This is a genomic window from Nostoc favosum CHAB5714, assembly GCF_020829495.1.
In the GTDB taxonomy this organism is placed as follows: domain Bacteria; phylum Cyanobacteriota; class Cyanobacteriia; order Cyanobacteriales; family Nostocaceae; genus Nostoc; species Nostoc favosum.
In genome coordinates this window covers 57672-115342 of record NZ_JAIVFQ010000011.1, presented here as the reverse complement: position 1 = coordinate 115342, position 57671 = coordinate 57672, and the positions used below count along the sequence as shown (strand labels likewise).

Genomic DNA, 57671 nt, shown 5'->3' with positions numbered 1-57671 from the left:
ACCATTAATTGTGGAGCGAATGCGCCAATCACTGAATTCGTCGTTAGCGTTTTCCTTCCCGACGAGGTGCAGGGGAGCGTTAGTTAGGTAAAAGTCCAGTAAGATTGGTTCTGCTCCGTAGCTACTTTGAGGACGGCTGTAAGTTAGCAAGGGTAACTTAGGATCTGGGTTGTTGTCGTCGGTTTTGGTGAAGACGTGAAATGTTGTCTGGGCATAAGCGCCTTCATTCTTAAAGCTTTCATGCCAAGGACGAGAGGCAAAGACGCGCAGAGTATGAGTACCTGGAGACAAGTCTGGCAAAACCAAGGGCTGATTCAGGTCGTAAACAGGAATATAAGGTTGGTTATCCAGAATTACGTGTAGATGGGGCCCCAGTTGTAATTGTGAGTCCTTAAATATTGGTAGATCCTTAACCTGAAAACTAGCTGTGGCTTTGTTGTCTTGGAGAACTTCATCAGCTTGTGGAGTAACAATTGTCACTTGTGGCTGATAAACTTCCAAAATTGTCCGCAGTTCTTGGATAACAGATGGTGGGGAAACTTCCGAAAATTGCTTTGAAATTTGAGAAATCTGTGGAGGGTTTTCTCTATAGTCAGTAGATACTTCCTGGCTACTGACTTTCTCGCCACAACTGGTCAAGCTTAATACCAGCACCAATGTCATTACCCACCTGAAAATCGGGAACCTCTCAGGGAGGAGCTTCTCTAACACCCTTTTCTGCCACGAGTTCATGCGTTGCACCCAGTGATAGTCTTCGACAATTTACAGATTATTTTGGCTCAAACTGTCCATCTGGAACTATAGCCCAAAAGACGAAATCTGCCTCACATCCCATAATTTCTTTTGTATATCTCAGGAAATTTTAAAATAAGTCATATTCTTTACAGCTTTTTACTTACAACAATGGAAATATGACACAAATATTCATGAGTAATAGCAGCCAAAGCTGGAACATCGGCTCATACAGCCAAACTATAAAATTTGCAAATTGTTATTCTTTGTAAATTAAATGGATAATCTATTGACTTTTGGACAAAGGCTTTGAAGTTAAAAGGCAGTTAAGGCAGGAATTCCAGCAAGATTTCACCAAGTTTGAATTATTGTTAAAATATCTCCAACTATCTCCAACAAAGTACAAGTGAAGACTCTATAATTCAACGAGAAACAACAATCCACATAGGTCTTCATCGCGGCTTCAGCAAAATGGAATTTGCGGTAATGGTTAACTTTGTGGTATTCATGATTCCTCATTCCTTATCAAGAGAGGAGGTCGAATGACAATAAGTCCTCCGGAGCGAGAGGAAAAAAAGGCAAGAGTAATCGTCGATAATGACCCAGTTCCAACCTCATTCGAGAGATGGGCGCAACCTGGACACTTTGACAGATCCTTAGCCAGAGGTCCCAAAACCACCACATGGATTTGGAACCTGCACGCACTCGCCCATGATTTTGATACACATACAAGCGATTTAGAAGACATATCCCGCAAGATATTCTCAGCCCACTTCGGCCACTTAGCCGTAATAATGGTTTGGTTGAGCGGGATGATTTTCCACGGCGCGAAGTTTTCTAACTACGAAGCTTGGTTAAGCGACCCGTTGAACGTTAGACCAAGTGCTCAGGTTGTTTGGCCCATTGTGGGACAAGACATTTTAAACGGTGATGTTGGCGGTGGTTTCCACGGTATTCAAATCACCTCTGGTTTGTTCCAAGTATGGCGTGGCTGGGGTATCACAAACTCCTTCCAGCTTTACGTGACTGCGATCGGTGGCTTGGTATTAGCAGGCTTATTACTATTTGCCGGCTGGTTCCATTACCACAAACGCGCTCCCAAACTGGAATGGTTCCAGAATGTGGAGTCAATGCTGAATCACCACTTGCAAATATTGCTAGGTTGTGGTTCCTTGGGATGGGCAGGTCACATAATCCACGTATCCGCACCGACCAACAAGCTTTTGGATGCAGGCGTTGCTCTCAAAGACATACCCTTGCCCCACGAGTTCATCTTGAACAAAGACTTGTTGACCGAGCTATATCCTAGCTTTGCTGCTGGTTTAGCACCTTTCTTCACCTTGAACTGGGGTCAGTATGCTGACTTCCTCACCTTCAAGGGCGGTCTAAACCCAGTAACAGGCGGCTTGTGGATGACTGATATTGCTCATCACCACTTAGCGATCGCAGTTGTCTTTATCATTGCTGGTCACCAGTACCGTACCAACTGGGGTATTGGTCACAGCATTAAAGAGATCCTGGAAAACCATAAAGGCCCTTTCACTGGTGAAGGTCACAAAGGTCTCTACGAAAACCTGACCACATCCTGGCACGCTCAGTTGGCTACTAACCTGGCCTTCTTGGGTTCGCTGACCATCATCATCGCGCATCACATGTACGCGATGCCCCCCTATCCATATTTGGCAACTGATTACGCTACACAGTTGTGCATTTTCACCCACCACATGTGGATTGGTGCATTCTGTATAGTCGGCGGTGCGGCTCACGCAGCCATATTCATGGTGCGGGATTACGATCCGGTAGTGAACCAAAACAACTTACTGGATCGGGTGATTCGTCACCGAGATGCGATTATTTCTCACCTTAACTGGGTGTGTATCTTCCTCGGCTTCCATAGCTTTGGACTTTACATCCATAACGATACAATGCGTGCCTTGGGGCGTCCCCAAGACATGTTCTCTGATACTGCAATTCAGTTGCAGCCAGTGTTTGCCCAGTGGGTACAAAATATCCACACCTTAGCTCCTGGTGGCACTGCTCCCAATGCGCTAGAACCCGTTAGCTATGCTTTCGGTGGTGGGATTTTGGCTGTAGGCGGTAAAGTAGCGATGATGCCCATTGCTTTGGGTACGGCGGACTTCTTAATCCACCACATTCACGCATTCCAAATACACGTTACTGTCCTAATTCTGCTCAAAGGTGTGCTGTTTGCCCGTAGCTCTCGTCTGATTCCAGACAAAGCAAACCTGGGCTTCCGCTTCCCCTGCGACGGTCCTGGTCGTGGCGGTACTTGTCAAGTGTCTGGTTGGGACCATGTGTTCCTCGGACTTTTCTGGATGTACAACACAATATCCATTGCAATTTTCCACTTCAGCTGGAAAATGCAATCAGATGTGTGGGGAACTGTAGATGCAGATGGTGCTGTGACTCACATCACTGGTGGTAACTTTGCCCAAAGCGCCATCACCATCAACGGTTGGTTGCGAGACTTCTTGTGGGCACAAGCTACACAAGTCATCAATTCCTACGGCAGTGCGCTGTCTGCCTATGGTCTACTCTTCTTAGGCGCTCACTTTGTCTGGGCATTCAGCTTGATGTTCCTGTTCAGTGGTCGCGGCTACTGGCAAGAACTGATTGAGTCCATTGTTTGGGCGCATAACAAACTGAAGGTAGCACCAGCAATTCAGCCTCGCGCTCTGAGCATTATTCAGGGTCGGGCTGTAGGGGTAGCTCACTACCTCTTAGGAGGAATTGTCACAACTTGGGCGTTCTTCCATGCACACATCCTTTCAGTAGGGTAGCAATCAGCTTTCTACAAGTTAGGAGTTAAAAGTTAGGAGTTAGGAATGAAGTTAGGAGTTAGGAATGAAGTTAGGAGTTAGAAATAAAAATTGAAAACTCATAACTGACAACTCATAATTCTCAACTCATAACTCACAACTCATAACTCCTAACTATCCCAGCTGGTACTTGATGGCTAAAGGTCAGAGGATTTATTAAACCTATGGCGACAAAATTTCCGAAATTTAGCCAGGATCTCGCACAGGACCCGACGACTCGTCGGATATGGTATGCGATCGCTACAGGCAACGATTTTGAAACCCATGATGGCATGACGGAAGAAAATCTTTACCAAAAGATTTTCGCAACTCACTTCGGTCACTTGGCAATCATCTTCCTGTGGGCATCCAGCCTCCTGTTCCACGTAGCCTGGCAAGGTAACTTTGAACAGTGGATTAAAGATCCCATTCATATCCGTCCCATCGCCCACGCGATTTGGGACCCCCACTTTGGTAAACCAGCGATCGAAGCTTTTACCCAAGCTGGCGCTAGCAATCCGGTAAATATTGCTTACTCTGGTGTTTACCACTGGTGGTACACCATTGGTATGCGGACTAACAGTGAACTGTACACAGGTTCGGTGTTCCTGTTGTTGTTCGCAGCTGTACTCTTGTTTGCTGGCTGGCTGCACTTGCAACCCAAGTACCGTCCTAGCTTGGCATGGTTTAAGAGTGCTGAACATCGGCTAAACCACCACTTAGCAGGTTTGTTTGGTGTTAGTTCTTTGGCTTGGGCTGGTCACTTAATTCACGTTGCTATCCCCGAAGCTCGCGGACAGCACGTAGGTTGGGATAACTTCCTATCCACCCCACCCCACCCAGCAGGTTTGGCACCTTTCTTCACCGGTAACTGGGGCGTTTACGCTCAAAACCCTGACACTCCTGGGCATATATTCAGCACATCTCAAGGTGCAGGTACTGCAATTCTGACTTTCTTGGGTGGTTTCCATCCCCAGACAGAAGCTTTGTGGCTGACTGACATAGCTCATCACCACTTGGCGATCGCAGTTATCTTTATCGTCGCCGGTCACCAGTATCGGACTAACTTCGGAATTGGTCACAGCATCAAAGAAATGCTGAACTCCAAATCCGGTTTAGTACCTGGTAGCAAAAGTGAAGGTCAGTTCAACCTGCCTCACCAAGGGTTGTACGACACCTATAACAATTCACTGCACTTCCAGTTGGGTATTCACCTAGCTGCTCTAGGAACCATCACCTCTTTGGTGGCACAGCACATGTACGCCATGCCTCCTTATGCATTTATTGCTAAGGACTACACAACTCAGGCAGCGCTGTACACGCACCATCAATACATTGCTGGTTTCCTGATACTTGGTGCTTTTGCTCACGGCGCTATATTCTGGGTACGTGATTACGACCCCGAACAAAACAAAGGCAACGTCCTTGAGCGCGTGTTGAAGCACAAAGAAGCGATTATCTCCCACCTTAGCTGGGTATCCCTTTTCTTAGGCTTCCACACCCTCAGCTTGTACGTCCACAACGATGTAGTGGTTGCTTTCGGTACTCCTGAAAAGCAAATCCTGATTGAGCCAGTCTTTGCCCAGTTCGTCCAAGCTGCTCATGGTAAAGTACTGTACGGCTTAGACACCTTGCTGTCTAATCCAGATAGCATTGCCCATACAGCATGGCCCAACTACGCCAACGTTTGGTTACCAGGCTGGTTAGATGCCATCAATGCTGGTACTAACTCCCTGTTCTTGACAATTGGCCCTGGCGACTTCTTGGTACACCATGCGATCGCTTTGGGTCTGCACACCACCACCTTGATCTTGGTCAAAGGTGCTTTGGATGCCCGTGGTTCTAAGCTGATGCCCGACAAAAAGGACTTCGGCTATGCCTTCCCTTGCGACGGCCCCGGTCGTGGCGGTACTTGCGACATCTCAGCTTGGGATTCCTTCTACCTCGCTACATTCTGGATGCTCAATACCCTTGGTTGGGTTACCTTCTACTGGCATTGGAAGCATCTAGGTATTTGGCAAGGCAACGTAGCTCAGTTCAATGAGAACTCTACATATCTCATGGGCTGGTTCCGCGATTACCTCTGGGCTAACTCTGCTCAATTGATTAACGGTTACAACCCCTACGGCGTGAATAACCTGTCTGTCTGGGCTTGGATGTTCTTGTTTGGACACCTAGTTTGGGCTACTGGCTTCATGTTTTTAATCTCCTGGAGAGGTTACTGGCAAGAGTTGATTGAAACCCTTGTTTGGGCACACGAACGCACTCCTTTAGCTAACCTAGTTCGCTGGAAAGATAAGCCCGTGGCTCTGTCCATCGTTCAAGGTCGTGTAGTTGGTCTAGCTCACTTCACTGTTGGCTATGTCTTGACTTACGCCGCATTCTTGATTGCTTCTACTGCTGGTAAGTTCGGTTAATTCGGCTGCTAGTTTTGTAGCTAAGTAATAGAAATCCCCTGCCGTAAGGTGGGGGATTTTTTGTTAGCTAAAACAACATATTTTGTTTGTTTGCCCAAATCGTTCTATTACCTTCCCATCAATTTTATTTGGAAGTCCCTTAATAAATCTCTGCTTGAAGTAATATTATCTCTCTCAGATAAGAAGCAATCGCTATTGCAAGAAAAACTATTTTTTGATTCATCAGAGCCTTCAACCATTGACTTAATGCAACTTGCTCAGACTAGACTGGTGGAGCCTTTCAATTTATTAACCATGAGCCAGACATATACTCACTAAAAGATGCAAAATTTATCTAAAAAGAAAGTGATCGCCTAAAATAAATCTTAGTTGTGAGCAGTCGTAATTATGACAGACTGGCATAATATCCTATAACTCAAGATGAATACTAAACTTGTTGAATCACTCTTGCAAGTTATCCTGTCTCTCTCTGATGAGGAGCGATCGCTATTGGAAGAAAAACTATTTTTCGATTCATCAGAGCCTTCAACTCGTGATTTGATGCTACTTGCCCAGGCTGGAGAAGCCTTTAACTTTCTTGAAAATGAACCAGACATATACTCACTTGACGACGGAGAACCTATCTAATGTCTCTCCAAAAAGGTGATATCGTCTTGGTTCCATTTCCATTTACAGACTTGAGTGGAACAAAGCTACGCCCTGGTTTAGTTTTATGGATAGATACTATAGGCGATGATGTCACTTTATGTTTTATTTCATCTCAAAATATAAGTAGTTTGAGTCCAGAAGAGTTCATTTTAGAACCTTCAGATCCAGATTTTACTAGTACTGGATTACGGGTTGCTTCTAAAGTTAGGGTGACTCGAATAACTACCATAGAGCGTAGACTAATCACTAGAAGGATAGGTAAATTAGGAGCAAATCAAGTACAGCAGTTGAATACAGTAATGCTTCAAGCTTTGAAACTGACATAATTTCAAGTCTATTATCAAGCTACTGAAAACCGCGTAGTTTACCGCCGTAGGTATCACCTAAAATTAAACTTAATTATAAGCACTCAAAACCATGACAAACTGGCAAGAACGCATTACTCAAAACCCAAATGTATGTCACGGTAAACCGTGTATCAAAGGAACACGCATTATGGTATCTGTCATCCTTGATAACCTTGCCGAGGGACTGACATTTGAGGAAATTATTCAAGAGTATCCACCACTGGCTTTAGAAGATATCAGAGCAGCTATTGCTTATGCAGCCCAATTAACCAGGGAAGAGGAATTGTTGCCACTGCGATGAGTAAAATGAAAGTGAAACTCGACGAGAATATGGCACAAACACACGTCGAGTTTTTACAGCAAGCTGGTTACAACGCTGAGCGTGTGACTGATGAAGGATTGTCTGGTGCTGATGATGACACTGTTTGGGAGCAAGTTTGTGCTGAGAAAAGGTTTTTCATCACCCTTGATTTAGACTTCTCTGATGTTCGTCGCTTTACACCAGGCACTCATCCTGGAATTCTATTATTGCGTTAGCAAAGCGTGCCGTAGGCATTCGCGTAACCGTAGCCGTCAAACAGTGCTAGAAATTTTGTCTCGTGTTGTACAGGAGCAACCTTTAGAAAAGTTGAAAGGTTGTCTTGTAGTAGCAGACGAAATCCAAACGCGAATCCGACGTCCGCAATGATCGCTTTTATAGAAAATCAAGAATACAGGTAGCTTTTGAATAAATATACTCCTCTGCGTTACTTTGCGTTTCCCTCTGTGTTCCTCTGCGTTAAAAAAATAACTTTTAAAATTAAAGGCTCTAACACAAGCGGGTTTGTGGCACAGACTCTGCAACGCCGATGGATATCTTTTGAAATTAACGAGGATTATGTAATGGGAAGTCGTTATCGATTTACTTAATAATCACATTAAGTAAAGAGCCAGGATTGAGGAGTTAAAATCTATAACTCCTCACTTAAATTTCTCCATTCACCTGCATTTGATGAACTTGATCCGCTAACTCTTGACGACCTTGATCATCTAGTTTGTCAATTGCTAACATCCCCATCAGAATAACTTCTTTCAGGGTCAAACGTGTCGAATGTGCCTGTTTTTGCACAATCTCTTTAATAATGGGACTCACACCAATCGCTGTACTAGCTCTAGCCACGGAATAAAAGGAAAACACTAATGATTAAGCCTAAATCTTAGCACCTCCCATGAAGTTATTTTCTATAGTTAAAACTTAATTTCAATGTGTTTCAACTCATACTTCAATAAGTAAACATTAATTTTAAATTAGGTATGTAGATAATAACCTTCTAAGTGTAGGGCACTGTCCGACAACTGTAAAATTTATATCAAAACTTCAATTATTGCATCAAAGGTAAGAATCTACTTTTGGATGAAAATAAATTTAACTTTTATTATCCCAGAATAACGGGTATAGTGTCTAACAGCGCTATAGATCGCTCTAGAGCGATACAAACCTTTTTGATTTAGGCTCTAACCTCTTTTCTTTATCAAATGGTTATTTATTATATTAGCAACGGCAAAAGCCAAACCTTCTGTCCTGAGATACTCAAAAATCACCTACTAATTGCCGATTTCGTACACACTTGTAATATTTGTGGCAACTGAGTTATAAAAAGTAGTCGGTTTGTGAAAAGAGGGCTTTCAGTACAACTATCTTCACAAATAAGACTTATATACCACCGGGAAAACCGTAATTTAAAGAGATCGTGAATTGTCAAATATAATCTTGTTAACACGCTTTACAGAACTATACAGTTTAAATAAGAATAATAACTTAACCGAAGTAAAATTTTCCTGAATACAGGCAACTAATGCTGTCATAGGGAAAAGCAGTGAGTAGAGGAGAGACAAAGCGATGAGGGACCCTTATCTGTTGGCAGCAGGCTTGTTAACAGGATTAGCAATACCAGCATCGGCTCTTCCACATTTGTCGATTGTCCTGCCAGAAAATTCTAGATTCCTGTGGGATTTAAAACAAGGTTCGCAGACAATAGTAAGTAGACAAATCATCCCCAGTGTTGATCTTTCCTTACCAGAACTCAGCAGCCAAGCGTTCCAACCCCTAAAAAGTTCGCAGCCAACAGCAGGTGATAGAAAGATCAACAGCGTTGATCTCTCCTTAGCAGAAGTCAGTAGTCAGGGATTACCAGCCCCAACAGAGTCATCACTCAACCCCAGCGCCCAATCAACTGGTCTTTCACTGACATCTGGGAATCAACTTTATTACCAAAGATTGGCAGCTCTAAAAACAGGTCAGATTTATACACGCGTAAATAGTGATAATTTGCAATCATTGTGGGAGTCGATCAAGAAGCGTCAATTAACTTATGACGACTGGAAAAGTTTACTAGCTTTAGAAGCTAGAGCGATCGCTCAAGGTCAAGGTGCAAATCATCTAAGTATCTTAGTTGGCGATTCTTTGAGCATGTGGTTTCCTAGAGAAAAACTACCTGCTGGTAAATTGTGGCTGAATCAAGGCATATCTGGAGATACTTCTAGTGGCGTTTTAAAAAGATTGGGGGCATTTTCGGCAACCCGGCCGGATGTCATTTACGTCATGGCTGGGATTAACGACTTACGAAAAGGCGATAGCGATCAAACAATTTTGCGTAATTATCGCCGAATTGTCCGTCGTTTACGGCAGACTCACCCACAAGCTCAAATCATTGTCCAATCAATTTTGCCTACTCGCCTAGCAAAACTTTCCAATAGCCGTATTCGTCACATCAACACACAACTAACGCAGATTGCCAAACAAGAAGGCGCTAATTATCTAAATATTTATAGCTGGTTTACGGATATGGAAGGTAATTTGCGCCCAGAGTTGACCACAGATGGGTTGCACCTGTCTCAAGAGGGTTATGATGTGTGGCGATCAGCACTACAGCAGATAGAATACAAGCTGACTCAACGTGGAAATTGAGCGATCGCTACGCCAACGCCGACGTTTGGGGCGATCGCATCACCATAAGTTAGAAAATTGCGTAGACAGGCTGCCAAATAGTGTCTGTAAATATAAATATTTGTGATTTCAATAGTAAATTTGCGTAAGTTCCTCTGAGGGGAATGAAATTAAATGTGTGCAGATCGCTCACAGAAATTAGCGATGTCTACGATGGGCTATGCCTATGCACTTAGTGTAAAAACGAAGGAGAATATCATGGAAAACCGTCTGGAAGGGCAAGACATTCAAGGCGACGAATTGTTTATGGATCTAACCCCAGAAGAAATACAAGAACTAGAACAGGTGAAAGGGGGATTCAGTTTCCCACGAGGCAATGATCCTCTTCCTAATGGGATTCCCGCCTTTGACATCCCCGATATCAAGGAGCTAGATACCCCTCTAATCCCTGTTAAGCCTTTTCCTAATGGGATTCCCGCCTTCAATCCTAACAGGCTAGATATCTCTAAAGATATCTCTAAGCAGGGTTGAAATTCTAAGACTTTTTCCAGAAGTTTGGGAAGAGGGGTGGCGATGGAATTTTCCTTTTTATCGTTACCCTTTAACCCTTCCCTTAACCATTGCAAAGCTTCATAAAATTTTAGATCAGAAAGAGTAATTGGAGTTAGTAATTAGTAAGCATATGGTATCTACTGGAAACTTTAACCGCATTCTGCAAATCCACCCGTCCAGACGGTGCAATCTGCGCTGTCTCCATTGTTACTCTTCTTCCAGCCCAGAGGAGCGTGACCAACTCAGTGTCCCGCTCCTTTTACAAGCAATTACGGATGCAAGTGTACAAGGATATACCATTGCCAGCTTTTCAGGAGGAGAACCTCTTGTCTACAAACCTTTGCCCGAACTGCTAAAACAGGCTCATCAATGCCAGATGCATACGACGGTTACTTCCAACGGCATACTCTTGGACGAGCGACATTTAGAGCAGCTGACTGGAGCGGTTGATCTACTTGCCATTAGTCTTGATGGAATGCCAGCCTCTCATAACCGTATGCGTTCTTCAGAGCAAGCTTTTGAAAAAATGGCGGCTCGACTCGAAGGGGTTCGCCAATCTGGTATCCCATTCGGGTTTATTTTTACACTCACAAAACAAAATTTCCGGGAGTTAGACTGGGTTGCGAACTTCGCCTTAGAGCAAAGGGCGAAATTATTGCAGATTCATCCACTTGCGGAAGTTGGACATGCTACCCAAAGCCTCGTCGGATATAGACCTAATCCCAGCATCTTATCCTATGCTTACCTAAAAGCCACGCGTCTGCGAGAAGCCCTTGGTGACAAGCTGTTTGTTCAGATTGATTTAACTCACCAAGATTTACTGCGTTCAAATCCCGGTAGCTTTTTTGCAGAAGAATCGTTAATAAATCAAGAAGACTACAGCTTTGCTGAACTCATATCGCCCCTAATTATCGAAGCAGATGGGACAGTTGTGCCAATGCAACATGGTTTTGACCGCAATTATGCTCTAGGGAATCTTAATGAGGCATCTCTGAGCGAACTCACTAAGCATTGGCGTCAAGAGCGCTACCGGGCTTTTCGAGAACTCTGCCAACAGGTTTATCAAGAGCTAACAGCACCTGCCCATCTACCGATTACGGATTGGTATGAGACACTGATGCAGTTGGCAAAAACAAGTGAGGCAGGTGAAAAAAGCACAACCGTGTCTACAGTCCAGGAAAATGCTATAGTTTAACGCCCAAGACTTCCCGATTCAAAACCTGATTCAACTTACCACTGCGATAACCTTCTAAATCCAGGGTTACGTAAAGAAATCCGAAATCCTGAAATGCAAAAACTACTTTCTGTAAATCCGTAGTTAACACAAACTCTTTAATTTGTTCTGATGCCAATTCAATGCGTGCTGTATCTACTTCTGATCGCACGCGCAAATTCTGCCAACCTAGCTTTCTTAAGAAAATTTCTGCTCTACCAACTCGTTGTAACTTAGCTACAGTAATCTCTTCACCATAAGGAAACCGCGAACTGAGGCAAGGTTGAGCAGGTTTATCCCACCAAGGTAAACCGAGTTGTTGCGAAAGTTGCCGAACTTCAACTTTAGTGACACCCACTTCTGCTAAAGGCGATCGCGCCCCTCTCTCTTTCGCCGCCTGAATTCCTGGGCGATAATCATGCAAATCATCGGCATTTACCCCATCTACCACATAGGGATAACCCAACTCTAAAGCTAAAGGTTTGAGAGTATCGTGCAATTCACTTTTGCAAAAATAACAGCGATTAACAGGGTTAGAAGTGTAATTGGGATTTTCCATCTCGTGAGTCTGGACGATTTTATGCCCAATCCCAATAGTTGCAGCTTGAATTTTAGCATCTTCCAACTCTTCTGGTAACAGCGAAGGAGAAACAGCTGTTACAGCCAAAGCGCGATCGCCCAACGCATCATAAGCAATTTTGGCAACCAAAGTACTATCAACGCCCCCAGAGTAGGCAATCAACGCCTGCTCCATTTCTTGAAATAAAGCTCTTAATTGCTCAAATTTTTCTGTCAGCATCATTTCCCAATCCTGCCAAAACCCGATAGCACCCTGCAAATTCTATTCTAGTAAAAACAGCAGCAGTGACAAGAGAAAAACTCAGCAGAAAGTCAATCAACAGCCGCAAAATCAAGCAACACCGTCTTCTAGGAAAGAATTGTACGAAGGTGTAAGTCAAAAGCGAATGAAGCGGTAGCGTAATGAAGCAATCGCAAGATATGGGATTGCTTCACTCCACTACGTTGCGCTCGCAATGACAATTCATAACGTGGGTTTGATATAACTTACACATTTGGGATGCTCCCGTTTGACACTGCCCCGACTCAACAAATTTCGCTTTAGATTGGGGCTTTGCTGTACTTGGCCACCAGACTGGCTAAAAGTGGTAAATCAATTGGTTTAGAAATATAGTCATTTACTCCAGCTGCTAGACAAGTTTCGCGATCGCCTTTCATTGCCATTGCTGTTTGAACAATTACCGGAATCGTCTGATATTGCCGATTTTCTCGGAGCTGCTGTACCAACTTAAGACCATTTCCATCTGGCAGATGAACATCCATCAAAATCACCACTGGGTCTAACTGTGCTAAAGCTTCCCACATCTCGGCAGCATTCTTAACCCAAGTCACCTGATATCCCAATTTACGTAGATAAATTTGCATCAAATTAGCGTTGGGTAAGTCATTTTCTACCAGCAAAATATCTACAGAAGAACTAAGGGTGAAAGGCAAAGGAGGTGAGGAGGATTGTTCTTCCCCTGCTCCCCCTGCTCCCTCATCTCCCTCATCTCCCCCCACTCCCTCATCTCCCTCATCTCCCCCCACTCCCACTTCTTGCTTAAAGGGAAGTACAAGGGTAAAACGGGAACCGCAATTTACTTCAGATTCCACTTTCACAGAACCACCGTGAATTTGGGCGAGTTTCCTAGTTACTGCTAAACCCAAACCAGTACCTTCACCACCACCAGCGACAGCCTTGGCAATTTGGAAATAGGGTTCAAACAGTTGAGCCTGGTCTTCTTGGGAAATGCCAGTGCCAGTATCCCAAACTGTAAAATCCACAAATAGACCTTTGGAAGCAACCTCTAAGCCAACACTTCCTTTGCTGGTGAATTTTAGGGCATTGAAGAGTAAATTCAACAGCATTTGCTTGAGTCGCAAGGGGTCAGCTACTAGGGTTGTGATATCGGGGTCAAGTTTTAGACGGAGTTTCAAACCCTTATTAGCGGCTTTCTCTTTCACCAGTGCGAAAACATTGCTACATAGCATTGGCACATCAATTGTTTCCCACTGCACCTCCAGCTGATTTGCTTCAATTTTAGAGAGATCCAAAATATCATTAATCAGACCTAGCAAGTGCTTGCCGCTAGACTGAATGATATTTAAATACTCTTGCTGGCGTTCTTTAGTTGGTTCGTACCCTTGGGCTAAAAGCAGGTGGGTAAACCCAATAATAGAACTAAGCGGTGTGCGAATTTCGTGGCTGGTGTTTGCCAAAAACTGATTTTTCAGTTGATTGGTGCGCTCCAATTCTTGATTAGAGTTACTTAACTGTTGATACCGTCGCTGCCAATATAGGATGTTTCTAAGTTGTACCAAGGCTGTAGTACAGAGCTTGGCAGACCTTACCATCAATTGTGATTTGAGTTGAGCTTGTAATTTTATGAGCGACTCACGAGCAGAGTTTAGGGGCGCTGTGGCAATAATTAGCCAGCCCATGACGTTGCCAAAATCATCAGCTAACCGCCAAGCGCTCGGTGGTTGTTGATTCTCAAGCTGCTGCAAATATTCGAGTTCTATGACCTCTTGCAATCTCAACAGCAGCTTTTTTTCTGCTGTCAGCAATTCTAGAAATAAAGGTTGTGAGTTTGAAGATAGAGAACAAGAAACATAGCAAACTGTGGCAACAGTTTCTTGTGGTTCAAACAAAGCGATGCCTACGGCACAATCTGTAAGCGCCAAATTACTGCTGTTGACAGCACTGTTAATCTCGTTGACTACAGTTTGGAAAATTTCTGCTTCTGCGGCTCCTGCCTGTGGGACAGTTTTACAAGCAGAAAGCAGGCAATCATTAAGGCGACTTTGCAACTGGTTCAAGCTGCTCTCCAGCCACAACCTGGCGCGAAGTTGCTGAATTGTTGTCAAAGGTTTTGGCCTTGCATCTATCTGTGAGTTCTGGTCTGGTAAGCTTGAGTACTGCTGCATGGTCAACTAGACCGCTGAACTGGTTTAGCTACGCATAAAAATCCGCAAAGGATTCTATGTATATTAACGGACAATTCTTTTTTATTTATAAACCATAACTTATGTTGTTATAAACCATAACTTATGATGTCAAATTTAGCTGCTATTCCAAAAAAATTATTATATGAACCATTGACCTAAAATTTTTTAAAGCAACTTAAGGCTTATGGATACACAATTCGCTCAACTAATCGTTAATGGGATTGCAGTGGGGAGCATTATTGCTTTAGCGGCAGTCGGACTCACTCTTACCTACGGAATTTTACGGCTATCTAACTTTGCTCATGGTGATTTTCTAACTCTAGGAGCCTATCTAACCTGGCTGATAAACACTATTGGAGTTAATATTTGGCTGTCGATGATCCTGGCGGCGGGAGGAACAGTAGCAGCAATGCTGTTATCGGAAAAGTTACTGTGGTCAAAGATGCGCTCTATTCGTGCTACTTCCACTACGCTGATTATTATTTCTATCGGACTTGCCTTATTTCTTCGCAACGGCATTATTTTTATCTGGGGTGGCAAGAACCAAAATTATAATTTACCTGTTACGCCAGCTTTAGACATCTTTAGCTTAAAGGTGCCGCAAAATCAATTATTGGTATTGGGGTTGGCGGTGCTAGCAATTTTGGCACTGCATTACCTGCTGCAAAATACCAAAATTGGTAAGGCGATGCGAGCAGTTGCTGACGATCTGGACTTAGCCAGGGTTTCAGGTATCAATGTTGACCGAGTGATTTTATTTACTTGGGTAATTGCTGGCAGTCTTACGTCCTTGGGCGGCAGTATGTATGGGTTGATTACAGCCGTGCGACCGAATATGGGGTGGTTCTTAATTTTACCATTATTTGCTTCAGTAATTCTTGGTGGGATTGGCAACCCTTACGGTGCGATCGCAGCAGCTTTTATCATTGGCATCGTCCAAGAAATCAGCACTCCTTGGCTGGGTTCACAGTACAAACAAGGTGTAGCGCTGTTAATCATGATTTTGGTGCTGCTCATTCGTCCCAAAGGTTTATTCAAAGGAACGATTTGAGCAGCACCACTCCACTTCTAACTACTCAATAATGTGGAAATAGTAGGCTGCTACCAGAAAATTGATAGCTAACAAGAACAGTGCCCAGCCTGTGCGAAAGGCGTAGGGAGGTTTAGCTCCACTGTCGGCAACTGGTAAATTCTTCGTCGTTTTAGCAGTCATAATGCGATTCTCCTAATGTCAGGACTTTTTAAGAAATACCAAACTGGTGTACCAAATACTCAAATTCTTCAAGAATATTTGTGTGAAGTTGGGAATTGGGCATTGGGCATTGGGCATTGGTTATTTCTTCCCCTGCTCCCCCTGCCTCCCCTGCTCCCTCACTCCCTCACTCTCTCACTCCCTCACTCCCTCATCTCCCCCTGCTCCCTCATCCCCTCACTCCCCACTCCCTCCTCACCAGCATGATAGGAACTGCGAACCAGAGGCCCAGAACGAACATGGTTGAATCCCATTTCCCATGCTAATCTGCCAAGTTGATCGAATTCCTCTGGAGTCCAATATTTTTGGACTGGCAGATGTTCAAGAGTTGGACGCATATACTGTCCGATAGTCAAGCGATCGCACCCCACAGCCTTTAGATCAGCCATTGTTTCAACGACTTCATCAAGTGTTTCTCCGTGTCCCAGCATCAAACCTGATTTGGTGGGAATTGTCGGATCGATTTCTTTGACCATAGCCAGTACAGAGAGGGAGCGATCGTACTTAGCTCCCCGGCGCACTGGCCCAGTTAACCGTTTCACTGTCTCGATATTGTGATTGAAACAAGCTGGTTTGGCTTTTACAACCATCTCTATTCGTTGGCGTTGACCCGACTGCCCAACACCAGCACCACCCCAAAAATCAGGGGTCAGCACTTCAATTTGAGTCTCTGGGTTCAATTGGCGGATAGTCGCGATCGTCTCTACAAAGTGCCCTGCGCCCTGATCGGGCAAGTCATCACGGGCTACAGAAGTCAGCACCACATAACGCAATCCCAAAAGCTGCACCGCCTGGGCTACCTTTTGGGGTTCCTCTAAATCAAGAGGCATTGGTGCATGACCTTTATCTACTTGACAGAAAGCACAAGAGCGTGTGCAAGTAGGCCCCATTAGTAAGAAAGTTGCAGTTTTTTGGGCGTAGCACTCTCCCCGGTTGGGACAGCGCCCTTCTTCGCAAATCGTGTGAATTTGGCGCTGCTTAATAATGCGTTGTACGGTAGAGATTTCACTGGCTTTGCCAATAGGACGACGTAACCAGCTAGGCATTGCCATAATTTCAGACTTTAGTTCGGCTTGTTGTGACGAAATCATAGACATCTAAGCAAGATACGGATAGAGAGTAATGGTCTGTTAATTAACAAATGATAGATAAGAATAGACGCAAGGATGCTCTCACCGATGCACCATGTCTCGGTGTCACCATGTCCCTTATGCCTTAGAACAAAGCTAAAGCCTTAAATATCACCATGACACAAATTGAAAAGAGCACAAGCAAAAGTTTTGCAAAACACCTCTAGCAATGTCATTTATACCGAAATATACTATCCCCCAATTGCTAAAAATTTTGTATATAGTGGGGGAATTCTCAATGACAATCGGCAAAGCCGCTATTTACACTTAAAGTTTCTGTTAGAGCAAACAGTCGTGGCAAGCAACAAAATTTTAGTTATCGATGACACTACAGTTGTCAGGGTAAAAGTACGAGAAATGTTGCCTCCGGGCAATTTTGAGGTACTGGAAGCAAAAGACGGTTTGGAAGGGCTAAATTTCATTCTTCAGGAAAAACTCAGCCTGATTATGCTGGATTTCCTGTTGCCTAAAATGAGTGGCTGGGAGGTTTTCCAGAAAGTTCAAGCCGATCCGGAGTTAAGGAAAATTCCTTTGGTGATCATGTCTGGTCGCAAGGAAGAGGTGACTGAGAAAATCACAGAACCCTTTGAATACTTTGAATTTCTGGGTAAGCCTTTTGATCAGAAGCAACTAATTAACGCAATTAAGTTAGCTATGACCAAGGCGAAACAGCCACGCCCAGAGCTAGCGCCAGTAGGAGCAGCAGCAAGTGTCAAAAATGGCACATTTGCAACTTCTAATGTAGCCACTGCTACGGTAGCAACTCCTAGTGCTGCAAATACTGCGATGCCTACGGCGGCAAGCAACGCTACTCCTAGTGCTGCAAATACTGCGATGCCTACGGCGGCAAGCAACGCTACTCCTAGTGCTGGGGAAGCCTCCAACGCAGAAATTAATGCATTAAATGAGAAAATTGTCAAAATGCAAGCTGAAATCGATGGCTTGAAGAAACAGCTAACTCAGGTTGTGACCTTTATTAAACAAAAAATCAAGTAGCATTTGTACTCATTATTATTATCGCAGCCAAAAATACCCCGTTTCTAATAACGGGTGTCCGATTAAAAGCGGGTAAAAATAGTTAGTACAAAAATACTTATGTTGACAAATCATCGTTGAAAACAAAATTCAAAAGCAGGAAAAAATAACTAGCAATTATCTGCACCTCTATAAATTTTGAATTTTGAATTCCCCGAACGCGAATTTATGTTGAGCGGAGTCGAAACACAGCGTCTTCGTAAAAGAAGAAGTTGACAGTCTAGCAAAGCAGCCCAATACCCACTAAACCTGCCGCAGTTTGCTCTTAATCGAAGCAGAACGGCAGGCTTTTTTCTTAATTATCCTGCGATCGGAAATAGACCATGCTGTGCCCTTACGAAAGATTGGCATTGTCAAAACTGCTGTGGGGTTCTTTATTTTTGATTTATGCAAGAGGTCTATTGTGGACAAACACAAGGGACGTTTAACCTGTGACTCCAAACAGTCAGATATCTATAAGATTTGATGTTTGCAGAAATCTAAGTATATGTAGGGTGCGAAAGCGTTGCGTAATGCACCAAAATACTGTAGTGATCGCTCCCCTGGTCGCATAGAGCAATTTAGTCTGAGAATGTTGCTGTTCTCAGAGTTTTTGGGAACTATAGGATTGTTAGGCTATAAATTTATCAATCAGCCCGCCAATAAAACAAAGGTGACTTAGCTGCGATCGCAGAGCCAATAGTGAATAAGTAACAAGGAGTTAAATTCAGTTAAATACATGAATTACAAGACAGATATAAAAACGCTTGATTTACCAGAAGATAGTTTCATTCTAGTGGTAGATGATACTACTACAAACTTAGAAATTGTCTTTAACATATTAACTAATATAGGTTTTAACGTTACTACAGAAAAGAATGGAGAAAGTGCAATTAAGCAAGTTGAATCTAAACCTCCTGATTTGATTTTATTAGATGTAATGATGCCGGGTATAGATGGGTTTGAAACCTGCAAAAGACTGAAACAAAGCTCAGTGACTTGTGATATTCCAGTAATTTTTATGACGGCGGATTCTGATACTGACAGTAAGGTAAAAGGTCTAAATATAGGGGCAGTTGATTACATTACCAAGCCTTTTCATGAAGAAGAATTATTAGCTAGAATTAAAACCCATCTTCAATTACGAAATCTCACAAAAAATTTAGAAAAACGAGTTACAGAAAGGACAGCAGCGTTGTCTAGGGCATTAAAAGACTTACAAGAGTCTCAACTTCAGCTTGTACAGACAGAAAAAATGTCTGCCCTTGGTGAATTAGTAGCAGGAGTTGCTCATGAAATTAATAATCCAGTTGGTTTTATTCATGGCAATCTCCAACATGCTTCAGCATATTTTAAAGACATGATTAATATCATTAACCTCTATCAGCAGTATTATCCTAATCCGGTTCCAGAAATTAAAGAGGAAATTGCAGCGATAGATTTGAAGTATATACTTGCCGATCTACCTAACTTAATTTCCTCAATGAAAGAGGGTGTTCAGCGCATTCGTGACATTAGTATCAGTCTAAGAACCTTTTCTCGAGCAGATAGCGATCGCAAAGTTTCTTGCAACATTCATGATGGCATTGACAGCACAATCATGATTCTCAAACATCGCTTAAAAGCATCTGAGGATCATCCCGAAATTCAGGTAATTAGAAATTACGATAATTTGCCAGAAATAGAATGCTTTATCGGACAACTAAATCAGGTATTTATGAATTTATTAGCTAATGCTATTGATGCTTTAGAGGAGTCTAATGTAGGGCGCACCTATATTGAAATTGAAGCAAATCCCAATCAAGTTTTGATTCAGACTAGCCTCACTGAAAACAAAAAACATATTTTGGTTCGGATTAAAGATAATGGCGTGGGAATGTCACCTGATGTCGAGCAAAAAATCTTTGACCATTTATTCACCACCAAGCCTGTGGGTCAAGGTACAGGATTAGGGTTATCAATTGCTCGTCAAATTGTTGTCGAGAAACATGGAGGAACTCTGGAAGTAAATTCAGCACCAGAACAAGGTTCAGAGTTCATAATTAAGCTTCCCGTTTGAAAATCATAGCAAAAATAATTCTCCATATAGATAAAGTTATGTTTAAAGCAGTAGTCGGTCACAGTAACGATCCAGATTCTCTATCAGCAGTTGAAGAAGTTATTCAGCAATGTGTCAGTTTTCTTGCAGGAGATATACCAAAAGCTGGAATTCTTTTTGCTGCAATTGACTTTGAACATTCTCTTATTTTGCAGCAAATTCATCAGGCTTTTCCGGGGATTGAGTTGATTGGTGGAACAACAGATGGAGAAATTTCTTCAGTCTTAGAATTTCAGCAGGACTCAATCACCTTGATGTTATTTTGCTCAAACGAAGTTGAAATTCATGCAGCAGTTGGACGCAAAGTTTCAGGTGATCCAATTACTGCAACTAAACAAGCTGTGGAGCAAGCTAAAGCAAAAAGTACCGCAGCCCCAAAGCTATGTTTAACTCACCCAGAGAGCCTCACAACTAGTGGTGTGTCTATATTAAATGGCTTAAAACTAGCTCTTGGGCAACATGTGCCAATATTCGGTGGTTTGGCAGGCGATCAGTCAAGATATAAAAATACATATCAATTTTTTCAAACAGAAGTATTAAGTGATTCTGTACCAATTCTAATTTTTTCCGGCACAATATTGTTTTCCCACGGTGTTGCAAGTGGTTGGCATCCCATTGGTCAAACAAGCAAAGTGACTAAAGTAGATAAGAATATTCTCTATGAAATAGATGGTAAGCCAGCTTTAGATTTTTATCATCATTATCTAGGTTTGCTTCCTCCTTCAATGGAATATCCGCTAGCAGTCTTTGATCAGAATGGAGAAAAGTTTTATATAAGAGCACCTATTGCTTACAATCAGCAATCTGGTAGCATAACCTTTTTTGGAGATATTCCCGATCAAGCAATTATTCAAATTTCAGAAGCAGCTTATGAAGATATTCTTGAAGCTTCCAAAGCATCATTCATGAATGCCTTAGATAATTATCCAGGTACAGAACCTAGTGCTGTGTTGTTTTTTTCATGTGTAGCTCGTCGGCAAATACTTGGCACGAGGGCGCAAGAAGAGTACCAGAATACGAAATGTCTGACTGGCTATTTACCTGCCTGTGGATTTTATTCTTACGGAGAGATTGCTCCTATAGATAGAATTAGCCAGACGCAATTTCACAATGAAACTTTTGTAACTTTAATTTTGGGAAATCGGTAGAAGCTGATGGAAATTGCAAATTATCAACGAGAAATTAAGGAACTAAAAAAAGCAAATAGAATTATCCAAAAGCAATTGGAGCGTTCTGAATCAGACCGGATAAAACTTGAAGATATAAATAAAAAAAAAGAATCTTTGCTTAGGACAGTAATTGAGGAATTAAAGGAATATCAAAATAACTTAGAAGAAAGAAGGCAGGAACTAGAAATGATGCTTCTTAATCTTCAGATAATGCAGAATAAGATGTCTAGTTTGGGAAGCCTTGTTGCAGATGTAGCTCATGAAATTAACAACCCAGTTAGCTTTATAGCAGGTAATCTGGCTCCGGCTCAAGAGTATATTGAGAATTTGTTACATCTCATAAACCTTTATCAGCAGACCTATCCTAAAGCATCTCAGGAAATTCAAAAAACAATCGAAGTGATTGACCTTGAATATATGCGCGAGGATTTGCCTAAACTAATTTCCTCGATGAAAGAAGGCACAGATCGTATTTGTAACATTAGCAATAGCTTACGAATTTTCTCTAGAGCAGATACAGAACAAAAAGTTATTTTTAACATTCATGAAGGTATTAACAGCACTCTCATAATTCTCAAGCATCGGTTGAAAGCTAATAAGATTCGTCCTGATATTCAAGTAGTTAAAGATTATGGCGAATTTCCTCCAATCAAATGTTTTCCAGGACAACTGAATCAAGTATTTATGAATTTATTGGCAAATGCTATTGATGCTGTAGAAGAGTCTAACTCTGGACTGAGTTTTGATAAAATCAAGGAAAATCCCAATCAAATTACAATTCATACTGCCCTCATAGAAAATACAAATCACGCATTGATTCGGATTCAAGATAATGGTGTAGGAATATCGGCTGATGTTCAGCAGAAAATGTTTGACCATTTATTCACAACCAAACCTGTCGGAAAAGGGACAGGATTAGGATTATCAATCGCTTATCAAATAATTGTCCAAAAACATAGAGGAACTTTTAAAGTAAATTCTGTGTTAGGGGAAGGTTCTGAGTTTATAATCACGATTCCAATTTATTAAAGTAGCAAATATACCAATTATTCAAGTTAATTTTAATAAAAATAAAAGTTAAGGCTAAAACTTTTTGTCAAAGTTATTTTTTAACGTAGACGCAAAGCGGCTTGCCGCAGGCTACCGCGTTCGCGCAGCGTCTCGTTAGAGAAGGACGCGAAAAACGCGAAGGAAGAGAAAAAAGAGAAGGATTAAATAATATGACAAACGCCTGTCTGCTCATTAGCAAACAGACGTTTCTTTAAGTACAAAATTTGGTTAAGACTCGATTAAATCTTAGCGGTATAATCAACTGAGGGTTGAGACTGACTAACCGAATCTAACTTTGGTAAAAGCAGTGGATTTTCTGCTTTTACATTAGTGTTGATTGTTGCTTGCAAAATTGGGGTATTGGAGATGGAATTGTTCGCCAATGTAAACAGTGGATTTGACAAAATCCCTGCTATGGAAGTGGCAATTAATGTTACCACCAACCCGACCTGCAAAGGTCTTAGCCCAGGCAGATCCCAACGCACTTGTGGATAATTCTTCACCGAGTCGGACATTTCATGGGGTTCTTTGACTACCATCATTTTAACTACACGAATGTAGTAGTAGATGGAGACGACGGTGGTAACTAAGCCCAGCAAGACTAACCAATAAAGACCTGCTTGCCAACCAGCCCAGAATAAGTAAATCTTGCCGAAAAACCCAGCCAATGGTGGAATACCACCCAAGGAAAGCAGGGAGATACTCAACCCCAGTGTTAAGAGTGGGTCTTTTTGATATAAACCAGAGTACTCAGCAATCTGGTCGGTTCCCGTCCGCAGTGAGAACAGGATGATGCAGGTAAAGCCGCACAGGTTCATGAACAGGTAAACCAGTAGGTAGAATATCATACTGGCATAGCCCGCTTGTGTACCAGCAATCAAGCCAATCATCACAAACCCAGCTTGGGCAATAGATGAATAAGCTAGCATCCGTTTCATGCTGGTTTGGGCTAGGGCGACTACGTTACCCAAAATCATGCTGAGAACGGCCAGAGCAGTGAAGACAAACCTCCACTCCTCAGCAACAAGGGGGAAGGCTGTTGTCAGCAAGCGGATGGCTAGGGCAAACCCAGCTGCTTTGGAACCAACAGATAAAAAGGCGATGACTGGGGTGGGAGCGCCTTCGTAAACGTCTGGTGTCCACTGGTGGAAGGGTGCAGCGGAGATTTTGAAGCCAATACCTGCGATCGCAAAAACCAACGCAATCACTAAACCTAAAGATTGTCCCACTTTAGCTGTGGCAATGCCATTAGCGATCGCACTTAGTTCAGTTTGTCCTCCAGATAGTCCATACAGCAGTGATACACCGTACAAAAATACTGCTGTACTGGAAGCTCCAATTAACAAGTATTTCAGCGCCGCTTCATTGGAGCGGGGATCACGTTTGGTATAACCTGTCAATAGATAAGAGGAAATACTCAGGGTTTCTAGGGAGATGAAAATCATCACCAACTCACTAGCCCCGGATAAAAACATCCCTCCCAAAGTAGCACTCAGCAAAATAGCGAGAAATTCTGCTAAAGCGGTGCCGCTTTGCTCAACGTAGCGAATTGACATCAGTATAGTGGCGATCGCAGACAAGGCAATAATCCCGCGAAAGACGATACTCAGGTCATCACTATTAAAGCTACCGGTAAAACCGATGGGATTAGGAGCGTCCCATTGAAAATATAGGGCGACAATCGAAGCAAATAAACCTGCGATCGCTAGATATGCAATCCAGCGTGCGGATGTACGCCCCAAAATCAAATCAACAATCAAAACCCCCAAGAGGGTGAGAATAACAATCCCCTCTGGCAAAATCGTTCCAGCGTTTAGCTGGGATGCAATATTAGCAAAATCCATGAGATGTATAGGTTTTGGGGATTAGACATTAAGGCTAACTCTGTTCACTCTAGCAAGTTTTCTAATCCCCGGACTAGCTCTTTTAACAAGAGCTTAACAGCTTGGGTGCAGATGGCGATTGCACCAATTTCACTGGCTGACCAGCAGCTTTCTCAGTATCTAGGAATTTACCTAACAGCTTCTCTACCTTGTTTTTCAGGCGTGACCTTTAGCGAAGATCATAAATAATTATGCCGCAACGAGTGCGTGCCGTAGGCGATCGCCACGGACAAAAAGCTCATAAAATTAATAAGGGCACAGCAATGCTCATTGGTGTCAACTTAAGTCAGAGAGCTTCATTCCACAGTCATTTTACCCCACACGCTATCCGGCTCCACGCAGGTGAACCCCAAGACCGCACTGGCTCCCCTTAATCCCCTCCCCGTTCACGGGGAGGGGAGATTTTGTCGTTAGACAAAAGCGGGGTGGGGTTCCGACGGCTTAATTAGTGGCTTAATTAGTAATTGAGTGGACTTGATATAACGTCATTGCAAGGGTTTTACGTTAAGTTGACACCTATGAGCAATGCTGTGCCCCTACAATATTCATAATTCCTAAGTTTATTAAAAACCGACGGATGGCAGCTTGCCTTGTAGCGACTGAAATTTAGACTGAACACAGTTGGCACAATTGCAACCAAGTTGATCAATAATCGGATTCGATGTTTGAGTCAACTTTGGTGTTGCCAGATCAGGAATTTGTTGTGTAGATGCTACCGTAATAATTTGTGTAGCGTATAGAGATTTTAGGCTGGATGCGTGTGCTGGATTGACTACCAGCAGCATGGATACTAGAAATGCGGGACAGGCAAGTACAATCAGTTTGATTATGTTCATAATTTACACAAATACACCTTTGCTGATACAGCATAGCCAATAAATTGCCGAGGTTCAACTTTAATAATTCGTAATTTTTGGGTTTAATTACTCTTCTTCCAAAGGCAGAGGCTAATTTGACACTCCCCAGCCCTAAAGGGACGGGGATTCTTGAAGAGTCCACAAACGAACTTTCAATGGGGAAGAGCAAAAACACCCTAGACGCTCAAAACAACTACCAATTGCATTAGGTGTTGCAATTGCGCTTATATGCAAATTTTTTATTGCTTTGGGAGTCCATCACAACGCCAGTTAGGTACGCTCAACACCCTGCCATTATTTGCCCTTTAACTATTCCGAATCGAGTCGGATATGTCCGTTGCCGGGATTGCTCCGTACTAGGATGGTTCAACACGCAGATGGTTATTCTTACTCGCTTTTTCTTACTGGGATTATACCACTGTGGCTAAAGCCACGCAATCGTTTTACTGCGGATAAATCCGCCACCGACTTATCCCCATGTCTGATCTTGGGGCTTGCGTCTCGCTTTTCGGTCAACGTCTATAAGTGGCGCTTTTTTTCAGTCTGCGTATAAATACCTTGATGTAACCCAGATTCTGCAGGTGCGATCGTAAATGCTGTATTTTTGAAAATGACCTAAATGCTGCATTTTAGAATCATGACAGCATCACCATTAGATATCAGGGTACAGGATATCGCCAACTTTAAACAGCAGTGGCAAATCGACGCTTTGTTTGTAGCGGACGCGGCACTTTATACGGAAGAAAACCTGAAACAAATGCAACAACTACGTTGGCTCTCAAGAGTGCCTGCGACCCTTACTGCTGCTAAACACCTGTTAGATAACGTCCACCAAGAGGCGTTTATGGAGAGTTCATTGCCAGGTTACCGTATTGCGTCGTGCTGTAGTAATTATGCTGATGTGCAACAACGTTGGGTAGTCGTTGAGAGTCAAGCACGGAAAGAGGCTGACCTCAAACAGTTAGACAAACGTTTAGCCAAACAGTTATCGAAAGCTCAATCTGAACTCAGGCAGTTATGTCAACAACAGTTTGCCTGTGAAAAGGATGCACTACTAGCAGTTCAACGCTTTGAATCTAAGCTGCCCTTATATCAGCTTGTTGATATCCAAGTAATTGAAAACAAGCAACACAAAGGACGTGGCAGACCCCGAAAGGATGCTGTGGCGACTTCTCACTACCGGATTTGTGCAACACTAACGCCCAAGGAAACTGCTGTAGAAGTTGAAGTCCAAAAAGCCGGAAGGTTTATCTTGGCGACAAATGTTCTTGATGCCAATCAACTAAGTGATGTTGAGCAGTTGAGCAACGATGACTTGCTGCGGGAGTACAAGGCTCAACAATCTACCGAGCGGGGTTTTCGGTTCCTCAAAGACCCTCTTTTTTTCACCTCAAGTGTCTTCCTTAACTCACCAGACCGGGTTGCAGCACTAGCGATGGTCATGGGTCTGTGCCTATTAGTTTATTCTCTGGGACAAAGGGCACTGCGTCAAGCTCTGGATTCAGCTAAACAGACCATCCACAATCAGGTGGATAAGCCTACTGCCACTCCCACTATGCGTTGGGTGTTTCAGTGTTTTATGTCGATTCATCTAGTAACGATCGCCAACGTTAAACAAATTGCCAATCTTACGGATGAACGACGTTGGATTCTTCAGTTTCTCGGTGCCCCTTGCCGAAAATATTACAGGACTTACCTGAGAAACCTGCAAAATCTGGGATGTAACGGTATTTAATTACGAATTACGTTAGCGCAGCGTTAGCGAGTCCTCGAGCGTCATTACGAATTACGAATTATTTTAACTGCGTCCAAATCCTTGACCCCGCAAAACCTTTGACCATACAACTAATTCACCCTGCTCACCCCCTGCGGCCAGGAACTTACCTTGGGGATGCCAAGCTAGGCTGGAAAAGCCTGCTGAGACACCTGTGATAATTTGGGATACTTCCTTAGCTTTCTTCCACAAACATAACCAGCCGTCAGCAGCAGCAGAAGCGAGAAGGAAGCTTTTGGGTGCAAAGGCGATCGCATTGATCACATCTACATGATTTGTTAATACTCGCGCTTCCCAACCTAAAGAATCATCCTCTAGCTTTTCCCACACCACAATACCTTCAACGCTAGAAGATGCCAGTATTGGCGCACCCACTTTAGTAGTAGCTTCTGACCATGCCAATTGGCGAATTTTCCCAGGAAAGCCACGCATTACCCAAGGATCAGGGTTATTCCATTCTAAAACGGTGACACTACGATCCATATTGCCAGAAGCAAGGAATTTGCCATCGGGCGACCAAGCCATCGCTACGCTGACACTAGGCATATCCAAGATGTATGGTTCTTCATCCCAGTTTTGACTATGCCAAATCTTGATACCCTGATAACCGCTAATGGCTAAGTATTGCCCATCAATGCGCCAATCAATGCCCAATACTGACGAGTTTTCAAAATTCAGCGTCACAACAATTTTACGAGTATCTGCATCCCAAACTTGGACGTAACGCCCTAAACTAAAAGCCAGTTGGTTACTGGTGTAATTCCAAGCTAGCTTGTCAACCCATGCGGGGGCATTTTCTAACGTGGCGATTAATTCAGTGTCGCGCCAAATTTTCACCTGTCCATCTTGTCCACCAACGGCTAAAAATTTTCCATCGGTTGAAAAAGCTAGACAGTCTAATGATTTACCGTTACCAGTTTGTAAGGTTGTGAGTTCGCCATCATTCCACACAACTACTTCACCGGCGGCGGAAGTTGCTGCTAAAGTTTTACCTTGTGGCGACCAAGCGATCGCAGTTACATAATCTGAAAGTGTCTCCGAATAGTGTTGTTCAAATTCCTTAGATTTGCTGGTTGTAGAGTTCATAGTTATGTAGAGAAGTTAGGAGTTAGGAGTTAGGAGTTAGAAGTTAGGAGTTAGGAGTTAGGAATTTTTAACTCATAACTCATCACTCATAACTCCTAACTCGCTTTTTAAACTAGACAAGCGAGAAAATCTTGCTTGAGTTGGGCTGCATCAAGATTGCGACCGATGAACACTAGTTCGTTTTTGGGAGTTTCGCTTGGTTTCCAGGGGCGATCGGGTTTGCCATCAAATATCATGTGTACTCCTTGGAATACAAATCGATTATCTTCTCCAGCAATATTTAAAATGCCTTTCATCCGAAAAATATCTGGGCCTTGGGTACGCAGTAACTCGGAAAGCCAAGCGTTTAATTTTTCTCCATCGACTGCACCTGCTTCTACTAAAGCCACAGAAAAGACGCTTTCATCGTGTACATGAGCATCTTCGCCTAAGAAATTTGGATCAATTTCTAATGCACGGTCTAAATCAAAGGCTTTTACACCTAATAAAGCATCTATTCCTAGTTCAGAATTTTGGGTACGGTAGATTTTTGCGATCGCATTCATCGCCCGAATCCGTTTTTCTAATTCATCCAACTCTTGCGGCGCTACCAAATCTGTTTTATTAAGTAAAATTACATCGGCAAAGGCAATCTGTTCTTGTGCTTCGTCTGCATCCCAATGCTGCCAAATATGTTTGGCATCTACGACTGTCACCACCGCATCTAGAGACAGTTGGCTTTGCAAATCTTCATCTACAAAAAATGTCTGAATCACTGGTGCAGGATCGGCTAATCCAGTCGTTTCAATTACTATATGGTCAAATTTATCGCGCCGCTTCATCAAATTGCCAATGATCCGAATTAAGTCGCCGCGCACTGTACAACAGATACAGCCGTTGTTCATTTCAAAAATTTCTTCATCTGCATCGATAATCAATTGATTATCAATACCCACTTCCCCAAATTCATTGACAATCACAGCAACTTTTTTGCCATGTTCGTAGGTGAGGATGTGATTGAGTAGAGTCGTTTTACCTGCTCCCAAATAGCCTGTAAGAACAGTAACGGGAACTGAATTGTTGATTACGTCAGCCACCATACTCTAAATTCCTCTTGTCTCACCTTATGGATAATCATTATCGCCTATGATAAATCTTTTTATATTTTTGTGCGAACTTGCTGTTATTTTGGGTTTCAGCAAAATAATCACATAATTTAATCACCAAACATTTTATTTTTATGCATCTGTAATAAGTAGTAAATATTCACAAGTTGGCGTAGCTGATAGGAACATTGCATATAAGCCGACCTACCCTGTGGGAATTTGCAAGCTAGTACCTTGACATTGCTACGGAATTTATGATAATCATTATCATATATAAAAATTATACATTGATGGAGAAGCGTGGTGGTTTCAAGAAACACTACCTGCTTGAAAAAGCAAGTAACTCAAACAGGTCAAGCATCTGCGTCTCTTGCAGTTAGCTTTTTAGTCGTTGCACCACTGGTTTTATCTACCACTTTTGCACCCGCACAAGCAGATGATACTCATAATCATTCGGAAGAAACGGGCTTTTACATTGGGTTAGATGGTTTGGAGGCTCTCTCTACAGGGACATACGCAGGATTGGAAAACCCCAACTACAATCGTTTGACCCTTCTGTTTGCACACAGGAATGAAGACACGCCGGAATCAAGCCATTTCCACGGGATTGGTGCTTATAGCTACTCAGGGCCATTAGATAACCCAACCATTAACCCAACCAATACAAATAACCGAATTCCTGAGTCTTACTCAGAACAACCGCCGCTAACATTATTACCTGGCACAGGGTTTTATACTGGTCGCTTGATTAGTACTGCAACAGATAAGGAATATAGCAATCTGACAATAGAACCTATAGCATCTCTAAAAACTTCAAAAGAATTAGACAATCAGTATTTGTTCAATAGCTCTAATGGTCGTTGGCAGCGATCGCTTGAGGGTGCAAATATTGGTTTACAATTAGCCTCAATTAGTAGTGGATTGAATATTGGTGATTCAGTAGGCGTTGATATTGTCAAGTCAGTCGGCGATATCTACACAATCGGCAGTGGTGATAATTTTTCGTTCACCCCTACTTTTTGGACTGATGCTGCTGCACCACTGGGAACTTATTCTGCATCATTCAAATTAGTGGATTTAGGCACTGATAATCACCGTATTCCCTTTAAAGAGTCTGGCACTTTCAGTTTTGATTTTGAAGTCAAGACAGTGCCTGAGTCATCAACTGTTCTTGGTCTTGGTATAGTCGGTCTACTAGCGCTTTCTCTTTCTCGCTTGCAAAAACTTACTCGCAGTAGCTTGAACTAATCTTAATCTCGCACCAAGGTGCAAAATTATTCTTTGCCTCTTGGTGCGAGAATTTAATTTTTTCGAGAGAACAAAAAATCTTGAACTGCTTCTAAAACAACTGCTGGGTATTCTTCATGCAGTCCCAGAGAACCAGGTATGACAACGCTTCTCACTCCTGGTAAGGCTACCAAAGCGTTCATTTCTTCTCGTGATTTGGGGGGGCTGGATTCCCCAATTACTACCATGAGCGGTACAGTTAAAGACTGCACAAGTCCCAGAAAATCAGATTGTTCGTGTACAGCATCGAGATTACCAGTTACAAAGGCAGCAGAAGCAAATCGCGCTCCTGGTTGTTGAGTCATGTGCCACTTCTTCTTAATGAAACTGGGTGTAATTTTAGCCGCGTCAGTAAAGACATGACGGCGGTACATAAAACTTAAGAAAGATTGGCTAGTGTTAAGTTTGTAGAGAGCTTGACCAAGTATAGGCGATCGCACCAATTCTCTCACCATGCCAGCTATTTGCTGACTTGCCCCCATTGTTGGTAAAGGCCCACGCCAAGTAGGAGCTAACAACAAAATTCGTGAGAAAGTAGCAGGTTGTTTGACAGCTAATTGTAAAACGTAACTAGCACCATGACCAGCCGCCACCACAGTAATGGGAGTATTAAAAATAGTTTTGACAAAATCTTCCAGAAATTGCTGATATATTTCTGGTCGGTAATTCAAGCTAGGGCGAGAAGATTCACCAAAACCTGGCCAGTCTATGGCTACAACTTTAAAATTGGGAGCTAGTAACCTGGCAAGTTCGCCTACTTCCAAACGCGTCGAAACACTGCTGAAAGATGGTAGCAGCAATAGCGGTGAACCTTTACCGAGGGTTTCATAAACAACTCGCAATTGCTGATTTTCCCAGTTCCAGAGATATTCTTGAACTACTCCACCAAAACCAATAGCAGCAGGGGTAGATAATAAATTTGTTGACATGAGACTAAATTTTGGTAGTTGTACCTTATTTGTCATTTGTCAGTTGTCCTTTGTCATTTGTCATTTGTCCTTTGCTAATGACCAATGACTAATGACTAATGACCAATTTTAGATTCCAATGCTTTTTTTTGCATGGTTTTAAAAATATTGTAAAATCCATTAGCACGGGAAGGTGTCAGGCTAACATTTAAACCTGTTTCTTGAATAAAATCTGGAGTCAGCTGGACAATCTCACTTGGCGTTAGTCCATGTAATCCTTCAACCAGAAGCCCGACTAATCCTTTGGTTAACTGAGAATCGGAATCACCCTGAAACACAACCTTACCGTCATCCAAGGCTGCTGTGATATAAACTTGAGACACACAACCAGGAACTTTATTTTCGGGTAATTTATCAGCTTCTGGGAACTCATTGAGCTTCTGAGCATACCAGATTAGCTGTTCGTAGCGTCGCTTCGGTTCGGAAGCGCGTTGAAAGCGCTGGACAATTTTAGCGAGCGCAGGTGGCAAAGAATCTAGAGTTGAGGACATAACAGAAGCTGCAAATGATCGGTATCACCTTGAGTGTAGATTATCTTTAGAGCGATGCCTACGGTGGTCACTGAGCTTTGTCGAAGTGCGGGCTGCGCCTGTGCGCCTCCGGTTCACCTTGGCATATCAGCTAGCTATAACCTGTCAAATCTAGACAATTATTGCGTAGGCGCAGCCCGCCGTAGGCATCGCATTCATTTTCAGTCAGGTTTTTCAATGCGCCTAATCACAAAAACTTAATTTTTTTATAAGCAAGCTCTAACAGTAACTCTATGGAAGGTATTGTTGTATCAGTATAGACTTACTATTACGTAAGGATGTGGAATGCGTGAAATTTATGTGTCGCTTGATTTTACTAGGAGTTACGCACTGTACAAATGCATCGTGATGTGCATTACCTAAAATAGGAAGTTTTCAGGCTTTTCTTAATTATTCTGCGATCGTAAATAGACCATGTTGTAGGGGCACAGCAATGCTGTGCCCTTACGAAAGATATAGTTTTTAACGTTGCTCCATATTTAATACTTCTTGTCAATGCGTAAGTCCTATTTACTATGCGATACCTAGGTTAGGCTGCGCCTACCCACTTACCAAATTAGCTGCAATTAGCTTTTAACTAAGCAGCTAGGTAATAATCAACAATTAAAAATTAAAAATCAAAAAAAATTCTGATTTTTAATTTTTAATTTCTCTCCCTTAGGGATTAATTCGTAGTTTGTGCAGCTAACATCTGCTTCAGCTTTTCTAATTCCGAAGCCCAACGAGGATCTGGACGAATAGCGTCTGAATCGGTGGTTGTGGTGCTGTTTTCACGAGAACCTCCGCCACCGCCGCCGCCACGACGAGGCTTCTTAGAGCTTTTTTCGCGGCGGCTACCTTCTCTATTAGGGCTAGGAGTGGGGGTACTACTAGCAGCAAGAGTAACTGGTTTTGGAGGTTGCTCATCACCCTCATCACCTTTTGTCCGAGGTAATGCCTTCTCTAGCTTAATCGGAGTGTCTTTGAACATCTGACCATTATATTTTTCAATAATTTCGTCAGCTTGTTCGTCGTTGTTGACTGTAAGAAAACCAAAACCACGGCATTTGCCAGTTTTACGGTCTTTAATTAATTTAGTAGTTACAGCATCACCTTCTGCTGCAAAAACTGCTTGCAGATCCTGACGATCTATTTCTTCTTTAGGCAAATTACCTATATATAGGCGAATGGACATGAACTATACCTCCAGAGTTGAATGAACATGGCAAGGCAAGAAAACAATCACTTGGCTTTGGCTTTTAAATAGATGCTATTGACCAAGACTGCCATAAACCAATTTTTTTGCTCGAAACTGTCAACCTATACAACAATACAGTTTTTCGTCGGGATCAAGCTTGTTTAATCCAAAAGCCCACACTATGTATGGTGAGCTAATAACACCTTAATTCTAAGAATTGTAAATTTAATAGTCTATTGCCTGCTAAAGTACACGCTTTCTTCCATGCCTTTTTCGCAGAATCAAATACCATTCCTTACATTACCACGGTATTTTCTACGTAGCTAGTTTAGCGCATACATTTCTGACGTTAGTATTACTGCATCGTAACATAAAACACATTTTTTATTCAACCAAGCATATTTTGAAACAAAAACCAGCCAGTGGCTGGTTAATTTCCTGCTGTGTTGGGAGGATAAAAAGTATGGAGCGGGGGAAAAGCATCCGAATTCATAACTAAGCTGTAGTGCTGAGTTATGTCGTTTGCTATTGTTTGTGTAAATAAATGTAACACTTTGAAAGAAAACCTGCAACTTTTGTTTACATTCCTATTTGTCCTTTGTCCTTTGTCCTTTGTCCTTTGTCCTTTGCTAATGACTAATGACTAATGACTAATGACTAATGACCAATGACCAATGACCAATAACTAACCAGTGAGAAAAATGTATGCGCCCCAAGCCTGTGCTGCAACTGCTAAAAAAGTAGACCAAATGGGATGAGGGCTATGAATGGTTTTACCACTTTGAGTTTCCAGGGTTTGGATATCGATCCAAGGTGTTGCTCCTCGGCGGAACCAACCTGTGACAATAATTTGCCTACCAATGAGATCCTGGTGATTGACTGGCTGTCCTAGCCAAGAAATGTGGTGTAATTTCACTAAACCTGCGCTGGATTGAAGGATTAAATCTTGCGCTAGGGAGTTGCTAGTGCCTTGACGACCTAATAATTTACCCACAAGACGCACGCTGATGCTATCAATTGGTAAAGCAGAAGGGTCAGCTAACAGGTTGGGTAGGTAATCGTCAGTTTGCACAGTGGCAGGTTTAATATCGGGGAAGAAAGAATTAATCCGCATCACTGTACCGATGCTAAAGCCAATCAGAAGGCAGCCTGTAATGAAAGACCAATCTTCATATATCCACTTTAGATTTAAAAACTTGAGTGCGAATGCTAGTTGCCACATTAGCCAGACTAAACCTGCAAACAGAACCCCTAGAGGAATTCCCAACCAGGGAGCGATTTGTAATAAGAAAGACTGACGCTTAACTTTTGATGGCTCGCTAGCAAAATGTAATTCGGTGTCTAGATGCCAGTGACGGGCTATTTGGCAGAGGCGTTCGATGCGATCGCCCATCAGGGGATGACTATTATTAATCGTAAACCATCGGCGATAGGGATTGGCAGTATCCCACTTCAAAAATGATTCAAAAGATAGATTGCTGGCAATAGTGCCCAAAGAAAGGCTCTGTTGCTGGCTGACTGGTGTCAAGAGATTTAAGCTTTCTAGTTGCCAACTGGTCTGTTCCTCTTTTTGGATATCAGCTGCAATGCCAATGGCAATTTTGAGTAAAGCCCGAATCAGGGCATTGGGATTACCTGTAATTTCAGAGGCGACGCGATCGCTATAATAAAGCCGCAACCGCGACAACCACAATGCAGTCCCAGTCAGCAAACACCAAACTCCATAAACGATACTAGCTAGAATTGCCACCGGAGGGCGCCAAATCCCTGATATTTTATCTCCCCAATTCGATACTTGCTGATATAGCTGATGAATTGGTAGTGTCACCAGCAGCAACAAAGACATCACAGCAAAATCCCAGTGAGCAATATGCCCTAGCTGCGTGGCGTAAATAATGGCGATTTCATCATCTGCTAGTTGCTCTAATAGTCCCTGACTCACAACAATCCTGGCATTACGTGGTAAACTACCATAAGTCAGGATAATTGGTGCAGCCATTGGTAAAATCCGCAGTTTGGGTAACGGCCAGTGCCTCTGTTGGCAACAACGTTGTAGCACCCGAACAGCTTCGCGGCTATGGGCATTCAATACATCTTTGGGAAATTCTCGCTGACCATACAAGTTCGCCAGTAGCAGATCCAGCAACCAAGGTGATACTCCGATTAAAAGCACCAATACTATTAGCAACAATTTAGTAGGGTCGCGGTATAAAAGCTGCAATGGCTCCAGATAAGGTAGTTTGACTAAAGTCTGGTTGATGAATCCCATTGCTAATTTGAGCATTTCTCGCATCACCCAAAACAGAGCGATGAATGTTCCTGCTGTCAGCAACCGTAAAGGGATTAATTTCGGTTTACGTAGGGGTTGCCATGCTCTGGCGCGTTGTGCTTGTCGCCAATAAATAACACCGAATAATTTAGCTTGGGTGCGGGTGACAGAACCCATGAAACCGCTTAAGGGCACAGATCCTGCTGCTGGCAGTGGTGTCGCTACTGTAGCTTTGAGTCTAGCTAGTGGCACCATCGGCGGGGTTTCGTCGCTCTTGGTTTCTATTACTTGATCTTTTGGCTGTTCCTCTAATGTAGGAGTTTCCGGGGGGGTAACTGGGGAAGAATCTGGGGTTGAGTTATCAAAGGCAACAAATCCAGTTTCGACATTTTTTGATTCTTGATCGCGTTTTTGACGTTTTGTCAGGTGTTCGAGAGCGCGTGTTGCCCACTCTTGAACTTGCGGATTGTTACTCTCAATGAGATTCTGAGAAATAGCGATCGCTTTGGAGGCTTCTCCAATCCGTGCATAAGCCATCACTAAACCAACCTGGGCTTGTAAGCTAGCAGTACCATTACTTTGGCTGCTAGCAATAGGTTCTAGTCGAGCGATCGCTGTTTGGTAATTTCCCTGCTTGAGGGCAACTAAACCAGCCTCCAAAGACGGTTTGGCATGTGAAGGCATACAAATTCTGGCACTCCAATCTCTTCTAAATGATCCACGTTTGTGCAAAAGCGCGAACCTCGGATGCCGTGGAAATCAACCGCGCTCAAGTTTTGCTTGTCAAGTGAATGATAAAGATTGAATTCAGAAGTCAGGGGCAAAGCCAAAGACGTTTCCGTTAGCTTTGGTCAGAATTCAGTTGGCTCTTTTGTAGGACTAATTCTGAATTCTGAATTCTGTATTCTGTATTCTTCTTCATTCCTCCACTGGTTGTTGACTAGAAAAAACTGGGGCGATCGCGCTTAATTTTAACTCTGGATGGTCGCCCAGTAATTGTTGACAATTCCATTCATTGCGGAATAGCAACACTGGTCGTCCCATACTGTCTTTAACTGTAGTGGTATTGAATATTCGTCCCACTTTTTCTAAAGCTTCCCAACCACCCTCAACCCAACGGGCAACACTGTAGGGCAATAAGTCTAATATGGTTTCTACACCATACTCATTTTGTAAGCGAAACTGTACCACCTCGAATTGCAACTGACCCACCGCCGCCAAAATTGGATCGCGCTTGGCTTCATCAGTTGAATACATAATTTGCACAGCACCTTCTTCTCGCAATTCCGCAACGCCTTTTTGGAATTGTTTAGACTTCGAGGGGTTGGGATTCCTCAGAGATGCAAACAGTTCCGGCGAGAAATACGGAATCCCCTCATATTCGAGCTTTTGTCCCGTGTAAATTGTATCCCCGATCGCAAAAACACCAGGATTGTTCAAACCGATCACATCGCCAGGATAAGCCACATCAATCGATTCTCGCTCTTGGGCAAAGAGTTTTTGCGGGCGAGACAGACGGATGATTTTACCAATGCGGGCGTGATTCACCATCATATCTTTTTCAAACTTACCAGTGCAGACCCGGATAAATGCGACGCGATCGCGATGTTTCGGGTCCATGTTCGCTTGCAGTTTGAAGACAAACCCCGAAAATTCTGGATATGTAGGGGGAACTTCGCCAACACTGCTGTAGTGAGAACCGGGTTTGAGGGCATAGTCGAGAAAATACTTGAGGAATAACTCTACCCCAAAGTTGGTCATAGCGCTACCAAAGAACACAGGCGTCATTTTGCCTTCGTGTACCAACTGCAAATCTAACTCTGGCCCAACTCCATCTAACAGTTCGAGATCATTTTTCAGTTGGTAGTACAGGCTTTGTTCTAGCTGCTCTTCTATTCTCGGATCGCCTAATTCCACTATCGTATCACGGGCTTCTCGGCTGCCGTGGGCGCTGCGTTCAAACAGGTGAATTTGTTGCTTGTGTCGGTCAAAAACACCTTTAAAGCGATCGCCCATACCAATCGGCCAGTTTACCGCATAGGTTTGTAATCCCAGTTCTTGCTCAATTTCATCCAAAAGTTCCAAAGGTTCTCTTCCTGGGCGATCGAGCTTGTTGATAAATGTAAAAATCGGGATACCCCGCAACTTACACACTTCAAATAATTTGCGGGTTTGGGGTTCCAAACCTTTTGCCGCATCAATTAACATCACTGCATTATCGGCGGCGGCAAGGGTGCGATAAGTATCTTCACTGAAGTCTTGGTGTCCGGGAGTGTCTAATAAATTTATCTGACAGTCCCGGTATTCAAATTGCAACACAGTCGAAGTAATAGAAATACCCCGTTGTTGTTCCATCGCCATCCAGTCAGAGGTCGCCTTACGCTGTGCCCGTCGCGCCTTAACCGCCCCAGCTTCGTGAATTGCACCTCCGTACAGGAGTAGTTTTTCTGTTAGTGTAGTTTTACCCGCATCAGGGTGAGAAATAATCGCAAAGTTGCGGCGAAGTTCAACTGCTTGAATAAGTTCAGACTGAAGTTCAGTAGACATAAGTGTATTTGTTTGTTAGCTAGCTTAATTTTTTTTTGACTCTAGTAAGTCTTTTAATCTTAAGACAACGATGCTCGTGATAGGGTCGTAATATAACCAACAATCAACTAAATAGGAGAAAGAAATGTACGACACAGACAAGCGAAAGCTTCTATCCGCCTTATCGCATGGAGCTATTTTTCTCAGCACGACATTGATATCTGTAGGTATACCTATCGCCATACTGTTCGTATCTGATGATCCTGTTGTTAAAGAAAACGCCAAAGAATCCATTAATTTCCACTTCAACGTCTGGCTTTATGGAGGAATTCTGGGAACGCTGTTTTTTCTATTCGGTTGGTTAGTGTTACCTCTATTATTGCTGGGGCCATTAGCCGGTCTGGGATATCTATTACACTGGGGATTAACAATTTGGGCGCTCATAAAAGTTTTCAGCAATCCTGATATACCCTTCCGTTATCCCTATATTTTCCGAGTTTTTTAATACAAATTATCATAGGGCATGGGGCATGGGGCATAGGGCATGGGGCATAAGGTCATTGGTAATTGTCATTTATTTACTACCAAGTACAACATCTCATTAATTCGTAGCGAATTCTCTGCGTGCCTCTGCGTTTACCTCTGCGCCCCTTTGCGTTTAAATTTCAACCCTCAATTCCCCACGATTTTACCAACAGACAGTCTTATCATTTTGAATGCGTGAATTGCTTACTATGTTGTTTTTTTTCCAGCCCGTCGGATAGATGCAACCAAGCTGTAGAATACAAAATTGCCCCACAACTTGATTAAGAGTAGGGCAAAGGACAGTTAAGCACTGTTTGTAGTCTGTCTGACGGCAGGAAAATTTTAGCCTGCTTTTGTGACGCTTTGTTTTGTGTCCATTCGCGTTGTTTTTCTTCATAAAATTTTATGTTTCCTATACATCGCCCCCGTCGTCTGCGTACTCATCCTCAACTGCGCCGGATGGTTCGTGAAACTGTTTTGACAACAAGCGATTTAATTTACCCACTATTTGCTGTACCGGGTGAGGGAATCGCTAACGAAGTAAAATCGATGCCCGGAGTCTACCAACTTTCGGTAGATAAAATTGTCGAAGAGGCAAAAGAAGTTTACGACTTAGGAATTCCTTCGATTATTCTATTTGGTATTCCGGCTGATAAAGATGTTGATGCCACTGGCGCTTGGCATGATTGCGGTATCGTTCAGAAAGCGGCGACGGCGGTAAAAGCAGCAGTGCCAGATTTGATTGTAATTGCCGATACTTGTTTATGTGAGTACACCAGTCACGGTCATTGTGGTTATTTACAAGTTGGTGATTTAACAGGACGAGTTTTAAATGACCCAACTCTGGAATTGTTGAAAAAAACAGCAGTTTCTCAAGCGAAAGCCGGTGCCGATATCATCGCGCCTTCTGGGATGATGGATGGCTTTGTCCAGGCAATTCGTCAGGGTTTGGATAAAGCCGGATTTCAAGATACACCGATTTTGTCTTATGCTGCTAAGTATGCTTCGGGTTATTATGGCCCATTTCGGGATGCAGCAGACTCGACACCGCAGTTTGGGGACAGAAGGACTTATCAAATGGACCCAGGTAACGCCCGCGAAGCAATTAAAGAGATTGAATTAGATATTGCTGAAGGTGCGGATATGCTCATGGTTAAGCCAGCCCTGGCATACATGGACATTATCTGGCGGGTGAAGGAAGCGAGTAACTTACCTGTTGCGGCTTACAATGTTTCTGGTGAGTATGCGATGGTAAAAGCTGCGGCTCTCAATGGTTGGATTGATGAAGAGCGGGTGGTTTTGGAAACTTTAACTGGGTTTAAACGCGCTGGTGCAGACTTGATTTTGACTTATCATGCCAAAGATGCGGCGCGATGGTTAAAGTAGGCTAGGCATATTGAATACTAATTTAGTGGGAAATCTCACGCAGAGGCGCTTCAGACACAGAGTTGTGTTTTAGTGTTTGGGCGTGAGATTTTTGTGTTTTGGCTTGATCTGGTGCGAAATCCAAAAAAAATTAACTAATCCGCGTTGTACTTGTCATACGTGTATTGCAAGAATGATAAAAGTTATGCTCAGTGTCATCACAGATTCCATTTAAACCTTGTGCCGGATCAACATTGAATTCAACACCAGAAAATAAATTTATCTGGTCATTTAATTGTCGTCTCAAATCTAGTAATATTGGAGAAATAATCATCTCAGAGCGAGCTTTTTCACTATTACTGGCAATAGCTATAGGTACATTATATTGAAGAATTTCTTTTAATAAATCACTGCATTCTATATCAGGTATATTAGCAAAAATATCAGTTCTTTCAATAGTATTTATTTGAAAGTTCTGTTTGACTTTCTCTAAAGTAAAATCACTATATGCCATATTAGGAAACGTTTTCACGCAATAAAGTCTTACCAGGAACACCACCCCACAATAACGCTGAAATCCAAACATTGACATCCAGAATAACTCTCATGGATTAGACCATAACTCCCGTCGGACATCCTTGACAATTTCGCTAATTTCTTCCAGCGTGGGTTGATTAGGATCAGGTTCTAAATCTTCTAAGCCTTGCAGAAATTCATCTAAATCTACATTTGGGTGAGTGATTTTTTCTAAAACAATACAATTTATTTTAATAGTTACTCGGTATTCATCACCCGGTTGAAGTTTATATTGAATTTCTGGTGGGAGATTAATTTGCTTTTCGTCAGTTACTCTGATAATTGGATCTGTCTCCATAAATTTACTCCGTTATTGGATTAAATAAATCCTCATATATCATTCCCAAGTTCTTGTCTAACTTCTTTGACTATTTGACTGAACTGCGTAGGTTTTGCCTAAAAAAGCACTCTGGGGTAGGTTGGGTTGAGGAACGAAACCCAACATTTAGCGGGGTTTGTTGGGTAACGCATTGCCTTAACCCAACCTACAAATATTCTTAACCGAGCAGTCTTGTAATGCACCCAACTTTCTGTACTTAATTAGTTGTAGATATCTCGGCGATGTCCAACCTTGTGAATTGTGAGCAGATGCGCTTCTGTATTAAAGGAATAGATAATTCGATAGTCACCTATTCTAAGTTTAAACAGACCACTGAGGTCAGCGCTGAGAGCTTGGGGAGTTACATCATCGAAATTCTTAGATAACCAATGAACTTTACGCAAGATGCGTTCCTGGATAGTTGATGCAAGTGCTTCTAAATTGGTAATAGCTTATTTCGTGAATTCAACGCTGTAACTCATTCCCACTGCAAACCAAGTTTTTTTGCTATTTCCTTAGCCGGAACTCCACCTTCTCCTGCTTGAGTACGCTGTAGAGAGTCAAGTAGTTGCTGCTTCACTTCTGGCTTTACTTGTTTACCTTCATCGGGGTCAATCAGTAGAGATTGAATGGTTTCAGCAACAGTTTCCTGGATTAGTAGCTTGAGTTCTTCAATAGTTAAATCTTTGACTTGCATGGGGTCGATAAATAGTAACTTTTTACCTTACTATAGCAATCCTAAATCATTCGTGAGAGACAATTCTGCATAAATCAACTCCGTATCTGTTTGGCGGGGGGAGACAAAAGTGCCTATTGGCAAGGTGGGATTCTTACTCATTTGTCTCAGTTATTACTTCTTGTTATAGTGTCGTTTCATCCTCAGAAATGTCAATGGCTTGTAGAACCTGTTTAACTATTTTTGGGTGCAATACTTTTCCTGAATGAAAAGGAATTACGACTCTCACTTCTTCTCGAAAATAAATCCTGTGACTTCCTTTACTTCTAATTTGAATAAAACCTGCATCTAATAAGAGTTTTTCAGCTTATATTGCAGTTAAACGTGGCAGCTTAGGCAATTTTTACCTCCAAGGTTATTGTGAATATTTCCTTGTTATGAAGCGCCTGTTTTTCTGAATTTGACAAGGTTTCTATATAAAGCTCAACTGCTTCTTTAATATTTGCCTGTACTTCCTCTAGTGAATCACCTTGAGATTGACAACCAGGTAGTTCTGGGCAATAAGCATAATATCCATGTTCATCTTTTTCGATAACGATGCTAACTTTATACGACATATCAAAGTTACCTTTGCTCATTCAATAACTATTATCACCTCTGATCCCTCTCATCTCCCCACCTCTGGCTCTACTGTGTACACACAAGTCGAAAATTCCCTATCCAAATTGACTTTACAGCCCACAAATTAAAACCTCACCCAAGATTTACCAAGGGTAAATTTTTCCTTCTCCTTGGCAAGACTACATCGCATTCACAAAAGTTTAGTTAACTTCACTTAGATTATTTTGATATTTCCGGTAGTAAATCAATCATAAGCTCGTTACAACAATTGTTGCAATGACTTAAACGTTTGTTATACATGGAGGAGCAATTGTTGCAAAGCATTAAGCGTTTGCTGCAACTGATTATACATTTGCAAGAAATACTTAAGCGTTTCTTATATATGGAAGAGCAATTGTTGCAAAGTATTAAGCGTTTGCTGCAACTGATTATACATTTGCAAGAAATACTTAAGCGTTTCTTATATATCGAAGAGCATTTGTTGCAAACGTTTAAATTTGACAGATAGAAGTAGAGTACATTACAGCTTTAACCTAACGCATCGTGCTATCTAGTGATGCGTTAGACGTTCATATCAAGTTTGTCGTGAAAAATCATCTCGAAATATGCACTAGCTTTAACGCTGATAAATAAGTTTGAAAAGCTTCATCATCTTCTCTATGGTCAAGGATATATTGACGCAATTGGACACGGGGCATTGTCATAAAATCTGGCTTATTCATACATATCTCCATTTCCCCTCTAGGTAAATTATAATTTCATTTTCTTGACCAGCGAGAATTACAACATTTTTTGTTCGTTCATCGATTCGCACTAAAAACACAGGTAAATACATTTTAGTAGCCCAAAAACTTAAGATAAACAACGTTTTCAATTGTTCTACAGTAGGCATATTTAAATTATTGCCATAACAGATTTTTTATGGCTTGAGTTAAGTTACTATGCTTTTAATCGTGAAAATTGAAGCATATTTTATACATTTGTCCTAAGTTTTATTACATAAACAAGTTAGCCGTATTTGTCAGAGGGGGAGGCGATCGCTCATAAAACCTCTAAAATCTAAATAAAGTAGCTGTTGATATAGTTATGGCAATTACTCGCTCTATGCTTGGGGCGGTTCGTTTAAAAAACCCAATCTCTAACTAGTGCGATCGCTCACCGTATTTGCGACAGCAGCACGATAAAATTCTAAAACTATAATCGTACTAAAAGGTCTAAATGGCAGAAACATTATTCTTCAACGCCCTACGGGAAGCCATTGATGAAGAAATGGCGCGTGATTCCAGTGTATTTGTTCTCGGTGAAGATGTCGGACACTACGGCGGTTCCTACAAAGTTACCAAAGACCTGTACCAAAAATATGGCGAACTCCGCATTCTAGACACCCCCATTGCCGAAAATAGCTTTACCGGCATGGCAGTGGGAGCAGCCATGACAGGGTTACGTCCCATCATTGAAGGCATGAATATGGGCTTTTTACTGCTCGCCTTCAACCAAATATCCAACAACGCTGGGATGCTGCGCTATACTTCTGGCGGTAACTTTAAAATTCCGATGGTAATTCGCGGCCCTGGTGGTGTGGGACGGCAGCTAGGCGCAGAACATTCCCAGCGACTAGAAACTTACTTCCAAGCTGTGCCAGGGTTGAAAATTGTTGCCTGCTCCACACCAAGAAACGCCAAAGGACTGCTGAAATCGGCTATCCGCGATGATAACCCCGTGTTGTTCTTTGAACACGTTCTGCTTTACAACTTGAAAGAAGATTTACCAGAAGAAGAATATTTACTACCCCTAGATAAAGCAGAAGTTGTGCGTCAAGGAAAGGATGTCACAATTATCACTTATTCACGGATGCGGCATCATGTGCTGCAAGCATTAAAAACACTTGAAAAACAAGGTTATGATCCAGAAGTTATTGATTTAATATCCCTCAAGCCATTAGATTTTGATACCATTGGTGCATCAGTGCGTAAAACCCATAAAGTCATTGTTGTGGAAGAATCCATGCGAACTGCGGGTATTGGAGCAGAAGTCATCGCCTCAATAAATGATCGCTTATTTGATGAATTGGATGCACCAGTACTGCGCCTTTCTTCCCAAGATATCCCCACGCCTTACAACGGCAACCTGGAACGACTAACAATCATCCAACCAGAGCAAATCGTGGAAGCTGTGGAAAAAATGGTAGCTTTGCGAGTTTAAAAGTTAGAAGTTAAAAGTTAGGAGTGAGGAGTTAAGAATTTAATCTTGAATTTACAACTCCTAACTCCTAATTCACAACTCCTAACTCTCAACTCCTAACTCTCAACAAATTAGCAACCAAAGCCCAAACATTTACATTTTTGTTCACAACTCCTAATTCACAACTCCTAACTCTCAACTCCTAACTCATAACTCCTCAAAAGAGCGCTATTATAGCCTTTGTCAGTTGCGAGTTATGGTATGCAAAGACAGCGATCGCTATTAATTTTGATTTTAGTCCTGATAATCGCCGCTATTACGGTGATTGCTACAATTCCGATACCTCTTGGGCTGGACTTGCGCGGAGGCTCACAGCTCACAATTCAGGTGAAACCATCAGCCGATATTCCCCAAATCACCGAACGAGAATTGGAAGGTGTAAAGAAAGTTGTCGAAGGTCGGATTAATGGTCTGGGTGTTTCTGAGCCATTGATCCAAACAGTCGGCGCAGATAAAATACTGGTGCAACTACCAGGAGTTAATGACCCAGAGCAAGCCGAACGGGTGCTAGGCGGTACGGCGCAGTTAGAATTTCGCACCCAAAAGCCGAATACAGAAACCCAACTGCTTGCTTTCCAAGCATCTAGAGCCGAATTGAAAGGCAAGCAAGAAGAGTTGAGAAAGAGTACTGACAAAGCAGCAATTGTCAAGAATCAAGAAGATTTGCTTTCAAATAATCAAGCGATCGCAGAATTGTTTGAAAGCACCAATCCACCGCTAATTGGGAAATACCTCAAGGATGCCTATGGTGAACCCAGTCAAGGTAATAACTGGCATGTTGCCATTCGCTTCGACCAACAGGGTGGTCAACTGTTTGCCAATTTGACAAAAAATCTTGCCGGTACTGGGCGTAGCATTGGTGTTTTTCTGGACAATGAACTGATCAGCGCTCCTACCGTGGGTATAGAATTTGCCGCCGCAGGTATTAGTGGTGGCTCTGCCATAATTACAGGACGGTTTACCGCACAACAAGCCAATGATTTAGGCGTGCAGCTACGTGGTGGTGCATTACCCGTACCAGTAGAAATTGCAGAAAGGCGGACAGTAGGGGCAACTTTGGGTAAAGATAGTATTCAAAGCAGTATTTATGCTGGGGTTGGTGGTCTAACTTTAGTATTAATATTCATGGTGTTTTATTATCGATTACCAGGACTGATTGCGGATGTGTCACTAGTGATCTACTCCCTCTTAACTTGGTCAACCTTTGCTTTATTGGGTGTCACCCTAACTTTGCCGGGAATTGCAGGTTTTATCCTCAGTATTGGGATGGCGGTTGATGCCAACGTGCTAATTTTTGAACGGACGCGGGAAGAATTGCGGGCTGGTAAATCCCTATATCGTTCTGTGGAATCTGGTTTTTACCGAGCATTTTCTAGTATTTTAGATAGCAATGTCACTACATGGATTGCTTGTGCTGCCCTGTTTTGGCTGGGGTCTGGTTTAGTCAAAGGCTTTGCACTGACCTTAGCTTTGGGAGTGGGTGTGAGTATGTTTAGCGCAATTACCTGTAGTCGGACATTGCTGTTTTTGGCAATTTCAATTCCCTCTTTGCGGAAGACAGAACTTTTCTGTCCAAACCTGCCAGCATCGAATAAGGCAGAGGTGGCTCGATGAAACTGAGTATAAACAAATCGCGATCGCTTTGGTGGGCTATTTCTGCTGCGATTATTCTCGCCGGTATCATCTCAATGGTGATTTCTTGGCAACAACCCAATATTCACGCACCCTTACGCCCCGGTTTAGATTTTATCGGTGGTACACGGTTGCAGTTTGTCCGAGATTGCACCAAACCAGGCAATTGCGACAAACCAATTGATATCAACGCTGTCCGGGAAGTAGCTAAAGCGCAGGGGCTAGGTGATAGTAGCATCCAACTTATCTCCGAAAATGGGGCAGAAAATGGTGTATTAATTCGGTCAAAAGATTTAAGTGTCGATCAGCGCACCAACTTGCAAAATACTTTAAGCCAACAAATTGGTGCTTTTGATCCGCAAAAAAACCAAATTGACTCCGTTGGCCCTACTTTGGGAAAAGAACTGTTGAGGTCTGGGATATTAGCTCTGATAGTTTCCTTCATCGGTATTACTATCTATATGAGCTTCCGCTTCCAGTTAGATTATGCCGTGTTTGCGATCGTTGCCCTATTGCACGATATTTTGATCACGGTAGGGGCTTTTTCAATTTTGGGTTTGGTGGCGGGTATCGAAGTAGATAGCCTTTTTATTGTCGCCTTACTTACCATCACAGGTTTCTCAGTCAACGACACAGTGGTGATTTACGATCGCATTCGGGAAACCATTAAAATCAATCCTGAACGCCCAATTGCCGAAATTGTAGATGATGCGGTTAACCAAACTTTGACAAGATCAATCAACACGACCTTAACCGTGTTGCTAACATTATCTGCTATCTTTCTATTTGGCGGAGAAACACTGAGATATTTCGCTCTAGCTTTGATTATTGGCTTCACGATGGGAGCTTATTCAAGTATTTTCATCGCCAGTACTCTCCTTACTTGGTGGCGAGAAAGGGGTCAATCTCAAATGGTAGAAAGCTTAGAGCCGATTGATACATCTACCAGTTCCCAGGATAGTTAAACTTGTGTGCATTTCACAATTGGTTTACTGATTTTGAATTGCTCACCTATGCTTTGGAATTTTATTCCCCTATGGATCAACCGGAAGAACCATTAATTACTGGCCCAGACTTGGAAAAATCTGACCCATCCTTTGCTCAACAAGTACAAAGACTACACCAACTGACAATATATGGTAGGTGGCTGTTTGTCGGCTTTTTGTGGCTCACCATTGCGCCTGTTAGCTTGTGGGGTCTACGTGCAGAAATTTCTCTGTGGCAACAATATTTTACCTGGGTAGCGGTGCGATATGGACTCTTCTACCATCCACTGTCTACCTTTGGTTTAGCCTTTTGTATTGGAATGACTGCTGCTGTTTTAGTTTGGCAAAGTCGAAATATCTTACTCGGACTACCACAGCAGGAAAAACAACGTTTAGAAACACAAGTTTATCGGATACGTCAGCAGGGGCCAACTCATCCTCTATGGAAGTGGGTTTGCCATTAAACTTTCTTTCTCGTTGCATATATATGATGTACATGTACAGCAATTTCTCGCAAAATATGACTTAACCATACAAAGATATATCTAAAGGTAGATGCCATACATGAACGAGTCTCAGATTAAATTTAGCGAACAGTTCTGCTGCGCCAAAGGCGATGTCTACGACGGGCTATGCCTACGCAAGTCTGAAATTGACCTTTACCAACTCCAAGAACTGTTAAATGTTTCAGCTTTTTGGGCAAAAGGTCGCAGTATTGAAGATTTAGGTATAGCCATTGCCAACAGTGAGCCAGTGATTTCCGTCTACGATGGCGATCAACTCATTGGCTTTGCTAGAGCAACATCTGATGGCATCTATCGCGCCACAATTTGGGATGTTGTGATTCATCCAGAATATCAAAGTAGTGGGCTAGGAAGTAAGTTAGTAGAAACCGTTTTGAGTCATCCCCGCATGAAGTGGGTTGAGCGCGTTTACCTGATGACTACTCACCAGCAGGGTTTCTACGAAAAGATTGGTTTTCAACCCAACACCACCACTACGATGGTGTTACACAACCAACCTAACCGTGCTTTCGTTCCTCCTACAGAAGTTCAGCTTCAGGAATCACTAGGGGGATAGAGATTTGTAGTCTGCTAATCTCTTGATGTGGTTCCTTCGCAATGGTCGAGGGCAGGATTTCTAACTTTCCTCCCATAACTTCCACCAGAGTCTGATTGATTAATAGCCTCATCCCTGGGGAAAGAGCAGCGTTTTTTTGGTCAATCTGGGTCGGCTGATCTTCAGATATAATCAAATCAATCGCTTCGCTCCAGGGTATGGCATGGGTTGGTACATCCAACCAAATGTTTACAAAATTACTTGTAGGTACTGTGCTGCTAGAAATACAGATGCTGCCTTCCTCCATTTGAGTAATGGCAGTGTCTATTAAACTTATCAATATTTGGCGGAGCCAGAGGTAATCTGCCAAAACATAAATTTCTGAGTCGGCGGGTAACAATTGCAAGACAAAATTGCGATTGGCCGCCAGCATATAAGTTAAGTTATGAACCTCTTGCAAAACTTGGGCTAATGGTCTAGGCTGAATATCTAATTTATTAGTACCGTGTTCAGCTCTAGCAACGCTGAGAATTTCATCCATCAGCTTGAGTAGCTTCAGCGTTCGTTCGTAAGCTTGGGCAATAAATTCTCGTTCTTCAGCCGGGTCTTCACACAGATCGGACAAAATTAACTGATGCAAGCCTATCAGACCACTGAGAGGCGATCGCAATTCATGGGTAGTCCGCGCCAAAAAACCAGCTTTAAACTGGCTCATTTCCCTTGCCATAAGGTATGCCAGCTGCGTTTGCTGTAGCTGTTGCGATATTGGTGGCATATCTTCTTGATCTAATGGCGCTACTGGGGATGAGCTAGATGAAACATTAGGCGATGCCTGCGGCAGGAGGCGTAGCCATCGCGCAAATAACTGACGGAAAATCATACCTAGTGCTATTCCTGCTCCTAGATATATCCAGTTGCTCCAATTCATAATCTGGCAATTATTAACTTGTTAACAGTACGCGGAAGTCCTTACCTTCAATGTACTTATAAGGTGGGGATTGTGAGCGGGTGATGACGATTGCATTGCATCCAGCATTTGTTTTTGCTGTGCAAAAACAAATGCTGGATGTATGGTAAGCATTGCGTTAGCAGCGTACTCTTACAGTGAAGCAAGCTACGCGCAGCGTCTCGTAAAGAGGAACGAACGTCGGAATCACCAATTTTTCTGGTACGATAGTTACTGTCTTGACCATCAATGCCATAAGCGAAAACCAAGCTCATAGGTATATGTTGCAAGAAAAGGATTTGGGTCTTGGGAACCAGGACTCCTGCCCTTGGAGGGAATGTCAGACCAATAGAACTACGGAGTCCTAGAGGCTATTGCCGATGAATTGGGAAGCCCCGTTCGTCTATACGTTGGGGTAGTTCACTTGACCACAACAGCGCAAACTAAAGTTCCAGATTTCTCTGTTGCTAAAACCAGGAAGACAACATTATAGCGACCTATATTTGGTTATCACTGGAAATATCTAACTTTATCGCACCTTGCCGCAAAATCTGCCAATTTATTCCTGTCCATTTAGCAACAGTGGAAGGTACACCCACCCCTGATATTTCACTCTGGTAATCTAAAGTCAGAACCTTGGGAAACTGAACCTCAATTTCTGTCATCGTTTGCAAAGGCGGCTGACCAGAAAAATTGGCGCTAGTAGTAGCAAGTGGGCCTGTTTGCGCCAAAATAGTTTGAGCGATCGCACTGTTTGGGACTCGAATACCAATTGTCGTAGGATCAATAGGGTTCATAACTTTTGGTAGGCGATCGCTTGCTGGCAAAACTAACGTCAGCCCTCCTGGCCAATATTTATCTGCTAATTCTCGCCAAACTTTATACTCGTTCTCATTACCTTTAACATACAGCCACAAATCTTCAGCACTAGCAGCCATCAAAATCAAAGGTTTGTCTTGACTGCGTTGCTTCGCCGCAAAAATTAATCCTGCTTTTTCTGGTATCGCTGCAAGTGCAGGAACAGTATCCGTGGGAAAACTCACCAAAAGCCCAGCGCGTGCGCCAGCTATTAGATTTGTTAAAGAAACTTGTGTCATGTTTACAAAGTTAAGAGTAGAGACGCGATTAATCGCGTCTGTACAGGAATTAGGAGTGAGGAATTGTCATAACTCATCACTCCTAACTTTTATAAGCTACGGCAAAGCGTTCAATTCCAGCTAAATCAGCGTGAATTTGAATTTTACAATAGCTACCTTGATTTTGTAAAAGTTCTCGCACTGCATCCGCCTGTCCTGCCATCATCTCAATTAACCACACGCCACCAGGTTGCAAATAGCTGGGAGAAATTTCTATCAAATGGCGAATGCAATTTAAGCCATCAGTGCCACCATCCAAAGCTAGATGTGGTTCATGGTTAACTACTTCTGGTTGCAGGGTAGGTAAGATACTGGTGGGTATGTAAGGGGGGTTCGACACCATACCACTGAACTGACCTTTGAGAAATGTCAGTGGCTCCCACCAGGAACCTTGATAAAATTTAATCCGGTCAGCAAAACCTAAATTACGGGCGTTGGTTTGTGCGATCGCCAGAGCTTCTAAACTGTAATCAACTGCATGAATTGTTGCTGGCAAGACATCTGCTAATCCCAGTGCGATCGCTCCACTCCCAGTGCCTAAATCAGCCCAGTGTCCTGAAGTATTACTAGCAGATGCTAAAGCTAAATCAATTAAGCATTCTGTCTCTGGTCTGGGAATCAAAACCGCACTGGACACTGCAATTTGAAAGTTACGCCAAGGTGTAACTCCGGCAATATACTGCACTGGTAAGCGGTCATTTAATCGCCTCTGCCACAAACTATCTAACTCTTCTAGAGGCAATTGCAGCTGAATTTGGGGCCAGTTTTTAAAAGACTCCAAACGCAGTGCCAAGCGGTCTAACCCAGCAACTTCGAGCAGCAGCCAATCTACCTCGGCTGGTGAGACATCAGTGGCGATCGCTGCTTGGAGAGCAGTATTGCGCCACTGCCAAAGTTGTAAACCAGATATCAGATGTTTCTCCCCCATGCCTCAACCTTGGAGTGCATAACCTTTATTTTTTCGGAGCAGCGGGCTTGGCAGATGGAGATTGATTCGGTGCAAGCGAGCGAATAAAATTGATGGACTCCCGCGATGGATAGAGAACAATCTTATTTATACTAGGGTCGGTACTGCTATTCAGAGCTTCCATAACACCGTACAAATCCACCACCTGAATTTCAGTGTTGTTTGCTTCCTTTGGCACGGCTTTTTTGAATTCGTCTAACAGAGCCGTTGCTTGCTCTTTCTCAAAAAAGAAAGGGATATACCGCTCTTTGCCGTTGGGGACGGGAATGGTCAGATAGCTATTATCTTTCTTAAATTTAGGTACAAATAAGGGAATTCCATTGAATTGCTCCGCTTTTTTACCATTTTGACTCAGCATATTTGTTGCCGAAGCTACCTGGGCTTGCGTCGGTACTAAAGTATAAATTACAGAGTCTGATTTCTTTTTGCTTTCTTGGACTATTTTATAGTAGTCTGCCAAGGACAAAGGTCTAACCTGTAGGGTGCTTGCCAACTGGGGGTTTTCTTTTTTGAGCCGATTGTCAAGGAATTTTTGAGCATCTTGCTTGCTAATAAAAAATCCCACTTGAGAGATTGGCTTGGATGCGTTGTTTCTCGAAAGTACTACGAATTCGCCTTTAGGATTGGTGAGCGTGAATACAGGTACTTCTTGGAGCTTTTTCACTACCTGATCTTGTGGCAACGCGATCGCCTCTTGATTGCCTATTCCTGGTAGATTGCCTATTCCTGAAAGCCCCGTTAAAAATACACTGCCAGCTATACCCAATGTTGCGCCTAAGCGAATAAATGATTTCATGACTGCTCCTTGCATGAATAGTCCAATTAAATTAAACAAATGGTTGGATGTTGCACAGCACCAACTAGCTTTAGTTATATAGCAATCTATTTCAATTGTAAAAAATTCATTGTGCACGTTGAGGTTGAGTGTTAACCGTCAACGGTCAAAATCCAGATTCCACAACTATTTAGGGTTGCTATAGTAGCATTTTGAAAAATCGACTGTGCTAAATTTGTGTTTTTATCGATTTCGTTTTGCTATTTACTACGAAATCCTGTAGATGCTTATTATCATGTTTTCTCAAACACTCAAAAGTCTCTCTGTCTCTCGACCTTGGAAATGATAAATGCCATTTTATCTGGCTTTCTCTAATATCGGGTGACGCTATTACTTAATCAATCGTTCCATCGCGCTTGCTTTAATATCTTCTCAAATTTATACAAAGCTTAGTGCCAGGAATATCTTACTGCTTAAAAGCGAAATTTGCCTGTTAGGCTTCAACACCTAACTCAACACTATAACAGCCAATTTGTTTTTATCGGTAAAAATGTACAATTTAATAGCACATCTTAGCAAGATACCTTTAGTCAATGCGCCTTAGCTGTTAAGTATATTAATTATTTAACAAATCGGGATGACAGGATTTGAACCTGCGGCATCCTGCTCCCAAAGCAGGCGCGCTACCAAGCTGCGCTACATCCCGTTTCGACTTATCTGCTTTTTGTGGTTTGGTTTTATCCCATCAAAGCGATCGCGCTTTCCCAAAAGCATTAAGGTAACTATATCACATCAGATCGCTTATGCCTAATCTTTTTTATCCTTTGCCAAATACAAGATAGATTACATTCTTACAATAAAGGTTTTTTGCCGACTTAGTTTTACAAGATATATACTTGCGCCTTCGTCGGCAGAAAAAAAGCAAAACCACATCAAAATAGTAGATTTTCACTATTTCACCTGATTTTATTGTGTAAATCGGGTTTTATTTTGATTAAGCGCTAGTGAGGATACCAGAACATGCCTTTAATGCCTTCCGGATCAGCCATAAACCCCATAGTTCGGTAGAAATCTACAACATGGGGGTCGGCGAAGAGAGTGACATTACTAATTTCTTCACTCCTAAGTTTTTTCAGAACGTATTTCATCAGTGCCTTACCCAGCCCTTGACTTTGAAAGTCTGGGTGAACCACCACATCCCAAATAGTGGCATTAAACGCGTGATCTGAGGTAGCACGGGCAAAACCAATGAGCCGCTTTTGGTTTCCTCTCACCTGCCACATTGAGGCGACAAGAAAACTATGCTCAATAGCTTTTTTCACTTTTCTTAGAGGACGACGCGACCAACCAACTGCATCACAGAGTTCTTCTAGCTCATACAGGTCAATGTCTCGTTCCGTACTGAAGACGATGCGAGTCTCCTTTGAAGAAGCTTCGCTCAGACTGCTGGGGTTGGAATTGCCCGCAGCATCGGCTCTATATTCTTCAAAGGGGTTTGTCCTACTAGGCGCTACAGATTCAGGAGTACTAAACCAAGTTTTCCAAAAACCCATGCCAACGTGGTTCGGGTAGTATAACTGAATTGGTTTCCACTCTCAGGAGTGTTGATTCACGTCTAAGATAGCTACCCCCATCTACTACCCTTTTACACTCAAATTTTTTCGGTTGTTTTCGGGATTTGCAATGGTAACAGCCAGTTAGGGCGTGTTTCACACCAATCATTTTCAACTTTAGCATTTTGTTGTAGAGGCTAGGAGAAATTCACCAAAAGGGTAAGGATATAAATACAGCAGTTTTCTTTTGCATGAAGTAGAAAGCTGCGGGTTTTGAGGCAGGAGGCAGGAGGCAGGAGGCAGGAGGCAGGAGGTCTGAATATCTGATGCGTGAGTCTTGCATTTTGTACCTCGCTTAAAAAGCAAACTGCTGTAATTCAAAATTCAAAATGGAAAAACCTAATCCTGGCAATTGCTCGTATAGAGCTAAATGCACGTTAGCTTAGGAGTGAATTGTATACAAGACATTGAGTATTTGAGAAAATTCTCCCCAGTCTCTAGTCCCCAACATCCAGCCCCTAGTCCCCAAGTGATGAAAGCAAGCGAGTCTTACCCTTAACAATGGCTTCTGGTTTAAAATCTTCGACACTGGAACTCCTAAAACGCTTTAACCGAGCGTTTCCCCAGTTTTATGAGCAATTCGTCAGCAGTGAGATTCAACTGCAAAATTTGCGGCTAGCCTACCGTCTCTATAAAACTAGACGCGCTGTTATTGAGTTAAAACCTGAAGGTAGCAAAAGTGCCCTGCATTTTGCTTACCGCAACCAGTCTTTTCTTCTCAGCGATATTTTTGGTGTACTAGCAGCTTATGGGTTGACTATTCACGGTCTGAGTCTATACGGTCAGATCCGTCCGCCAATGTTAGTTTTTATTAAACTATTGGTATCTCGTGGTAGTAAAGCCTTGAGCGAGAAAACCGCAGAAAATGTCTGTCGTGCTATTCGCGAAGCTTTAGGAGGTCGGTTTGAGGTAGAAGAGATGCTGGCAGTAGAATTCAATCTCGATACTGGCTTAGAGCAGGTACAAACTGAATTCTATGTCGATCCGGTCTTTCATCTCCCTGCCCTAATGATTGAAGCCGATAATCAACCAGGATTATTCTACAAAGTGATGTATGCCATCTGGCAGGAAGACCTGCTGGTAGTCAATGCAAATCTACTGGTTTGGCGCGGACGTACACGGCTAATTCTCTACTTGTTGGGGCCGAATGAAAGCCTTATTCCTGAATATCTGGGTCACAAAATTGCTGAAGGGGTGCGACAGAGGTTGCTGGATAAATGAAAAAGTTATGAGTTAGGAGTTATGAGTTATGAGTTATGAGTTAAAAATTAACAACTCCTCACTCCTAACTTCTAACTCCTAACTCTTCGCACTCCGTATTTAGTCGCACCCGCCCTTCGGGGTACGATATAAGTATGGCAACTATCGAAATCTTGGGCGTTCCACACGCATACGAGCTAACGGCTCCCACTTCCTGCCCCCATGCTTTAGTATTTATCCACGGTTGGCTCAATAGCCGTGGATATTGGCAACCTGTGATTTCCCGCCTATCAGATGATTTGCAGTGCCTTTCCTATGATTTGCGGGGTTTTGGTGAATCCCAGTCCCAGGTAAAAACCGATTTTAGTCGGGCAGAAACGTCTTTGAGCCTGACGCCCATCTCCAGTAGTGCGCTTGGCTCACCAATCGATTCTCTTTATACTCCTGCTGCGTATGCTCAGGATTTAGCAATTCTCCTAAAACAGCTGAATATTAACAGTGCTTGGCTCATTGGCCACTCCTTGGGAGGTACGATCGCTCTTTGGGGAGCAGATCAAATACCTGAGTGTGTTAAGGGAGTTATCTGTATCAACGCTGGCGGTGGTATTTATCTCAAAGAAGCCTTTGAGCAGTTTCGCTCGGTGGGTCAGAAATTTTTGCAAGTCCGCCCGCGCTGGCTGTCCCAAGTACCTTTGATTGATTTGCTGTTTACCAGAGCCAATGTAGCTCGTCCTTTGGGGCGCTATTGGGCACGTCAACGGGTAATAGATTTTGTTGTGGCTGACCCAGAAGCGGCTCTGGGAAGTCTGTTAGACTCCACAACCGAAGAAGAAATCAATCGTTTACCTGAACTAGTATCCCAATTGAAGCAGCCAGTTTATTTTTTGGCTGGTGCTGAAGATAAGGTTATGGAACCCAAGTATGTGCGCCATTTAGCTAGCTTTCACAGACTGTTCCAATATTGTGGTGACAATGTTCTAGAAATTCCTGATTGCGGACACCTGGCTATGTTGGAACAGCCGGATGCAGTGGCTGCTCACATCCGGTCGATAGTCAATAGTCATTAGTCATTAGTCATTAGTCATTGGTCATTGGTCATTGGTCATGGGGCATGGGGCATTGGGCATTGGACACTTGTACTGAGCGTTGCCGTTGGCGCAGCCTAAGAAGAGAAGTATTGGGCATTGGACATTGGAGCAAACAGAAAGTTCTTCTCTCCTGACAAATGACAAATGACAAATGACAAATGACAAATGACTAATGACTAATGACCAATGACTACTCAACAGGTTGATACAACTTCATCACCTGGGTAAGGGCTAACCTAGACTCAACGCCTAGTGTGAGGGGGGATGTATGACCATGAGATAGATGTTCGGCGGCGGCACAGCCGATCATGGCGGCGTTATCGGTACAGAATTTTAGAGGCGGGAATAGGACGCGTAGGTTATGTTGAACGGCGGCGGCTTGGAGGTTTTTTCTCAAGCCGCTATTAGCTGCTACACCGCCACCAATAGCAATTGTGTCTAGACCATAGTCTAGGGCACAGGCGATCGCTCTTTTAGTTAGCGATCGCGCGACGGTTTCCTGAAAGCTAGCTGCTACATCTGCCACTGGCACTTGTCCACCATCTTTCTCTAACTGTTGCACTAAACGCAATACAGCCGTTTTTAATCCACTAAAACTCGCATCATAACGATGGAATCCCCCACCAGGTAAAGAAACTTTTCCTTCTGGTAGAGCAAAGGCTTGGGGATTCCCCTGTTGTGCTAACTTGTCAATCACTGGGCCACCCGGATAACCCAACTTTAACAATCGCGCCACTTTATCAAAGGCTTCACCCGCAGCATCATCACGAGTTTGTCCCAGTGTTTCGTAGCTACCACAATCTTTGACATAAATCAAGCTTGTATGTCCGCCAGAAACTAATAAACTCAAGAAAGGGGGATTTAAACTTGGTTCGCTCAAATAAGTTGCGTAAATGTGACCTTCAAGGTGATGAACTCCTAAAAATGGTTTGTTGTGTACCATCGCTAGGGTTTTGGCAGCAGTTAACCCCACCAATAGCGCTCCTACGAGTCCAGGGGCACAAGTGGCGGCAATTGCGTCAATTTTCTCCCAGTCTAGTTGGGCTTGCTCTAAGGCTTGAGCGATCGCAACATTTATCGTTTCCAAGTGTTCACGAGACGCTACTTCTGGCACTACCCCGCCATACTGCTGATGGACTGGAATTTGCGAGGCTACAATACTGCTACAAACTTTACGATTGTTAACAATTGCGACTGCTGTTTCATCACAACTGGTTTCTATTGCTAAAACGGTTGTCATTGGGAGTGGGGAGTGGGGAGTAGGAGAGACGCGATTAATCGCGTCTGTACTGGGGAGTAGGGAGTTCCGAGTTATGAGTCCTGAGTTTTGAGTAGCACAAACAAAATCTTGCTTGTTTACTACCGGACAATGAAAATTCTTATACTCAGCACTCCATAACTACCCTACTACAACAATTATTATCCTCAGCACTCCCCATTCCCCATTCCCCACTCCCCACTCCCCAGTCATCTTGGTTGAGAAGCTTTAACTTTTATTTACTTAAACTTTACTCGGTTCCCACCCAAGAGTATGATGACTTCCTAGTTATGCAAATAAACAACTGTACAAGCCGCTTCGTTTTGTACATAAAACTTTTTGTTTTGTAGTAAAAGGAAACAACTCTATGCGACGATTGTTTGCTTTGATTTTAGCGATTTGTCTTTGGTTCAATTTTGCCTCCCCAGCAAAAGCTTTAGGGGCTAATTTGACACCGTGCAGTGACAATCCCGCTTTTCAACAGCTAGCTGCTAATGCCCGTAATACCACCGCCGATCCCGAATCTGGGAGAAAGCGGTTTGAGCGTTATTCTCAAGAGCTGTGTGGCCCTGAGGGTTACCCCCACTTGATTGTTGATGGCCGTCTAGATCATGCTGGTGACTTCCTGATTCCCAGCATTCTGTTTCTCTATATTGCTGGTTGGATTGGCTGGGTAGGTCGTGCCTACCTCCAAGCGAACAAGAAACAAGGTGGCGACGTGGAATTGAGAGAAGCAATCATTGAAGTTCCTTTGGCACTGCCTATTATGCTCTCAGGCTTTACTTGGCCCCTAGCAGCCATAAAAGAATTTCTGTCTGGCGAATTAACAGCTAAAGATACAGAAATTCCGATTTCGCCACGCTAACCCTTACC

The 57671-nt window shown here is 42.9% G+C and carries 56 protein-coding genes, 1 tRNA gene and 3 pseudogenes (1 of these 60 only partly in view); 30 read left to right on the top strand and 30 right to left on the bottom strand.

Features of this window, described 5'->3' with window-relative positions; all coding sequences use genetic code 11:
* Positions 1–732: the 5' portion of a hypothetical protein gene (locus LC586_RS10835; RefSeq protein ID WP_229484538.1), read on the bottom strand. The gene continues 720 nt to the left of window position 1, outside the view; the window shows 732 of its 1452 coding nt (coding positions 1–732); it begins with the start codon at positions 730–732; its stop codon lies beyond the left edge, outside the window.
* Positions 733–1274: 542 nt separating this feature from the next.
* Between LC586_RS10835 and psaA the strand changes: the two genes are divergently transcribed.
* The 7 genes and pseudogenes from psaA to LC586_RS10800 all read left to right on the top strand — a co-directional run.
* Positions 1275–3533, top strand: a complete 2259-nt coding sequence (gene psaA / locus LC586_RS10830; RefSeq protein WP_229484537.1) for a photosystem I core protein PsaA — start codon at positions 1275–1277, stop codon at positions 3531–3533.
* A gap of 203 nt (positions 3534–3736) precedes the next feature.
* Complete coding sequence (psaB, locus tag LC586_RS10825; RefSeq protein WP_229484536.1) at positions 3737–5968, top strand: photosystem I core protein PsaB; 2232 nt, start codon at positions 3737–3739, stop codon at positions 5966–5968.
* Positions 5969–6388: 420 nt separating this feature from the next.
* Positions 6389–6595, top strand: a complete 207-nt coding sequence (locus LC586_RS10820; RefSeq protein WP_229484535.1) for a hypothetical protein — start codon at positions 6389–6391, stop codon at positions 6593–6595.
* Positions 6595–6942, top strand: coding sequence for a type II toxin-antitoxin system PemK/MazF family toxin (locus LC586_RS10815; RefSeq protein WP_229484534.1), 348 nt, complete (start codon positions 6595–6597; stop codon positions 6940–6942). The genes LC586_RS10820 and LC586_RS10815 overlap by 1 nt, the downstream gene beginning before the upstream one ends.
* Before the next feature lie 91 nt (positions 6943–7033).
* A complete protein-coding gene (locus LC586_RS10810; protein ID WP_229484533.1) occupies positions 7034–7264 on the top strand; it encodes a DUF433 domain-containing protein in 231 nt (76 codons plus the stop codon).
* Positions 7261–7500, top strand: a complete 240-nt coding sequence (locus tag LC586_RS10805; protein WP_229484532.1) for a DUF5615 family PIN-like protein — start codon at positions 7261–7263, stop codon at positions 7498–7500. Before LC586_RS10810 ends, LC586_RS10805 begins: the two co-directional genes overlap by 4 nt.
* 267 nt (positions 7501–7767) lie before the next feature.
* Positions 7768–7872: pseudogene (locus tag LC586_RS10800) on the top strand (site-specific DNA-methyltransferase); the annotation flags it as partial.
* Between the two features lie 55 nt (positions 7873–7927).
* Here the strand turns inward: LC586_RS10800 and LC586_RS10795 are convergent.
* Positions 7928–8140 (bottom strand): hypothetical protein, encoded by a 213-nt coding sequence (locus tag LC586_RS10795; RefSeq protein ID WP_100899890.1) that lies wholly within the window; start codon positions 8138–8140, stop codon positions 7928–7930.
* Between the two features lie 702 nt (positions 8141–8842).
* Here LC586_RS10795 and LC586_RS10790 point away from each other — a divergent pair.
* From LC586_RS10790 to LC586_RS10780, 3 genes are all read left to right on the top strand, one after another.
* Entirely contained in the window at positions 8843–9910 is a 1068-nt protein-coding gene (locus LC586_RS10790; protein WP_229484531.1) for an SGNH/GDSL hydrolase family protein, read from the top strand.
* A 153-nt stretch (positions 9911–10063) separates the two neighbouring features.
* Complete coding sequence (locus LC586_RS10785; protein ID WP_229484530.1) at positions 10064–10420, top strand: hypothetical protein; 357 nt, start codon at positions 10064–10066, stop codon at positions 10418–10420.
* 151 nt (positions 10421–10571) lie between these two features.
* On the top strand, positions 10572–11636 hold the full coding sequence (locus tag LC586_RS10780; protein ID WP_229484529.1) for a radical SAM protein: 1065 nt from the start codon (positions 10572–10574) through the stop codon (positions 11634–11636).
* Here the strand turns inward: LC586_RS10780 and larE are convergent.
* Positions 11626–12453, bottom strand: coding sequence for an ATP-dependent sacrificial sulfur transferase LarE (gene larE / locus LC586_RS10775; RefSeq protein WP_229484561.1), 828 nt, complete (start codon positions 12451–12453; stop codon positions 11626–11628). The genes LC586_RS10780 and larE overlap by 11 nt on opposite strands.
* 320 nt (positions 12454–12773) lie before the next feature.
* Positions 12774–14639, bottom strand: coding sequence for a hybrid histidine kinase/response regulator HrmK (hrmK, locus tag LC586_RS10770; protein WP_229484528.1), 1866 nt, complete (start codon positions 14637–14639; stop codon positions 12774–12776).
* A gap of 205 nt (positions 14640–14844) precedes the next feature.
* Between hrmK and LC586_RS10765 the strand changes: the two genes are divergently transcribed.
* Complete coding sequence (locus LC586_RS10765) at positions 14845–15711, top strand: branched-chain amino acid ABC transporter permease (RefSeq protein WP_229484527.1); 867 nt, start codon at positions 14845–14847, stop codon at positions 15709–15711.
* 21 nt (positions 15712–15732) lie between these two features.
* Here LC586_RS10765 and LC586_RS10760 read toward each other — a convergent pair whose 3' ends face one another.
* On the bottom strand, positions 15733–15873 hold the full coding sequence (locus LC586_RS10760) for a photosystem I protein PsaX (RefSeq protein WP_100899884.1): 141 nt from the start codon (positions 15871–15873) through the stop codon (positions 15733–15735).
* A 182-nt stretch (positions 15874–16055) separates the two neighbouring features.
* Positions 16056–17003: a lipoyl synthase gene (gene lipA / locus LC586_RS10755; RefSeq protein WP_229484526.1), complete on the bottom strand. Its 948-nt coding sequence runs from the start codon at positions 17001–17003 to the stop codon at positions 16056–16058.
* A 333-nt stretch (positions 17004–17336) separates the two neighbouring features.
* On the opposite strand from lipA, the gene LC586_RS10750 reads away from it, so the two are divergent.
* The 4 genes from LC586_RS10750 to LC586_RS10735 all read left to right on the top strand — a co-directional run bounded on the left by LC586_RS10750 (position 17337) and on the right by LC586_RS10735 (position 22352).
* Complete coding sequence (locus LC586_RS10750; RefSeq protein ID WP_229484560.1) at positions 17337–18038, top strand: response regulator; 702 nt, start codon at positions 17337–17339, stop codon at positions 18036–18038.
* Between the two features lie 757 nt (positions 18039–18795).
* Positions 18796–20115, top strand: coding sequence for a hybrid sensor histidine kinase/response regulator (locus LC586_RS10745; protein ID WP_229484525.1), 1320 nt, complete (start codon positions 18796–18798; stop codon positions 20113–20115).
* A 38-nt stretch (positions 20116–20153) separates the two neighbouring features.
* Positions 20154–21302 (top strand): FIST signal transduction protein, encoded by a 1149-nt coding sequence (locus tag LC586_RS10740; protein ID WP_229484524.1) that lies wholly within the window; start codon positions 20154–20156, stop codon positions 21300–21302.
* Between the two features lie 6 nt (positions 21303–21308).
* On the top strand, positions 21309–22352 hold the full coding sequence (locus LC586_RS10735; RefSeq protein ID WP_229484523.1) for an ATP-binding protein: 1044 nt from the start codon (positions 21309–21311) through the stop codon (positions 22350–22352).
* Positions 22353–22612: 260 nt separating this feature from the next.
* On the opposite strand, the gene LC586_RS10730 is transcribed toward LC586_RS10735, so the two are convergent.
* Complete coding sequence (locus LC586_RS10730) at positions 22613–24217, bottom strand: NAD(P)H-quinone oxidoreductase subunit N (RefSeq protein ID WP_229484522.1); 1605 nt, start codon at positions 24215–24217, stop codon at positions 22613–22615.
* Between the two features lie 3 nt (positions 24218–24220).
* Here LC586_RS10730 and LC586_RS10725 point away from each other — a divergent pair, with 3 nt between their 5' ends.
* Positions 24221–24445: a hypothetical protein gene (locus LC586_RS10725; protein ID WP_229484521.1), complete on the top strand. Its 225-nt coding sequence runs from the start codon at positions 24221–24223 to the stop codon at positions 24443–24445.
* A 2-nt stretch (positions 24446–24447) separates the two neighbouring features.
* Positions 24448–24630 carry a hypothetical protein gene (locus LC586_RS10720; RefSeq protein ID WP_229484520.1) on the top strand — a complete coding sequence of 61 codons (183 nt, stop codon included), beginning with the start codon at positions 24448–24450 and terminating at the stop codon, positions 24628–24630.
* A gap of 189 nt (positions 24631–24819) precedes the next feature.
* Here LC586_RS10720 and LC586_RS10715 read toward each other — a convergent pair whose 3' ends face one another.
* Positions 24820–25092, bottom strand: coding sequence for a hypothetical protein (locus LC586_RS10715; protein ID WP_229484519.1), 273 nt, complete (start codon positions 25090–25092; stop codon positions 24820–24822).
* A gap of 643 nt (positions 25093–25735) precedes the next feature.
* Between LC586_RS10715 and LC586_RS10710 the strand changes: the two are divergent.
* A pseudogene (locus tag LC586_RS10710) lies at positions 25736–26848 on the top strand (IS1634 family transposase); the annotation flags it as partial.
* Positions 26849–26911: 63 nt separating this feature from the next.
* Here the strand turns inward: LC586_RS10710 and LC586_RS10705 are convergent.
* Both LC586_RS10705 and LC586_RS10700 read right to left on the bottom strand, forming a co-directional pair.
* Positions 26912–27973, bottom strand: a complete 1062-nt coding sequence (locus tag LC586_RS10705) for a WD40 repeat domain-containing protein (RefSeq protein WP_229484518.1) — start codon at positions 27971–27973, stop codon at positions 26912–26914.
* A gap of 107 nt (positions 27974–28080) precedes the next feature.
* Positions 28081–29052, bottom strand: coding sequence for a CobW family GTP-binding protein (locus LC586_RS10700; RefSeq protein WP_229484517.1), 972 nt, complete (start codon positions 29050–29052; stop codon positions 28081–28083).
* Between the two features lie 309 nt (positions 29053–29361).
* Between LC586_RS10700 and LC586_RS10695 the strand changes: the two genes are divergently transcribed.
* Positions 29362–30306, top strand: a complete 945-nt coding sequence (locus LC586_RS10695) for an all3515 family Zur-repressed PEP-CTERM protein (protein ID WP_229484516.1) — start codon at positions 29362–29364, stop codon at positions 30304–30306.
* 53 nt (positions 30307–30359) lie between these two features.
* Here the strand turns inward: LC586_RS10695 and LC586_RS10690 are convergent, their stop codons facing one another.
* The 5 genes from LC586_RS10690 to prfC form a co-directional block, all read right to left on the bottom strand.
* Positions 30360–31274: an alpha/beta fold hydrolase gene (locus LC586_RS10690; RefSeq protein WP_229484559.1), complete on the bottom strand. Its 915-nt coding sequence runs from the start codon at positions 31272–31274 to the stop codon at positions 30360–30362.
* 95 nt (positions 31275–31369) lie between these two features.
* On the bottom strand, positions 31370–31804 hold the full coding sequence (locus tag LC586_RS10685; protein ID WP_229484515.1) for a SufE family protein: 435 nt from the start codon (positions 31802–31804) through the stop codon (positions 31370–31372).
* Positions 31805–32507: 703 nt separating this feature from the next.
* The gene (locus tag LC586_RS10680; protein WP_229484514.1) at positions 32508–33017 is read right to left on the bottom strand and encodes an RNA recognition motif domain-containing protein; all 510 of its coding nucleotides are present in this window, start codon (positions 33015–33017) and stop codon (positions 32508–32510) included.
* A 688-nt stretch (positions 33018–33705) separates the two neighbouring features.
* Complete coding sequence (locus LC586_RS10675) at positions 33706–35973, bottom strand: M48 family metalloprotease (RefSeq protein ID WP_229484513.1); 2268 nt, start codon at positions 35971–35973, stop codon at positions 33706–33708.
* 234 nt (positions 35974–36207) lie between these two features.
* Entirely contained in the window at positions 36208–37836 is a 1629-nt protein-coding gene (gene prfC, locus LC586_RS10670; RefSeq protein WP_229484512.1) for a peptide chain release factor 3, read from the bottom strand.
* A gap of 124 nt (positions 37837–37960) precedes the next feature.
* On the opposite strand from prfC, the gene LC586_RS10665 reads away from it, so the two are divergent.
* Together LC586_RS10665 and hemB are read left to right on the top strand one after the other, a co-directional pair.
* A complete protein-coding gene (locus LC586_RS10665) occupies positions 37961–38320 on the top strand; it encodes a DUF4870 domain-containing protein (protein WP_229484511.1) in 360 nt (119 codons plus the stop codon).
* Between the two features lie 425 nt (positions 38321–38745).
* Complete coding sequence (gene hemB / locus LC586_RS10660; RefSeq protein ID WP_229484510.1) at positions 38746–39726, top strand: porphobilinogen synthase; 981 nt, start codon at positions 38746–38748, stop codon at positions 39724–39726.
* A gap of 130 nt (positions 39727–39856) precedes the next feature.
* On the opposite strand, the gene LC586_RS10655 is transcribed toward hemB, so the two are convergent.
* The 6 genes and pseudogenes from LC586_RS10655 to LC586_RS10635 form a co-directional block, all read right to left on the bottom strand.
* Positions 39857–40219 (bottom strand): hypothetical protein, encoded by a 363-nt coding sequence (locus LC586_RS10655; RefSeq protein WP_229484509.1) that lies wholly within the window; start codon positions 40217–40219, stop codon positions 39857–39859.
* 90 nt (positions 40220–40309) lie between these two features.
* On the bottom strand, positions 40310–40579 hold the full coding sequence (locus LC586_RS10650) for a hypothetical protein (RefSeq protein ID WP_229484508.1): 270 nt from the start codon (positions 40577–40579) through the stop codon (positions 40310–40312).
* A 242-nt stretch (positions 40580–40821) separates the two neighbouring features.
* Positions 40822–41049, bottom strand: coding sequence for a type II toxin-antitoxin system RelE family toxin (locus tag LC586_RS10645; protein ID WP_309143371.1), 228 nt, complete (start codon positions 41047–41049; stop codon positions 40822–40824).
* A 29-nt stretch (positions 41050–41078) separates the two neighbouring features.
* On the bottom strand, positions 41079–41297 hold the full coding sequence (locus tag LC586_RS10640) for a hypothetical protein (protein ID WP_229484506.1): 219 nt from the start codon (positions 41295–41297) through the stop codon (positions 41079–41081).
* A gap of 163 nt (positions 41298–41460) precedes the next feature.
* Positions 41461–41628 (bottom strand): annotated as a pseudogene (locus tag LC586_RS41850) (type II toxin-antitoxin system HicA family toxin); the annotation flags it as partial.
* A gap of 40 nt (positions 41629–41668) precedes the next feature.
* Positions 41669–41893 (bottom strand): type II toxin-antitoxin system HicB family antitoxin, encoded by a 225-nt coding sequence (locus tag LC586_RS10635; RefSeq protein ID WP_229484505.1) that lies wholly within the window; start codon positions 41891–41893, stop codon positions 41669–41671.
* Positions 41894–42210: 317 nt separating this feature from the next.
* Between LC586_RS10635 and LC586_RS10630 the strand changes: the two genes are divergently transcribed.
* On the top strand, positions 42211–42405 hold the full coding sequence (locus tag LC586_RS10630) for a hypothetical protein (RefSeq protein ID WP_229484504.1): 195 nt from the start codon (positions 42211–42213) through the stop codon (positions 42403–42405).
* 85 nt (positions 42406–42490) lie between these two features.
* Here the strand turns inward: LC586_RS10630 and LC586_RS40555 are convergent, their stop codons facing one another.
* Both LC586_RS40555 and LC586_RS10625 read right to left on the bottom strand, forming a co-directional pair.
* Positions 42491–42619, bottom strand: coding sequence for a DUF6887 family protein (locus LC586_RS40555; protein ID WP_267921657.1), 129 nt, complete (start codon positions 42617–42619; stop codon positions 42491–42493).
* Positions 42616–42789, bottom strand: coding sequence for a DUF6888 family protein (locus LC586_RS10625; RefSeq protein WP_229484503.1), 174 nt, complete (start codon positions 42787–42789; stop codon positions 42616–42618). Before LC586_RS10625 ends, LC586_RS40555 begins: the two co-directional genes overlap by 4 nt.
* Before the next feature lie 326 nt (positions 42790–43115).
* Here LC586_RS10625 and LC586_RS10620 point away from each other — a divergent pair, with 326 nt between their 5' ends.
* The 5 genes from LC586_RS10620 (at position 43116) to LC586_RS10600 (ending at position 47836) form a co-directional block, all read left to right on the top strand.
* Entirely contained in the window at positions 43116–44099 is a 984-nt protein-coding gene (locus LC586_RS10620; RefSeq protein WP_229484502.1) for an alpha-ketoacid dehydrogenase subunit beta, read from the top strand.
* A gap of 240 nt (positions 44100–44339) precedes the next feature.
* Positions 44340–45752 (top strand): protein translocase subunit SecD, encoded by a 1413-nt coding sequence (gene secD, locus LC586_RS10615; RefSeq protein WP_229484558.1) that lies wholly within the window; start codon positions 44340–44342, stop codon positions 45750–45752.
* Positions 45749–46735 carry a protein translocase subunit SecF gene (secF, locus tag LC586_RS10610; RefSeq protein WP_229484501.1) on the top strand — a complete coding sequence of 329 codons (987 nt, stop codon included), beginning with the start codon at positions 45749–45751 and terminating at the stop codon, positions 46733–46735. Before secD ends, secF begins: the two co-directional genes overlap by 4 nt.
* 71 nt (positions 46736–46806) lie before the next feature.
* On the top strand, positions 46807–47220 hold the full coding sequence (locus LC586_RS10605) for a hypothetical protein (RefSeq protein ID WP_229484500.1): 414 nt from the start codon (positions 46807–46809) through the stop codon (positions 47218–47220).
* 100 nt (positions 47221–47320) lie between these two features.
* Positions 47321–47836 (top strand): GNAT family N-acetyltransferase, encoded by a 516-nt coding sequence (locus LC586_RS10600; protein WP_229484499.1) that lies wholly within the window; start codon positions 47321–47323, stop codon positions 47834–47836.
* Here LC586_RS10600 and LC586_RS10595 read toward each other — a convergent pair.
* The 6 genes from LC586_RS10595 to LC586_RS10570 form a co-directional block, all read right to left on the bottom strand.
* On the bottom strand, positions 47799–48743 hold the full coding sequence (locus LC586_RS10595; RefSeq protein WP_229484498.1) for a sensor histidine kinase: 945 nt from the start codon (positions 48741–48743) through the stop codon (positions 47799–47801). The two genes, LC586_RS10600 and LC586_RS10595, sit on opposite strands and share 38 nt — an antisense overlap.
* 515 nt (positions 48744–49258) lie before the next feature.
* Positions 49259–49858: an L-threonylcarbamoyladenylate synthase gene (locus tag LC586_RS10590; protein ID WP_229484497.1), complete on the bottom strand. Its 600-nt coding sequence runs from the start codon at positions 49856–49858 to the stop codon at positions 49259–49261.
* Positions 49859–49940: 82 nt separating this feature from the next.
* Positions 49941–50825, bottom strand: coding sequence for a peptide chain release factor N(5)-glutamine methyltransferase (gene prmC, locus LC586_RS10585; RefSeq protein ID WP_229484496.1), 885 nt, complete (start codon positions 50823–50825; stop codon positions 49941–49943).
* Between the two features lie 25 nt (positions 50826–50850).
* Positions 50851–51660: a Tic22 family protein gene (locus LC586_RS10580; protein WP_229484495.1), complete on the bottom strand. Its 810-nt coding sequence runs from the start codon at positions 51658–51660 to the stop codon at positions 50851–50853.
* 611 nt (positions 51661–52271) lie between these two features.
* Positions 52272–52345, bottom strand: a tRNA-Pro gene (locus tag LC586_RS10575).
* Between the two features lie 295 nt (positions 52346–52640).
* Positions 52641–53192 (bottom strand): GNAT family N-acetyltransferase, encoded by a 552-nt coding sequence (locus LC586_RS10570; protein ID WP_229484494.1) that lies wholly within the window; start codon positions 53190–53192, stop codon positions 52641–52643.
* Between the two features lie 561 nt (positions 53193–53753).
* Here LC586_RS10570 and LC586_RS10565 point away from each other — a divergent pair.
* Together LC586_RS10565 and LC586_RS10560 are read left to right on the top strand one after the other, a co-directional pair.
* Positions 53754–54473 carry a hypothetical protein gene (locus LC586_RS10565; protein WP_229484493.1) on the top strand — a complete coding sequence of 240 codons (720 nt, stop codon included), beginning with the start codon at positions 53754–53756 and terminating at the stop codon, positions 54471–54473.
* 134 nt (positions 54474–54607) lie between these two features.
* Positions 54608–55519, top strand: a complete 912-nt coding sequence (locus LC586_RS10560; RefSeq protein WP_229484492.1) for an alpha/beta fold hydrolase — start codon at positions 54608–54610, stop codon at positions 55517–55519.
* A gap of 211 nt (positions 55520–55730) precedes the next feature.
* Here LC586_RS10560 and tsaD read toward each other — a convergent pair whose 3' ends face one another.
* Positions 55731–56780 (bottom strand): tRNA (adenosine(37)-N6)-threonylcarbamoyltransferase complex transferase subunit TsaD, encoded by a 1050-nt coding sequence (gene tsaD, locus LC586_RS10555; RefSeq protein WP_229484491.1) that lies wholly within the window; start codon positions 56778–56780, stop codon positions 55731–55733.
* Positions 56781–57165: 385 nt separating this feature from the next.
* Here tsaD and LC586_RS10550 point away from each other — a divergent pair, with 385 nt between their 5' ends.
* Positions 57166–57663, top strand: a complete 498-nt coding sequence (locus LC586_RS10550; RefSeq protein WP_229484490.1) for a Photosystem I reaction center subunit III — start codon at positions 57166–57168, stop codon at positions 57661–57663.
* Positions 57664–57671 lie beyond the last annotated feature (8 nt).

Bases quoted from the DNA above. Each gene is read 5' to 3' on its own strand.
- psaA (WP_229484537.1), top strand. From the start codon at position 1,275: ATGACAATAAGTCCTCCGGAGCGAGAGGAAAAAAAGGCAAGAGTAATC.
- psaB (WP_229484536.1), top strand. From the start codon at position 3,737: ATGGCGACAAAATTTCCGAAATTTAGCCAGGATCTCGCACAGGACCCG.
- LC586_RS10820 (WP_229484535.1), top strand. From the start codon at position 6,389: ATGAATACTAAACTTGTTGAATCACTCTTGCAAGTTATCCTGTCTCTC.
- LC586_RS10815 (WP_229484534.1), top strand. From the start codon at position 6,595: ATGTCTCTCCAAAAAGGTGATATCGTCTTGGTTCCATTTCCATTTACA.
- LC586_RS10810 (WP_229484533.1), top strand. From the start codon at position 7,034: ATGACAAACTGGCAAGAACGCATTACTCAAAACCCAAATGTATGTCAC.
- LC586_RS10805 (WP_229484532.1), top strand. From the start codon at position 7,261: ATGAGTAAAATGAAAGTGAAACTCGACGAGAATATGGCACAAACACAC.
- LC586_RS10790 (WP_229484531.1), top strand. From the start codon at position 8,843: ATGAGGGACCCTTATCTGTTGGCAGCAGGCTTGTTAACAGGATTAGCA.
- LC586_RS10785 (WP_229484530.1), top strand. From the start codon at position 10,064: ATGTGTGCAGATCGCTCACAGAAATTAGCGATGTCTACGATGGGCTAT.
- LC586_RS10780 (WP_229484529.1), top strand. From the start codon at position 10,572: ATGGTATCTACTGGAAACTTTAACCGCATTCTGCAAATCCACCCGTCC.
- larE (WP_229484561.1), bottom strand. From the start codon at position 12,453: ATGCTGACAGAAAAATTTGAGCAATTAAGAGCTTTATTTCAAGAAATG.
- hrmK (WP_229484528.1), bottom strand. From the start codon at position 14,639: ATGCAGCAGTACTCAAGCTTACCAGACCAGAACTCACAGATAGATGCA.
- LC586_RS10765 (WP_229484527.1), top strand. From the start codon at position 14,845: ATGGATACACAATTCGCTCAACTAATCGTTAATGGGATTGCAGTGGGG.
- LC586_RS10760 (WP_100899884.1), bottom strand. From the start codon at position 15,873: ATGACTGCTAAAACGACGAAGAATTTACCAGTTGCCGACAGTGGAGCT.
- lipA (WP_229484526.1), bottom strand. From the start codon at position 17,003: ATGATTTCGTCACAACAAGCCGAACTAAAGTCTGAAATTATGGCAATG.
- LC586_RS10745 (WP_229484525.1), top strand. From the start codon at position 18,796: ATGAATTACAAGACAGATATAAAAACGCTTGATTTACCAGAAGATAGT.
- LC586_RS10740 (WP_229484524.1), top strand. From the start codon at position 20,154: ATGTTTAAAGCAGTAGTCGGTCACAGTAACGATCCAGATTCTCTATCA.
- LC586_RS10735 (WP_229484523.1), top strand. From the start codon at position 21,309: ATGGAAATTGCAAATTATCAACGAGAAATTAAGGAACTAAAAAAAGCA.
- LC586_RS10730 (WP_229484522.1), bottom strand. From the start codon at position 24,217: ATGGATTTTGCTAATATTGCATCCCAGCTAAACGCTGGAACGATTTTG.
- LC586_RS10725 (WP_229484521.1), top strand. From the start codon at position 24,221: ATGTATAGGTTTTGGGGATTAGACATTAAGGCTAACTCTGTTCACTCT.
- LC586_RS10720 (WP_229484520.1), top strand. From the start codon at position 24,448: ATGCCGCAACGAGTGCGTGCCGTAGGCGATCGCCACGGACAAAAAGCT.
- LC586_RS10715 (WP_229484519.1), bottom strand. From the start codon at position 25,092: ATGAACATAATCAAACTGATTGTACTTGCCTGTCCCGCATTTCTAGTA.
- LC586_RS10705 (WP_229484518.1), bottom strand. From the start codon at position 27,973: ATGAACTCTACAACCAGCAAATCTAAGGAATTTGAACAACACTATTCG.
- LC586_RS10700 (WP_229484517.1), bottom strand. From the start codon at position 29,052: ATGGTGGCTGACGTAATCAACAATTCAGTTCCCGTTACTGTTCTTACA.
- LC586_RS10690 (WP_229484559.1), bottom strand. From the start codon at position 31,274: ATGTCAACAAATTTATTATCTACCCCTGCTGCTATTGGTTTTGGTGGA.
- LC586_RS10685 (WP_229484515.1), bottom strand. From the start codon at position 31,804: ATGTCCTCAACTCTAGATTCTTTGCCACCTGCGCTCGCTAAAATTGTC.
- LC586_RS10680 (WP_229484514.1), bottom strand. From the start codon at position 33,017: ATGTCCATTCGCCTATATATAGGTAATTTGCCTAAAGAAGAAATAGAT.
- LC586_RS10675 (WP_229484513.1), bottom strand. From the start codon at position 35,973: ATGCCTTCACATGCCAAACCGTCTTTGGAGGCTGGTTTAGTTGCCCTC.
- prfC (WP_229484512.1), bottom strand. From the start codon at position 37,836: ATGTCTACTGAACTTCAGTCTGAACTTATTCAAGCAGTTGAACTTCGC.
- LC586_RS10665 (WP_229484511.1), top strand. From the start codon at position 37,961: ATGTACGACACAGACAAGCGAAAGCTTCTATCCGCCTTATCGCATGGA.
- hemB (WP_229484510.1), top strand. From the start codon at position 38,746: ATGTTTCCTATACATCGCCCCCGTCGTCTGCGTACTCATCCTCAACTG.
- LC586_RS10655 (WP_229484509.1), bottom strand. From the start codon at position 40,219: ATGGCATATAGTGATTTTACTTTAGAGAAAGTCAAACAGAACTTTCAA.
- LC586_RS10650 (WP_229484508.1), bottom strand. From the start codon at position 40,579: ATGGAGACAGATCCAATTATCAGAGTAACTGACGAAAAGCAAATTAAT.
- LC586_RS10640 (WP_229484506.1), bottom strand. From the start codon at position 41,297: ATGCAAGTCAAAGATTTAACTATTGAAGAACTCAAGCTACTAATCCAG.
- LC586_RS10635 (WP_229484505.1), bottom strand. From the start codon at position 41,893: ATGTCGTATAAAGTTAGCATCGTTATCGAAAAAGATGAACATGGATAT.
- LC586_RS40555 (WP_267921657.1), bottom strand. From the start codon at position 42,619: ATGAATAAGCCAGATTTTATGACAATGCCCCGTGTCCAATTGCGTCAA.
- LC586_RS10625 (WP_229484503.1), bottom strand. From the start codon at position 42,789: ATGCCTACTGTAGAACAATTGAAAACGTTGTTTATCTTAAGTTTTTGG.
- LC586_RS10620 (WP_229484502.1), top strand. From the start codon at position 43,116: ATGGCAGAAACATTATTCTTCAACGCCCTACGGGAAGCCATTGATGAA.
- secD (WP_229484558.1), top strand. From the start codon at position 44,340: ATGCAAAGACAGCGATCGCTATTAATTTTGATTTTAGTCCTGATAATC.
- secF (WP_229484501.1), top strand. From the start codon at position 45,749: ATGAAACTGAGTATAAACAAATCGCGATCGCTTTGGTGGGCTATTTCT.
- LC586_RS10605 (WP_229484500.1), top strand. From the start codon at position 46,807: ATGGATCAACCGGAAGAACCATTAATTACTGGCCCAGACTTGGAAAAA.
- LC586_RS10600 (WP_229484499.1), top strand. From the start codon at position 47,321: ATGAACGAGTCTCAGATTAAATTTAGCGAACAGTTCTGCTGCGCCAAA.
- LC586_RS10595 (WP_229484498.1), bottom strand. From the start codon at position 48,743: ATGAATTGGAGCAACTGGATATATCTAGGAGCAGGAATAGCACTAGGT.
- LC586_RS10590 (WP_229484497.1), bottom strand. From the start codon at position 49,858: ATGACACAAGTTTCTTTAACAAATCTAATAGCTGGCGCACGCGCTGGG.
- prmC (WP_229484496.1), bottom strand. From the start codon at position 50,825: ATGGGGGAGAAACATCTGATATCTGGTTTACAACTTTGGCAGTGGCGC.
- LC586_RS10580 (WP_229484495.1), bottom strand. From the start codon at position 51,660: ATGAAATCATTTATTCGCTTAGGCGCAACATTGGGTATAGCTGGCAGT.
- LC586_RS10570 (WP_229484494.1), bottom strand. From the start codon at position 53,192: ATGGGTTTTTGGAAAACTTGGTTTAGTACTCCTGAATCTGTAGCGCCT.
- LC586_RS10565 (WP_229484493.1), top strand. From the start codon at position 53,754: ATGGCTTCTGGTTTAAAATCTTCGACACTGGAACTCCTAAAACGCTTT.
- LC586_RS10560 (WP_229484492.1), top strand. From the start codon at position 54,608: ATGGCAACTATCGAAATCTTGGGCGTTCCACACGCATACGAGCTAACG.
- tsaD (WP_229484491.1), bottom strand. From the start codon at position 56,780: ATGACAACCGTTTTAGCAATAGAAACCAGTTGTGATGAAACAGCAGTC.
- LC586_RS10550 (WP_229484490.1), top strand. From the start codon at position 57,166: ATGCGACGATTGTTTGCTTTGATTTTAGCGATTTGTCTTTGGTTCAAT.